The organism is Salinibacterium sp. NYA9b (genome assembly GCF_976973725.1).
In genome coordinates this window covers 1,482,002-1,538,218 of sequence record NZ_OZ333476.1, presented here as the reverse complement: position 1 = coordinate 1,538,218, position 56,217 = coordinate 1,482,002, and the positions used below count along the sequence as shown (strand labels likewise).

The 56,217-nt window shown below is 60.3% G+C and carries 55 protein-coding genes and 1 tRNA gene (1 of these 56 running past the window's edge); 35 read left to right on the top strand and 21 right to left on the bottom strand.

The window, feature by feature from the left end:
- Positions 1-320, top strand: partial view of a Fe-S cluster assembly ATPase SufC gene (gene sufC, locus ACWFSR_RS07375; RefSeq protein WP_447522104.1) — the 3' end only. The gene continues 445 nt to the left of window position 1, outside the view; the window shows 320 of its 765 coding nt (coding positions 446-765); its start codon lies off the left edge, out of view; its stop codon occupies positions 318-320.
- A gap of 4 nt (positions 321-324) precedes the next feature.
- Positions 325-654 carry a metal-sulfur cluster assembly factor gene (locus ACWFSR_RS07370; RefSeq protein WP_100388990.1) on the top strand — a complete coding sequence of 110 codons (330 nt, stop codon included), beginning with the start codon at positions 325-327 and terminating at the stop codon, positions 652-654.
- Here the strand turns inward: ACWFSR_RS07370 and ACWFSR_RS07365 are convergent.
- A complete protein-coding gene (locus ACWFSR_RS07365; RefSeq protein WP_447522103.1) occupies positions 651-1,310 on the bottom strand; it encodes a biotin transporter BioY in 660 nt (219 codons plus the stop codon). The genes ACWFSR_RS07370 and ACWFSR_RS07365 overlap by 4 nt on opposite strands.
- A 121-nt stretch (positions 1,311-1,431) precedes the next feature.
- Here ACWFSR_RS07365 and ACWFSR_RS07360 point away from each other — a divergent pair, with 121 nt between their 5' ends.
- Entirely contained in the window at positions 1,432-3,030 is a 1,599-nt protein-coding gene (locus ACWFSR_RS07360; protein WP_197105633.1) for an ABC-F family ATP-binding cassette domain-containing protein, read from the top strand.
- A gap of 64 nt (positions 3,031-3,094) precedes the next feature.
- On the opposite strand, the gene ACWFSR_RS07355 is transcribed toward ACWFSR_RS07360, so the two are convergent.
- Both ACWFSR_RS07355 and ACWFSR_RS07350 read right to left on the bottom strand, forming a co-directional pair.
- Positions 3,095-3,931, bottom strand: coding sequence for an SURF1 family cytochrome oxidase biogenesis protein (locus ACWFSR_RS07355; protein ID WP_447522102.1), 837 nt, complete (start codon positions 3,929-3,931; stop codon positions 3,095-3,097).
- Positions 3,932-4,166: 235 nt separating this feature from the next.
- Positions 4,167-4,466 (bottom strand): DUF3099 domain-containing protein, encoded by a 300-nt coding sequence (locus ACWFSR_RS07350; protein WP_197105631.1) that lies wholly within the window; start codon positions 4,464-4,466, stop codon positions 4,167-4,169.
- 72 nt (positions 4,467-4,538) lie between these two features.
- Between ACWFSR_RS07350 and ACWFSR_RS07345 the strand changes: the two genes are divergently transcribed.
- Positions 4,539-5,261, top strand: a complete 723-nt coding sequence (locus tag ACWFSR_RS07345) for a beta-ketoacyl-ACP reductase (RefSeq protein ID WP_197105630.1) — start codon at positions 4,539-4,541, stop codon at positions 5,259-5,261.
- A 21-nt stretch (positions 5,262-5,282) separates the two neighbouring features.
- Here the strand turns inward: ACWFSR_RS07345 and serB are convergent, their stop codons facing one another.
- Complete coding sequence (gene serB, locus ACWFSR_RS07340; RefSeq protein WP_197124555.1) at positions 5,283-5,921, bottom strand: phosphoserine phosphatase SerB; 639 nt, start codon at positions 5,919-5,921, stop codon at positions 5,283-5,285.
- Between the two features lie 130 nt (positions 5,922-6,051).
- Here serB and ACWFSR_RS07335 point away from each other — a divergent pair, with 130 nt between their 5' ends.
- Both ACWFSR_RS07335 and ACWFSR_RS07330 read left to right on the top strand, forming a co-directional pair.
- Entirely contained in the window at positions 6,052-6,834 is a 783-nt protein-coding gene (locus tag ACWFSR_RS07335) for an ABC transporter ATP-binding protein (protein ID WP_197105628.1), read from the top strand.
- A gap of 75 nt (positions 6,835-6,909) precedes the next feature.
- Positions 6,910-7,161 (top strand): type B 50S ribosomal protein L31, encoded by a 252-nt coding sequence (locus tag ACWFSR_RS07330; RefSeq protein WP_197105627.1) that lies wholly within the window; start codon positions 6,910-6,912, stop codon positions 7,159-7,161.
- Between the two features lie 165 nt (positions 7,162-7,326).
- On the opposite strand, the gene ACWFSR_RS07325 is transcribed toward ACWFSR_RS07330, so the two are convergent.
- Positions 7,327-8,025: an exonuclease domain-containing protein gene (locus ACWFSR_RS07325; RefSeq protein ID WP_447522101.1), complete on the bottom strand. Its 699-nt coding sequence runs from the start codon at positions 8,023-8,025 to the stop codon at positions 7,327-7,329.
- A 129-nt stretch (positions 8,026-8,154) separates the two neighbouring features.
- Between ACWFSR_RS07325 and ACWFSR_RS07320 the strand changes: the two genes are divergently transcribed.
- Together ACWFSR_RS07320 and ACWFSR_RS07315 are read left to right on the top strand one after the other, a co-directional pair.
- Positions 8,155-9,066, top strand: a complete 912-nt coding sequence (locus tag ACWFSR_RS07320) for an alpha/beta fold hydrolase (RefSeq protein WP_447522100.1) — start codon at positions 8,155-8,157, stop codon at positions 9,064-9,066.
- Complete coding sequence (locus ACWFSR_RS07315) at positions 9,063-10,148, top strand: glycosyltransferase family 4 protein (RefSeq protein WP_447522099.1); 1,086 nt, start codon at positions 9,063-9,065, stop codon at positions 10,146-10,148. Before ACWFSR_RS07320 ends, ACWFSR_RS07315 begins: the two co-directional genes overlap by 4 nt.
- A 7-nt stretch (positions 10,149-10,155) precedes the next feature.
- Here ACWFSR_RS07315 and ACWFSR_RS07310 read toward each other — a convergent pair whose 3' ends face one another.
- Together ACWFSR_RS07310 and ACWFSR_RS07305 are read right to left on the bottom strand one after the other, a co-directional pair.
- The gene (locus tag ACWFSR_RS07310) at positions 10,156-10,785 is read right to left on the bottom strand and encodes a histidine phosphatase family protein (protein ID WP_197105623.1); all 630 of its coding nucleotides are present in this window, start codon (positions 10,783-10,785) and stop codon (positions 10,156-10,158) included.
- A gap of 55 nt (positions 10,786-10,840) precedes the next feature.
- On the bottom strand, positions 10,841-11,671 hold the full coding sequence (locus ACWFSR_RS07305) for a Sir2 family NAD-dependent protein deacetylase (RefSeq protein WP_197109947.1): 831 nt from the start codon (positions 11,669-11,671) through the stop codon (positions 10,841-10,843).
- A 52-nt stretch (positions 11,672-11,723) separates the two neighbouring features.
- On the opposite strand from ACWFSR_RS07305, the gene ACWFSR_RS07300 reads away from it, so the two are divergent.
- The 3 genes from ACWFSR_RS07300 (at position 11,724) to ACWFSR_RS07290 (ending at position 15,035) form a co-directional block, all read left to right on the top strand.
- Positions 11,724-12,557 (top strand): TrmH family RNA methyltransferase, encoded by an 834-nt coding sequence (locus ACWFSR_RS07300; protein ID WP_447522098.1) that lies wholly within the window; start codon positions 11,724-11,726, stop codon positions 12,555-12,557.
- A 34-nt stretch (positions 12,558-12,591) separates the two neighbouring features.
- Entirely contained in the window at positions 12,592-13,818 is a 1,227-nt protein-coding gene (locus ACWFSR_RS07295) for a D-alanyl-D-alanine carboxypeptidase family protein (RefSeq protein ID WP_447522097.1), read from the top strand.
- Positions 13,819-13,997: 179 nt separating this feature from the next.
- Positions 13,998-15,035: a fatty acid desaturase family protein gene (locus tag ACWFSR_RS07290; protein ID WP_231599696.1), complete on the top strand. Its 1,038-nt coding sequence runs from the start codon at positions 13,998-14,000 to the stop codon at positions 15,033-15,035.
- A 155-nt stretch (positions 15,036-15,190) separates the two neighbouring features.
- Here ACWFSR_RS07290 and ACWFSR_RS07285 read toward each other — a convergent pair whose 3' ends face one another.
- Positions 15,191-15,952 (bottom strand): SGNH/GDSL hydrolase family protein, encoded by a 762-nt coding sequence (locus ACWFSR_RS07285; protein WP_197105619.1) that lies wholly within the window; start codon positions 15,950-15,952, stop codon positions 15,191-15,193.
- A 154-nt stretch (positions 15,953-16,106) separates the two neighbouring features.
- On the opposite strand from ACWFSR_RS07285, the gene ACWFSR_RS07280 reads away from it, so the two are divergent.
- The 3 genes from ACWFSR_RS07280 (at position 16,107) to ACWFSR_RS07270 (ending at position 19,594) form a co-directional block, all read left to right on the top strand.
- Positions 16,107-16,370, top strand: a complete 264-nt coding sequence (locus ACWFSR_RS07280) for a GlsB/YeaQ/YmgE family stress response membrane protein (protein ID WP_197105618.1) — start codon at positions 16,107-16,109, stop codon at positions 16,368-16,370.
- Positions 16,371-16,495: 125 nt separating this feature from the next.
- Positions 16,496-17,743 carry a DNA polymerase IV gene (gene dinB, locus ACWFSR_RS07275; protein WP_197109948.1) on the top strand — a complete coding sequence of 416 codons (1,248 nt, stop codon included), beginning with the start codon at positions 16,496-16,498 and terminating at the stop codon, positions 17,741-17,743.
- An 84-nt stretch (positions 17,744-17,827) separates the two neighbouring features.
- Entirely contained in the window at positions 17,828-19,594 is a 1,767-nt protein-coding gene (locus ACWFSR_RS07270; protein ID WP_197124564.1) for a DEAD/DEAH box helicase, read from the top strand.
- 162 nt (positions 19,595-19,756) lie between these two features.
- Here the strand turns inward: ACWFSR_RS07270 and ACWFSR_RS07265 are convergent, their stop codons facing one another.
- The 4 genes from ACWFSR_RS07265 to ACWFSR_RS07250 form a co-directional block, all read right to left on the bottom strand.
- On the bottom strand, positions 19,757-19,960 hold the full coding sequence (locus ACWFSR_RS07265; protein WP_100389010.1) for a cold-shock protein: 204 nt from the start codon (positions 19,958-19,960) through the stop codon (positions 19,757-19,759).
- A gap of 155 nt (positions 19,961-20,115) precedes the next feature.
- Positions 20,116-23,559: an error-prone DNA polymerase gene (locus ACWFSR_RS07260; RefSeq protein ID WP_447522096.1), complete on the bottom strand. Its 3,444-nt coding sequence runs from the start codon at positions 23,557-23,559 to the stop codon at positions 20,116-20,118.
- Complete coding sequence (locus ACWFSR_RS07255) at positions 23,559-25,148, bottom strand: DNA polymerase Y family protein (RefSeq protein WP_197109950.1); 1,590 nt, start codon at positions 25,146-25,148, stop codon at positions 23,559-23,561. The genes ACWFSR_RS07260 and ACWFSR_RS07255 overlap by 1 nt, the downstream gene beginning before the upstream one ends.
- On the bottom strand, positions 25,145-25,930 hold the full coding sequence (locus ACWFSR_RS07250) for a hypothetical protein (protein WP_231603836.1): 786 nt from the start codon (positions 25,928-25,930) through the stop codon (positions 25,145-25,147). Before ACWFSR_RS07250 ends, ACWFSR_RS07255 begins: the two co-directional genes overlap by 4 nt.
- Before the next feature lie 78 nt (positions 25,931-26,008).
- On the opposite strand from ACWFSR_RS07250, the gene ACWFSR_RS07245 reads away from it, so the two are divergent.
- From ACWFSR_RS07245 to ACWFSR_RS07235, 3 genes are all read left to right on the top strand, one after another.
- Positions 26,009-27,019 (top strand): ATP-binding cassette domain-containing protein, encoded by a 1,011-nt coding sequence (locus tag ACWFSR_RS07245; RefSeq protein ID WP_197105612.1) that lies wholly within the window; start codon positions 26,009-26,011, stop codon positions 27,017-27,019.
- Positions 27,016-27,861, top strand: coding sequence for an ABC transporter permease (locus ACWFSR_RS07240; protein ID WP_197109952.1), 846 nt, complete (start codon positions 27,016-27,018; stop codon positions 27,859-27,861). The genes ACWFSR_RS07245 and ACWFSR_RS07240 overlap by 4 nt, the downstream gene beginning before the upstream one ends.
- A gap of 151 nt (positions 27,862-28,012) precedes the next feature.
- Positions 28,013-28,726 carry a GDSL-type esterase/lipase family protein gene (locus tag ACWFSR_RS07235; protein WP_447522095.1) on the top strand — a complete coding sequence of 238 codons (714 nt, stop codon included), beginning with the start codon at positions 28,013-28,015 and terminating at the stop codon, positions 28,724-28,726.
- An 18-nt stretch (positions 28,727-28,744) separates the two neighbouring features.
- Here the strand turns inward: ACWFSR_RS07235 and ACWFSR_RS07230 are convergent, their stop codons facing one another.
- Entirely contained in the window at positions 28,745-29,470 is a 726-nt protein-coding gene (locus tag ACWFSR_RS07230) for a LysR family substrate-binding domain-containing protein (protein ID WP_447522094.1), read from the bottom strand.
- 37 nt (positions 29,471-29,507) lie between these two features.
- Between ACWFSR_RS07230 and ACWFSR_RS07225 the strand changes: the two genes are divergently transcribed.
- The 5 genes from ACWFSR_RS07225 (at position 29,508) to ACWFSR_RS07205 (ending at position 34,653) form a co-directional block, all read left to right on the top strand.
- Positions 29,508-29,870 carry a DUF5997 family protein gene (locus tag ACWFSR_RS07225; RefSeq protein ID WP_197107118.1) on the top strand — a complete coding sequence of 121 codons (363 nt, stop codon included), beginning with the start codon at positions 29,508-29,510 and terminating at the stop codon, positions 29,868-29,870.
- A gap of 155 nt (positions 29,871-30,025) precedes the next feature.
- The gene (locus ACWFSR_RS07220) at positions 30,026-31,156 is read left to right on the top strand and encodes a GAF domain-containing protein (protein ID WP_307783875.1); all 1,131 of its coding nucleotides are present in this window, start codon (positions 30,026-30,028) and stop codon (positions 31,154-31,156) included.
- Between the two features lie 51 nt (positions 31,157-31,207).
- A complete protein-coding gene (locus tag ACWFSR_RS07215) occupies positions 31,208-31,957 on the top strand; it encodes a DarT ssDNA thymidine ADP-ribosyltransferase family protein (protein WP_447523430.1) in 750 nt (249 codons plus the stop codon).
- 21 nt (positions 31,958-31,978) lie between these two features.
- Positions 31,979-33,298 (top strand): GNAT family N-acetyltransferase, encoded by a 1,320-nt coding sequence (locus ACWFSR_RS07210; protein ID WP_447523429.1) that lies wholly within the window; start codon positions 31,979-31,981, stop codon positions 33,296-33,298.
- A gap of 56 nt (positions 33,299-33,354) precedes the next feature.
- Complete coding sequence (locus ACWFSR_RS07205) at positions 33,355-34,653, top strand: M18 family aminopeptidase (protein WP_447523428.1); 1,299 nt, start codon at positions 33,355-33,357, stop codon at positions 34,651-34,653.
- Positions 34,654-34,744: 91 nt separating this feature from the next.
- Here the strand turns inward: ACWFSR_RS07205 and ACWFSR_RS07200 are convergent, their stop codons facing one another.
- Positions 34,745-35,266: an RNase H family protein gene (locus ACWFSR_RS07200; protein ID WP_197124587.1), complete on the bottom strand. Its 522-nt coding sequence runs from the start codon at positions 35,264-35,266 to the stop codon at positions 34,745-34,747.
- A 126-nt stretch (positions 35,267-35,392) separates the two neighbouring features.
- On the opposite strand from ACWFSR_RS07200, the gene ACWFSR_RS07195 reads away from it, so the two are divergent.
- Positions 35,393-36,166 (top strand): ABC transporter ATP-binding protein, encoded by a 774-nt coding sequence (locus ACWFSR_RS07195; RefSeq protein WP_197109956.1) that lies wholly within the window; start codon positions 35,393-35,395, stop codon positions 36,164-36,166.
- Positions 36,167-36,225: 59 nt separating this feature from the next.
- A complete protein-coding gene (locus ACWFSR_RS07190; protein ID WP_447523427.1) occupies positions 36,226-37,719 on the top strand; it encodes a transporter in 1,494 nt (497 codons plus the stop codon).
- An 82-nt stretch (positions 37,720-37,801) separates the two neighbouring features.
- Here ACWFSR_RS07190 and ACWFSR_RS07185 read toward each other — a convergent pair whose 3' ends face one another.
- Together ACWFSR_RS07185 and ACWFSR_RS07180 are read right to left on the bottom strand one after the other, a co-directional pair.
- A complete protein-coding gene (locus ACWFSR_RS07185; protein ID WP_197105603.1) occupies positions 37,802-38,086 on the bottom strand; it encodes a GNAT family N-acetyltransferase in 285 nt (94 codons plus the stop codon).
- Between the two features lie 11 nt (positions 38,087-38,097).
- Positions 38,098-38,583: a glutathione peroxidase gene (locus tag ACWFSR_RS07180; protein ID WP_307783878.1), complete on the bottom strand. Its 486-nt coding sequence runs from the start codon at positions 38,581-38,583 to the stop codon at positions 38,098-38,100.
- A gap of 122 nt (positions 38,584-38,705) precedes the next feature.
- On the opposite strand from ACWFSR_RS07180, the gene ACWFSR_RS07175 reads away from it, so the two are divergent.
- The 3 genes from ACWFSR_RS07175 to ACWFSR_RS07165 all read left to right on the top strand — a co-directional run bounded on the left by ACWFSR_RS07175 (position 38,706) and on the right by ACWFSR_RS07165 (position 41,768).
- Positions 38,706-39,644, top strand: coding sequence for a DnaJ domain-containing protein (locus ACWFSR_RS07175; protein ID WP_447523426.1), 939 nt, complete (start codon positions 38,706-38,708; stop codon positions 39,642-39,644).
- Positions 39,645-39,744: 100 nt separating this feature from the next.
- Positions 39,745-41,013 carry an APC family permease gene (locus ACWFSR_RS07170; RefSeq protein WP_447523425.1) on the top strand — a complete coding sequence of 423 codons (1,269 nt, stop codon included), beginning with the start codon at positions 39,745-39,747 and terminating at the stop codon, positions 41,011-41,013.
- 38 nt (positions 41,014-41,051) lie between these two features.
- Positions 41,052-41,768 carry an endonuclease/exonuclease/phosphatase family protein gene (locus ACWFSR_RS07165; protein ID WP_197107114.1) on the top strand — a complete coding sequence of 239 codons (717 nt, stop codon included), beginning with the start codon at positions 41,052-41,054 and terminating at the stop codon, positions 41,766-41,768.
- A 128-nt stretch (positions 41,769-41,896) separates the two neighbouring features.
- On the opposite strand, the gene ACWFSR_RS07160 is transcribed toward ACWFSR_RS07165, so the two are convergent.
- The 3 genes from ACWFSR_RS07160 to ACWFSR_RS07150 form a co-directional block, all read right to left on the bottom strand.
- Positions 41,897-43,360: a SulP family inorganic anion transporter gene (locus ACWFSR_RS07160; protein ID WP_197105600.1), complete on the bottom strand. Its 1,464-nt coding sequence runs from the start codon at positions 43,358-43,360 to the stop codon at positions 41,897-41,899.
- A gap of 273 nt (positions 43,361-43,633) precedes the next feature.
- Complete coding sequence (locus tag ACWFSR_RS07155; protein WP_447523424.1) at positions 43,634-45,334, bottom strand: ABC1 kinase family protein; 1,701 nt, start codon at positions 45,332-45,334, stop codon at positions 43,634-43,636.
- A 37-nt stretch (positions 45,335-45,371) separates the two neighbouring features.
- On the bottom strand, positions 45,372-45,938 hold the full coding sequence (locus tag ACWFSR_RS07150; RefSeq protein WP_197105598.1) for a PadR family transcriptional regulator: 567 nt from the start codon (positions 45,936-45,938) through the stop codon (positions 45,372-45,374).
- A gap of 174 nt (positions 45,939-46,112) precedes the next feature.
- On the opposite strand from ACWFSR_RS07150, the gene ACWFSR_RS07145 reads away from it, so the two are divergent.
- Positions 46,113-47,873: a pyruvate dehydrogenase gene (locus ACWFSR_RS07145; protein WP_447523423.1), complete on the top strand. Its 1,761-nt coding sequence runs from the start codon at positions 46,113-46,115 to the stop codon at positions 47,871-47,873.
- A 144-nt stretch (positions 47,874-48,017) separates the two neighbouring features.
- Here the strand turns inward: ACWFSR_RS07145 and ACWFSR_RS07140 are convergent.
- A tRNA-Leu gene (locus ACWFSR_RS07140) sits at positions 48,018-48,101 on the bottom strand.
- Positions 48,102-48,253: 152 nt separating this feature from the next.
- Here ACWFSR_RS07140 and ACWFSR_RS07135 point away from each other — a divergent pair.
- Both ACWFSR_RS07135 and ACWFSR_RS07130 read left to right on the top strand, forming a co-directional pair.
- Positions 48,254-49,585 (top strand): M20/M25/M40 family metallo-hydrolase, encoded by a 1,332-nt coding sequence (locus ACWFSR_RS07135; RefSeq protein WP_197105596.1) that lies wholly within the window; start codon positions 48,254-48,256, stop codon positions 49,583-49,585.
- 24 nt (positions 49,586-49,609) lie between these two features.
- Positions 49,610-50,461, top strand: coding sequence for an undecaprenyl-diphosphate phosphatase (locus ACWFSR_RS07130; RefSeq protein WP_197105595.1), 852 nt, complete (start codon positions 49,610-49,612; stop codon positions 50,459-50,461).
- A gap of 76 nt (positions 50,462-50,537) precedes the next feature.
- On the opposite strand, the gene ACWFSR_RS07125 is transcribed toward ACWFSR_RS07130, so the two are convergent.
- Positions 50,538-51,473: a proteasome assembly chaperone family protein gene (locus ACWFSR_RS07125; RefSeq protein ID WP_447523422.1), complete on the bottom strand. Its 936-nt coding sequence runs from the start codon at positions 51,471-51,473 to the stop codon at positions 50,538-50,540.
- A 64-nt stretch (positions 51,474-51,537) separates the two neighbouring features.
- Here ACWFSR_RS07125 and ACWFSR_RS07120 point away from each other — a divergent pair, with 64 nt between their 5' ends.
- From ACWFSR_RS07120 to ACWFSR_RS07100, 5 genes are read left to right on the top strand one after another with little or no spacing between them, the layout of a single operon-like run.
- Positions 51,538-52,209, top strand: coding sequence for an HAD family hydrolase (locus ACWFSR_RS07120; RefSeq protein ID WP_447523421.1), 672 nt, complete (start codon positions 51,538-51,540; stop codon positions 52,207-52,209).
- Positions 52,206-53,192 carry a tRNA (adenine-N1)-methyltransferase gene (locus tag ACWFSR_RS07115; protein WP_197105593.1) on the top strand — a complete coding sequence of 329 codons (987 nt, stop codon included), beginning with the start codon at positions 52,206-52,208 and terminating at the stop codon, positions 53,190-53,192. The genes ACWFSR_RS07120 and ACWFSR_RS07115 overlap by 4 nt, the downstream gene beginning before the upstream one ends.
- A 10-nt stretch (positions 53,193-53,202) precedes the next feature.
- Positions 53,203-54,204 (top strand): FKBP-type peptidyl-prolyl cis-trans isomerase, encoded by a 1,002-nt coding sequence (locus ACWFSR_RS07110; protein WP_447523420.1) that lies wholly within the window; start codon positions 53,203-53,205, stop codon positions 54,202-54,204.
- 47 nt (positions 54,205-54,251) lie between these two features.
- A complete protein-coding gene (locus ACWFSR_RS07105; RefSeq protein WP_197105592.1) occupies positions 54,252-55,235 on the top strand; it encodes a helix-turn-helix transcriptional regulator in 984 nt (327 codons plus the stop codon).
- A complete protein-coding gene (locus ACWFSR_RS07100; protein ID WP_447523419.1) occupies positions 55,228-56,211 on the top strand; it encodes a helix-turn-helix transcriptional regulator in 984 nt (327 codons plus the stop codon). Before ACWFSR_RS07105 ends, ACWFSR_RS07100 begins: the two co-directional genes overlap by 8 nt.
- The last annotated feature ends 6 nt before the right edge of the window (positions 56,212-56,217 follow it).

The window sequence follows — 56,217 nt, the reverse complement described above, 5'->3', positions numbered from 1 at the left end:
CCGGTGGCGAGAAGAAGCGCAACGAGATCCTCCAGCTTGAACTGCTCAAGCCAGGCTTCGCAGTTCTCGACGAGACAGACTCCGGCCTTGACGTCGACGCCCTGAAGATTGTGTCCGAGGGTGTTAATCGTGCGCAAGAAGCAACGGGTCTCGGGCTGCTGCTGATCACTCACTACACGCGTATCCTTCGTTACATCAAGCCCGACTTCGTTCACGTCTTTGTTGATGGTCGCGTTGCTGAACAGGGCGGACCCGAGCTTGCAGATCGCCTTGAAAACGAAGGTTATGATCGATTTTTGACCGACACGAGCGTAGCGTAGGCGTATGTCTACTGTTTTGGCGCCCGCCCTTTTCGACGAGGTCGAAGAGGCTCTCAAAGATGTTGTAGACCCTGAGCTTGGGGTCAACATTGTCGACCTCGGACTCATCTACGACCTCAGCTGGGATCCCGAGAACAACGCACTGATCATCAGCATGACGCTCACGTCCGCGGGTTGCCCGTTGACCGACGTTATCGAAGAGCAGATTGCACAGTCGCTCGACAATGTCGTAGAGGCATTTCGCATCAACTGGGTCTGGATGCCCCCGTGGGGTCCAGAGAAGATTACTGACGATGGTCGCGACATGATGCGGGCTCTCGGCTTCTCGATCTAACGTAGGTTTCTGCGCCTCGCAGATTCCGGAACTTGTTGGTTCGGCTCTGCAGCACGGGAATCGTGTTGCAGAGCTTTTCTCCATGCGTAGGAGAGCAAGGTTGCAGCGAGGACCACTTTGATTGCTGCGCCGACTAGAAACGGTGTGACCCCGATATCGACGAGGTCCGGCACGGTGTACTCGCGGCCCAGACGAGACAGCGCGCGCGCCAACCCCAGCAGTCCCATTGCGTAAATGGCCGCCGCTCCCAGAGCTGCAGCTGCTGTTGTCTTCCAGAATGTTCGATCCCAGCGCCGCTCGGCAAGCGCACCCATCAGCCAGGCGCCAACGATGTATCCGATGATGTAGCCGCCTCCGGTGCCCGTCAGTACGTCAAGCCCTCCGCCAGCGTCACTAAAAACCGGGAGCCCCAGCGCGCCAAGCACGGCGTAGAGCACCATCGCCAGGGCTGCCCGAGTTGCCCCCAATGAGAGTCCTACGATCATGACGGCGAGTGTCTGACCGGTAATCGGAACTGGGTAAAGAGGAATCACGAACTGCGCAGCCAGCGCAGTGAGCCCCGCTCCAGCCACAACGTAGATGACGCTCGCAGCCCAATTCGGCCCGAAGATGAGATCAACAATAGTTGGCTTGAACAATCGAGTAGCGATGCTCACGATGGCAGCCTCTTGCCTCTCTAATCTCCGAACTGCACTGCGCAGTGGATGGTAGGAAGTAGACTAGTTGGTTGGTGCTGTCGCCCACTAACCCCAACCCCCAAGATTTGGACGTTTTGCCGTGCTTGCTGTGCATGATCTCGAGTTGCGCGTTGGCGCACGCATGCTGATGCAGGGCGTCAACTTCCGTGTCGATCGCGGAGACAAAATTGGGCTGGTTGGCCGCAACGGCGCTGGCAAGACCACGCTCACTAAGACGCTCGCCGGGGAACTCGAATCCACAGGCGGCAAGATTGAGCGCACCGGCGAGATCGGGTATCTCCCGCAAGACCCCCGTTCCGGAAATCCGGAAGACCTCGCCCGCACCCGCATTCTTGATGCTCGCGGCCTCGGCAGCATCGTATTGAAGATGCGTCAGGCGCAGGACGAGATGGGCAGCAGCGATGCCGCGGTGAGCACCGCTGCGATGGATCGTTACGGCAAGCTCGACGATCAGTTCATGGCCTTGGGCGGATACGCCGCCGAGGCTGAGGCAGCTTCCATCGCCAGCAATCTGAGCCTTCCCGATCGCATCCTTGACCAGCAACTCTCCACGCTCTCGGGTGGTCAACGCCGCCGCATCGAACTTGCGCGAATCCTGTTCTCTGGCGCAGACACCATGCTCCTCGATGAGCCCACAAACCACCTCGACGCCGACTCTGTTGTGTGGCTGCGAGAATTTCTGAAGAACTTCAGTGGCGGTCTGATCGTGATTAGCCACGATGTTGAGCTAGTCGAAGACACTGTTAACAAGGTCTTTTACCTCGACGCGAACCGTCAGCTTATCGATCAGTACAACATGGGTTGGAAGCACTACTTGCGCCAGCGCCAGTCGGATGAGGAACGCCGCAAGAAGGAACGTGCCAACGCCGAGAAGAAGGCATCGACCCTTCAGGCTCAAGCTGCTCGCTTCGGGGCCAAGGCCTCCAAGGCGGCGTCTGCTCACCAGATGGTTGCTCGAGCCGAGAAACTGCTTGCCGGTCTTGACGACGTTCGGACCGCTGATCGCGTTGCCGCTCTGCGCTTCCCCGATCCTGCTCCCTGTGGTCGTACGCCGCTCATGGGCCACAACCTCAGCAAGAGCTATGGCTCGCTCGAGATCTTTGCGTCCGTCGACCTCGCAATCGATCGCGGTTCGAAGGTAGTCATCCTCGGCTTCAACGGTGCGGGAAAGACGACCCTGCTCCGGATGCTGGCCGGCGTCGATGAGCCAGACACCGGTGAAGTCGAAGCTGGTCATGGCCTGCGCATTGGTTACTACGCTCAAGAGCACGAAACCATTGACGTCAAGCGCTCTGTTCTCGAAAACATGGTGTCGTCGTCGCCGAACATCACTGAGATGGAAGCACGTCGAGTTCTCGGCTCCTTCCTGTTCAGTGGGGATGACGCCACGAAGCAAGCCGGCGTGCTGTCGGGTGGAGAGAAGACTCGTCTCGCTCTCGCAATGATCGTCGTGAGTGGTGCCAACGTGCTCCTCCTCGATGAGCCCACTAACAACCTTGACCCGGCCAGCCGTGAAGAGATTCTCGGGGCTCTCGCGAGCTACACGGGCGCTGTTGTACTTGTAAGCCACGATGAGGGCGCTGTCGAAGCCTTGAACCCTGAACGAGTTCTGATCTTGCCTGACGGCATCGAGGACCACTGGAACAAGGACTACGCCGACCTCATCAGCCTCGCCTAGCTAGGGGAGCGCGGCGACGACGACGCATCCGGCTTATTCCGCGAGCGGAAGCGTCGGGTGCTATTTAGGCGTCGAGGATCGCGTCTTCGATTTCCGCATCAGTAGGACCGCGTTTCACTGCCTTGTCGCGACGTTTCTTAGCGCGCTCCCGTTCAGCGGGATCCTCTTCGTTGACGAGACGATACTCCTGACGCACAGCCCAGGCGAGCCCAATGAAAGCAAGCACGCCAAAAGCGACCCACTGGAAGGCGTAGGAGAGATGCGCGCCTTCATCGAGGAGAGGTTTCGGGTAGGCCAGTGGCATATCGGCCACCGCGGGGGACTCAGACGCCAACAGGCCGTACCCGCCGACATAGGTTGGTTCGCCCACTAGTTCCGCAACGGTCGGCAAATGAATGGTCGCGATCTGTCCCTCGGGCGCTGAGCGGTTGTAGACCGTTGGTTCGCTCGGCTTGAGTCGGAGGACAAGGTCAACCTGTCCCGTGGGGGCAGCGGGCACAAAATCGGGTTCGTCTTGGCTGTTTCCCGACGGAACCCATCCGCGGTCGACAGCAATAATTTCGCCGCTGACGAGCTTGAAAGGCACGAGCACTTCGAATCCCGGCTGGCCACCATACGGTCGCCCGCGCACAAGAAGTTGTTCAGAAGTCAGGTATTCCCCAGTGACGGCCACCGACATCCACTTGTTGTCGACATCGAACTCATCGAGCTCGGGCATCACGCTCGCGAGATCCTGAGGCGTTGCGTCCCAGTTGTCACTGACGCGCGCAACTTCAGCGGCCGCTTCCTCCCGCCGGTCAAACTGCCAGTGTGAGAGAAAAACGCAGCCGATAGCGAAGGCGATGACCAGGGCTAGGTACCCAAACCACCGGCGAGAAAAAGCGAAGCGCCACCGATTCATGCGCCGCTCCCATCCGGAACCACAGAAACGGCCTCAGTGAGATCGCTCACTACGACAGGAAAATTGCGGGTTGTTAGATACTCACTGAGGTAATCGACGTGGTCATTGCACGCCAGCCACACCTTCACCCGATCCAAGCCGTGGATGCGCGGATTTCGCCAGTTAACATTCCACTGCGCGGGCGCTGTGCACCCTGCGCGCGAACACTGTTGTGTGCTCGGGCCGCTCTCACCGATCACCGAGCGGCCTCATCCGTTCCTTGTGCGCCGAAGGAGTCACCTGAGGTCAACGCGAATTGGCCTGGCGTAGTGACCGTGTCTCCACGCCGGGAACCGACGTTGGCCATCACGACGGCAACGTACGGGAGAACGACAGCACCAAGCACGGGCAGCACAAGCCACCACCCCCGCACAAAGACGCACAGCAGGACGCACACGATGCGGATCCCCATAGCTATGGAGTAGTTAATGACACGGCGACGCCGTTCATCATCGGGCCGCTCAGGGAGCGACGTAATCGACTCAGGAGTGTTCATGGGCTTTCTTAGGTTGCCGAGGTGACTGCACCCTAAGCCTACGCCGCTGCTGGCGACTATATGCTGGGAACCATGAGCACCACAGCAACTGAATCACGAATCGTTCTCGTCACCGGCGGTAACCGCGGTATTGGCCGAGCAATTGCCGAAGAGTTTGTGGCTCAGGGCTACCGCGTGGCCGTCACCGCCCGCTCGGGCACGGGCCCAGAGGGCACTCTCACGGTGACCGCAGACGTCACGGATGCCGCAAGCATCGATGCTGCCTTCAGCGAGGTTGAGTCCAAGCTCGGCCCCGTCGAGATCGTTGTAGCGAATGCCGGAATCACCCGCGACATGCTGCTGATGCGCATGAGCGATGACGACTTCACCGATGTCATCGACACCAACCTCTCCGGAGCCTTCCGCGTCGTGAAGCGTGCGTCCAAAGGCATGATGAAGGCCCGCTTTGGCCGCGTCATCCTCGTCTCGAGTGTTGTCGGCCTGCTCGGCTCTGCCGGCCAGGTCAACTATTCCGCCTCCAAGAGCGGACTAATTGGACTCGCTCGGTCTCTCACCCGTGAGCTCGGCAGCCGGGGGATCACCGCCAACGTTGTTGCTCCCGGCTTTATCGAGACCGACATGACTGCGGCGTTGCCTGCCGAACAACAGGATGCCTACCTCAAGCAGATTCCCGCGAACCGTTTTGCACAGGCCGCTGAAGTCGCAAAGGCGATCACGTGGCTTGCCAGCGACGATGCCGGCTACATCTCAGGCGCGGTCATCCCCGTCGATGGCGGACTAGGAATGGGTCACTAGCGAGATTTCGTTCTCGAGTCTCTAGCCGCGGAGGCCCAATAGCGGTAGCACCGCGCTGAGGTCACGCGTGTCAATGTGCACGTCAGCATTCGCTCGCACAATCGGCTTAGCCGTGATGCCGATGGAAAGAGCGGCAGCAGCCATCATCAATAGGTCGTTGGCGCCGTCACCGACCGCAATGGTGCGAGACAGGGGAGTGTCGGAGTCGGCCGCCCACTCTCGCAGTGAGTCTGCTTTGGCCTGAGCGTCGATTACGGGACCGAGCACAGCGCCCGTGACCAGACCGTTCTTCACTTCGAGGCGGTTAGCACGGGCATAGTCCAGACCGAGGCGCGCGGCAAGAGGATCAAGAAGCTCATGGAAACCGCCAGAAACTGCCGCAACACGGCCGCCGGCCGCTTTGACGCCAGCTATGAGCTCCTCAGCGCCATTCGTGACGCGGATGTCGCGAGCACACTCGGCAATCACTGACTCGGGCAGTCCGGCCAGGGTCGCTACTCGCGCTCGAAGGCTCTCTTCGAAGTCAAGTTCCCCGTTCATCGCGCGCGTAGTGATCTCCGTCACCTCCGGCTCGGACCCTGCCCGCGCAGCGAGTAACTCGATTACCTCGTTCTCGATCAACGTGGAGTCGACGTCAAAAACTACGAGAAATTGTGCCAAGGCGAGGACCCTTCAATCGACGGTTCATGTCGTGGGTTTCGAGAACCGCACGACTTCACTCGTCAGACTATCGGGATCGCCCTCGTTGCCTCGCCCATGGGAGCCAGCAAAGCAATAGGATGAACACATCATGGCTAGCGTTCTCACCTTCTCCGACGTCACCGTCACTCGTAGTGGCAATACGATCCTCGACTCTGTTTCTTGGAGTGTAGAAGCTTCCGATCGGTGGGTGATTCTCGGTCCCAATGGGGCAGGCAAGACCACGCTGTTGCAGCTGGCCGCCGCTCAGATTCATCCAAGTTCGGGAGAGGTCACGGTGCTCGACAGCACTCTTGGCGCCTCCGACGTATTTGATGTGCGTCCGCGCATTGGTTTCGCCTCGACCGCTCTTGCCCGCCGCGTTCCCGGCAACGAGAGTGTTCTCGATGTTGTCTTGACCGCTGCATACTCGGTGACGGGTCGCTGGAACGAGCAGTACGAGAATGTCGACGTGCGTCGTGCACGTCGCGTGCTCGCCGAGTGGAGTCTCTCGCACTTGGAAGAACGTCGCTTCGGCGATCTGAGCGATGGCGAGCAAAAGCGGGTGCAGATTGCACGCTCCGTGATGACCGACCCAGAACTACTCTTGCTCGATGAGCCGGCAGCAAGCCTCGACCTCGGCTCGCGTGAAGAACTAGTTCAACTCCTGAGCGGTTACGCTCAGGCAGATACCGCGCCAGCAATCGTGATGGTGACGCACCACGTGGAAGAGATTCCGCGAGGATTTACCCACGCGCTGGTTTTGTCCAAGGGTTCCGTGCACAGCGCGGGTAAGATCGATGACGTTGTTACGTCAGAGAACTTGAGTGCCGCTTTCGGTCTCGAACTCATCATCACAAAAGACTCCGGCCGCTACACCGCGCGTGCTGCCTAATCCTCTGATAGGCTTGTGTGTCGGTCCGCGTGACCGCCTACGTCTTTTATTTATTCAAGAACCCAGGGAAATCCAATGAAGTCCGAGACCCACCCCACATACATGCCCATCGTCTTTCGCGACCTCGCGTCTGGCTCCACGTTCCTCACTCGTTCAACTGTGACGAGCGAGAAGACGATCGAGTGGGAAGACGGAAACACCTACCCGGTCATCGACGTCGAAATCTCCTCCGAGTCGCACCCGTTCTACACGGGTAAGCAGCGCATCATGGACTCCGCAGGACGCGTTGAGAAGTTCAAGAACCGTTACAAGGGCTTCGGCAACTAGTAACACCCAGTTTTTTCCTGAAGGCGATCGGTTATCCGGTCGCCTTCAGTCGTTAACGGCACGACCTCATTCGTGCACCGTCACCGTGCGGCAGCAACAGCAACCACAGAAAATGCGCAACGTTCCACAGAACGTTGCGCATTGCGGATTAAGGCTGGGGGAGCGCTACTGCGGGAACGAGCGTACTGGCCACTCCAGGTTCGCCACGAAGCTCTCGTCGCCCTTGGACCTGCGGATGAACTCCTGAAAGCTTGCCGACTGCTCGGCGTACCAGCGCTGTTGCAGCGCGTGCAGTTCGCCAAATGGAATGCTGAGCTGCTCCGTGTACTTCAGGAGCAAGGCCTGAGCAACGCGGGCGGCAGCGATCGCATCGGCGCCGGCGTCGTGCGCATCGTCCAAAGTGACACCGTACAGCGCCGAGGTCGCTTCGAGAGTGCGCTTGCCCCGGCGGTAACGATCAACGCCTTTGTCGATAACCAGGGGATCGATGACGATATACGGCTCCGCAAGGCCCTCGATTGAATGCCGGCGACATTCGCGGTCGAGCAGCGAAAGATCGTATGGCGCGTTGTAGACGACCAGGGGAATGCCTTGTGCGCACGTGTCTTTCAACGTGTTCACAATCTCAGCGACGACAGTGGCCGCGTCTCGACCCTCAGCTCGTGCTCGTTCAGTTGTAATTCCGTGAATCGCGGCAGCGCCATCCGGAATCTCAATGCCCGGGTCGGCGAGCCAATCCCACCGAGACGTCACCACTCCCACCTCATCGACGAGGGCAATACAGGCGGAGACGATGCGACTGGTCTCCACATCGACGCCAGTGGTTTCAAGATCGAAGGTGGCTAGGGTGCCGGAGTTGCTCATGAACTCAGCGTAGGGCGAGACACTGACACCGGGAACTCGGCTCGCGGAGTTAGGGCGTCGAACTCGCCGGGCAACGCATTCGAAGCCAGGATGTCAGCAACCACCGGCACACTGCATAAGATTGTTCGAATGAGACCAGCATCGCCGTACGGAGCACTGCTCGACGCCACCCCGGCGAGGCACTCCGTTGTTGAAGTGCTCGGCTCATCGACGCACTACTGGGAGTACGGCCCGAAAGATGCGGACACCGTTCTGGTTCTGGTGCATGGTTTTCGGGGCGACCACCACGGCCTCGAGGCAGTCTGTGCTCACATTCGCGGCATCCGCATCATCAGTCCCGACATTCCGGGTTTCGGTGCGTCCGAGCCGCTCAGGGGTCGGGCACACGACATCGAGGGGTATGCGCTCTGGCTTCAGAGCTTCGTCGAACGACTCGACCTCAACGGGAGCGCCATTATTCTCGGGCATTCCTTCGGATCGATTGTGGTCTCTGCCGCACTTGCCCGTGGCCTTGTTACGCCACGGCTCATTCTCGTCAATCCCATCGCAGCGCCGGCACTCTCGGGGCCCAACGGCGTGCTCAGCAAGATAACGCTCTGGTTTTATCAACTTGCGCGTGCTCTGCCGCACGCGATCGGCGCGCCGATGCTCAGCAACTGGATCGTCGTGCGCGTGATGAGTCTTGCCATGGTGAAGACTCACGACCCAGAACTTCGACGCTGGGTCCATCACCAGCACCACGCGCACTTCAGCAGTTATGCCAATCGCGACAGCCTGCTTGAAGCCTTCGAGGCATCCATCGGATCGGACGTCAGCATGTTTGCCTCGGAGATCACCGTTCCCACGCTCTTGATCGGGGCTCGCAATGACCCCATCAGTCCCGTTCCTGCTCAGGAGCGACTGCACACGCTCTTCGCTGACTCACAGCTCGAAATTTTCGACAACGTTGGCCACCTCATCCACTACGAACGGCCGCGCGAAGCCGCCGAACTGATCGTTAGGTTCCTGAATGCGGGAACAGTTGCGGAGCCAACCTCATGAAAATCATTTTTGATTGCCGCTACACGCGCATCGGCCGCCACGACGGCATCAGCCGCTATGGGGCGCGCCTCGTCGAGGAATTGAGCAAGCTGCACCCCGTGACGATGTTGGTTTCCGACAAGCGCCAACTTGAGCTGCTGCCTGACCTGCCCTGGGAACTGGTGTCATCACCCACGGGCATCCTAGAACCGCTCGTTGCTCTGCAGGTCAATAAGCTGAAGCCGGATGTCGTGTTCACCCCCATGCAGACGATGGGCCCGTTCGGTCGCAAGTACACTCTCGTCACGACAGTGCACGACCTCATCTACTACAAGCACCCCACTCCGCCTCACAACCTGCCATGGGCAGTGCGTGTCATGTGGCGTGCGTATCATCTGACCTGGGCTTTCCAACGGGCACTGTTGAACAGAGCAGATGCCCATGTCTCCGATTCCCAGACGACACGTGACCAGATGCTGGAGCATAACCTCACGCGCAACCCCATTGCCGTCGTGACTCTTGGCACCGATAGTCCAGCCGAATACGTTCCCCGGGTGGCACCGACGACTCGCGAACTCGTCTACATGGGCTCGTATATGCCGTACAAGAACGTGGGGCTGATTGCTCGTGCACTCCACGATCTGCCCGGCTACACCCTGCACCTGATGAGCCGCGTAGACGAGACGACGAAGGCAGAGTTGACGGCACTCGCGCCGGAGTCGAGCCTCATCTTCCACAACGGAGCAAGCGACGAGGTCTACTCGGAGACACTCTCGCGGGCGACCGCTCTTGTGACAGCATCACGCGATGAAGGCTTTGGCCTCCCACAGGTTGAGGCGATGGTTCTTGGTACGCCGGTGGTCGTCAGCGATACGGCGATCTTCCGCGAAGTTTCAGGCCCCGCCGGCGGATTCTTCAACCCAGACAAACCTTCAGAACTAGCACGGGAAGTCAAAGCCCTCGAGGATCCCGCTACCTGGCAAGCGCGCTCAACCGCCGCTCGGCAACGGTCTGCAGAGTTCACTTGGCAAAAGGGTGCCGCAACGCTTTACCAAGTCCTTCAGGATGCCGTAGCTGCCCGCGAGGCGAAAAAGAACGGTTAGAGAGAAGCTACCCGTCACCCTCGCGTCGAGCTAGGGCGTTCTGTGCTGCGAAGTCGTCGCCGCCCTGGCGTTCTGATTCCTCTTCGATGGGGTCATCGAAATCGATGAGCGTCAGTGTGCCTTCGTCGTGGCGGAAGCTATGCACTGAGCCGTTGGCGATTCGTCCGTGGGGGTGCCCCGGAGCGACCGTGGCGAGCACCGTCGCGATGACTCCGCCGTGAGCCACCACGATGATTGACTCGCCGTGATGGTGCTCGGCCAAACGAACGAGAGCGGGAACCACACGCTTCGCTACATCCTCGCGTGGCTCTCGGCCAGGAACCTCAACGTCGGTCGGATAACGGGCATCGATTTCACTATCGGTGCAGCCTTCGGCAACACCATAGTTGCGTTCGACAATCGCGGCTACGGGTTGGGGAGCAGGAAGCCCGACGATGCCCGCAATAATCTCTGCGGTTTCCATCGCCCGTGAGAGCGGACTCGCAAAGATACCGTCCCACTGACGGCGAGCAAGAAGTTGCCCAGTTGTGCGTGCCTGCTCGCGACCCGTGTCGTTGAGAGGAATGTCGGTACTGCCCTGAATGCGACGCTCGAGATTCCAGTCAGTCTCTCCATGGCGCACGAGATAAATGAACACAACGCTCCGCTCACGACACAATGATCAGCACAGAACACTCGGGCGATCTGCGCTGCTAGGCAGCTAAGCGCTCCACAAGTTCGCCAAGAACTGCGGAAGCGCCACCATCGATCTTAACGTCGGCGCGCTTATCGGCTTTGGTCACTCCACGATTGATGATGACAAGGGGGATCTTCTTGCGCATCGCTCGCTCAACAAGGCGGATGCCGGAATTGACGACGAGAGATGACCCCGCGACGATCATGGCATCCGACTGGTCCACGAGCGAGGCACCCAGCTGGAATTTTCTCGTGGGAACGAACTCGCCAAAGAACACGACATCCGGCTTCAGAATGCCGCCGCAGACGGTGCACTCGGGGATCACGAAGTCATCGACATTGTGCACGTCAGCATCGCCGTCTGGATTAAGCGTGTGAGAGTCATCTTGTTCGAGCCACGGGTTCAGTTCAGAGATGCGGGCAGCTAGGGGAGTGCGGGCAAAATACTGTCCGCATCGCAAGCACCGAGCACGATCGATGCTGCCATGCACATCAACAACACGGGTGGAGCCAGCGCGTAAGTGCAAACCATCGACGTTCTGAGTCACGATGCCGTTACTGATCCCTCGGCGTTCAAACTCGGCAAGGGCGTCGTGGCCCTCATTCGGCGTCGAAGAAGCGAAGCGTTTCCAGCCAAGGTGGCTACCCGCCCAATAGCGTTTGCGAAAATCGGGCGAACTCTGGAACTGTTGAAAAGTCATCGGATTGCGCACCGCGGCGCCTTCACCGCGATAATCGGGTATGCCCGAATCGGTGCTAATCCCAGCGCCGGTGAGTACGCTAATGACCTTGCCCTGAAGCAGTTCTGCAGCACGATCGATTTCGTTGCTGATCGGGAGTGTGTTCACTCTCCAAGCGTAAGCACTTCAGGCTCGTCCTCTGCCATTTCAGATTCACCTGATGGCGAAACCGCACAGTAGGGAACACACCGTGAACGTCATCCGGGTAACCGATCTCTCCGATCCTCGCCTTAGCGACTTCGCCAACCTCACGGATGTTGCTCTGCGCCGCCGCACAGAACCGGCTGGCGGTCTCTACATTGCCGAGTCGTCCAAAGTGATTGCGCGTGCACTTCGGGCCGGTCATGTGCCACGCGCGGTACTCGTTCTCGAACAGTGGCTCGACGACGTGGACGAGTTGCTCGGAGATTCTCCGGTTCCGGTATACGTGGGGGAGTCGCAGCTGCTTGAACAGCTCACGGGCTTCAATCTGCACCGCGGCGCCCTGGCATCCATTCACCGTCCTGCCCTTCCCAGCGTTGCCGATCTGGTGGCGGATGCGCGCCGCATCGTCATCCTGGAAGACATCGTCGATCACACCAACGTCGGCGCAATTTTCCGCTCTGCCGCTGCGCTTGGAGCGGACGCCGTGCTCATTACGCCGCGGTGCGCCGATCCGCTTTACCGGCGGAGTGTGCGGGTCAGCATGGGAACGGTTCTTCAAGTGCCGTGGACTCGCCTCCAGAACTGGCCTGCCGACGCGGCCGATCTCAAGGCCGCTGGCTTCCATCTCGCAGCGCTCGCCCTCAACGATGACTCCGTCGACCTCGATACCTTCGCCGCTGACGCCCCTGAGAAGGTTGCGCTGATCTTGGGGACAGAGGGCGATGGTCTTTCTCTGAGCACGATCGAAGCGGCCGATACCGTCGTCAAGATTCCGATGATGCACGGCGTCGATTCGCTCAATGTCGCCGCCGCCAGCGCAGTGGGTATGTACATGCTTCGAGCACGCTAGCCACCGCCATAGCTTCACCTGTTAGCGTTATCCGGTGCCGCTGACTCAACGCCAAATCTTCCGTCGCCGTCGTATTGTCGTATTTGCTGTTGTTGGTGCCGTTCTGGCGACAGCGTTCTATCTGCCGCTGACGCTACTCGCGCCGCTCGACGAGGTTTCGGCCCACGTTCTCCCCCTTGATGCACCGGTGCCAACGGAGCCCGAACTCACTCTTCCCAGCTATGGCGCCTCGGCGATCGGCGCCCTCGACCGCCCCGGCGTGCTTGCGCAAGCGGGCAGCACTGATGCGGTTCCCATCGCATCGATTACGAAAATTATTACCTCTCTTGTAGTGCTCGACGCTAAACCGCTTGAGGTGGATGAAGCGGGCCCGACCATTACGTTCGGACCGACCGACCTCGACTACTACTACGAACAGCTCGCGCAATACGGGTCGGTTTCACCGGTCTATGACGGCCAGCAGCTGTCTCAACGCGACGTCATGACTGTTGTTTTACTCCCCTCAGCCAATAACTATGCTCAATCACTCGCGCACTGGGCATTCGGCTCTGAGGAAGCGTTCGTCGCCGCGGCGGCAACGTGGCTGGCTGACAACGGCCTCGAAAATACGACCCTCACAGAAGCATCCGGAATTCAGGAAACGAATCGAAGCACGGCGGGCGACCTCACTGAAATCGCGCGCTTGGCGATCGAGAATCCGGTCATCGCGCAAATCGTATCGACCTCATCCGCAGACATTCCGGGTATCGGTGCAGTTCACAACAGCAACCAACTTCTCGGCATCGACGGCGTCGACGGGATCAAGACGGGAACTCTCGACGTGGGGTGGTCCTGCCTTCTGTTCTCCGCCGATGTGACCGTTGGTGATGAAGTCATCACCCTGGTTGGCGCGGTCGTCGGCGGGCCAGACCACCCCACGATCAATGCGGCGATTCGCGAGCTCATTACGGATGCCACTGCCGGGTTCTCCGAAGTTGAAGTGGCGACAGATGGGGAAGAGTTCGCGGACTATGACACGCCGTGGGGCGATGAGTCTGCTGCGATCGCTGCGTCGACCGTTACGGCTGTGGTGTGGGGCGAGGATGAGATCTCCGTAACAGTGGAAGCTGCCCCTGTTCGCCTTGCTGCGGCCGGGGAAAACGCGGGCACGCTTCACGTGCAGGTCGGCACGGAAACCTTCGAGATCCCACTGGTGTTTAGCAACGAAATCGATGATCCAGGCGCCTGGTGGAGGCTCACAAACCCACAAAGTTTGTTTTAGTTATGGAATAAACACGGCACTCACAGGAGGTCGCGATAAGGTGGAGTGCATCTGGAGCACCTGCTCGATTGACAAATGGCTGGGAAGTCATTCAAAACATCTGAGGTCACGTGAGTAGTTCTCTCTCAGCCGATCCCACACGAATCATCAAGACTGGGCCCCGCGGAGTCGGTAGCCCGATGAGCGAATTCGCATCATTGTTGCGCACCGTTCGCGAAGCAGGTCTGTTGCGTCGCAACAGACGCTTCTACATCATCACTTTTGCCGTGATTACCGTCGCTATGGCCGCCGCTTGGGTTGGTTTCGCGATGCTTGCCGGCACGTGGTACATCTTGTTGATCGCCGCGGCGATGGGCATCATTTTTACGCAATACGCATTTTTGACACACGAACTGGCGCATCGCCAAGTTTTTCAGTCCAGCAAGCTCAATGACACTCTGGGGCGGCTTATGTCCGACCTCGTCGTGGGTATTAGCTACGCCTGGTGGATGAACAAGCACTCGCGTCACCACGCGAACCCCAACACGGTCGATAAAGACCCTGATATTGAGACTGACTTCATTATTTTCCAGAAGGAAAAGACTGTCGGCCTCAAGGGTATGACTAAGTTCATGGCGAAGCGCCAGGGCTACCTGTTCTTCCCAGCGCTTTTGCTTGAGGGCTTCAACCTTCATTCACACGCTTTCCAAGAGGTCTTCAACTTCAAGAAGAAGGTCGACAAGCGCTGGCTCGAGATCAGCCTCTTGCTCGTGCGCAACATCGGCTACCTTGCCGTCGTGTTCAGCTTCCTCCCGCTCGGCATGGCATTTGCCTTCTTGGGCGTTCAAATGGGAATCTTCGGGCTTTACATGGGCGCATCGTTCGCTCCCAACCACAAGGGAATGCCGATCTTGCCCAAGGGGTCGAAGGTTGACTTCCTGCGTCGTCAAGTTCTGACGAGCCGCAACATCCGTAGTGGTGTGTTCATGAACCACTTCATGGGTGGACTCAACTTCCAGATCGAGCACCACCTTTTCCCCACGATGCCGCGTCCGCATTTGCCTCTCGCCGCTGAAATGGTGAAGGAGTACTGCAAGACCAAGGACATCAAGTACACCGAGGTCGGACTCGTCACGTCGTACGGCATAGTGATTCGCCACCTCAACGAAGTCGGCCTGAGCGCTGACGGCGATCCCTTCGACTGCCCCGCAGCCGGTCGCACCGGTTACACCGGGTAGCGAGCTAAGAAACATAAGAAAAGAGGGCCCCTGCCAATGGCAGGGGCCCTCTTTTCGTCTCCAGCCGCTCACTAGCGGTGCGCTGACCACGCGGGTGCTGTGGCGCGCGTTGATGCCCTCACGGGCCTCCTAGAGTCCGTGAGGGGCGCTTACGTTTAGAAGCCCGGTCGTTTTGCTGTGACGTTGTCGCCCGACGACTGGTGACGGATTCGACGCAACACCCACGGCACAAGGTGTTCACGCGCCCAGCCAATGTCTTCGACGCGCGCTTCGCGCCAGAGACGCGGAGGAAGCGGCTCTGGCCGGAAAGGTTCAAGTTCGTTGGCAACATTGAGCGAGTCGAGCACCATGCGAGCCACCGTGTGATGACCAACGGGGGAGAAATGGAGGCGGTCGGGTGACCACATGCGTGGGTCGCCGAGTTCGCGCAGGGCCCACATGTCGGCGACAACGGCATCGTGGCGTTGGGCTACAGCGCGAATGTTTTCGTTGTAGATGGCAACCTTGCCGCGCATGCGATTGAGGACGGGAGTCATCCCGATATCAGGGCCGGTAAAAAGCACGACGGTCGCGCCGTCCCGGCGAAGCTGCTCGACGAGAGTATCTACGCGCTGAGCGACCTCATCGGCATCCGAGCCTGGGCGGATGATGTCATTACCGCCAGCGGAGACGGTGATGAGATCAGGCTTGAGCTCCATTGCCGGCTTGAGCTGTTCAGCGGCAACCTGGTTGAGCAGCCGACCGCGAATTGCCAAGTTGGCATACGCAAAGTCTGGTTTGTGGGCGCCGAGCACTTCCGCAACGCGGTCAGCCCACCCGCGGTTACCGCCGGGGGAGTTGGGTTCGGGGTCGCCGATGCCCTCTGTAAAGGAATCTCCGATGGCAACATATCTGCTCCACGGGTGTTGTTCTTGCATACGTCTAGCCTGTCTCAAAATCTGCCTGTGCGCTACCCGGGTGGTTCCTGTGAACAGCCTGTATTGCTTTGACCCCCGGATAGGGCACGTGGTTATCTCTTCTCTGTTGGTTTTCATACCGAAGACCACTTAACAACCGTTTGGAGAACACACAATGGGAATCATCGGCTGGATCGTACTGGGACTCATCGCCGGAGCTATCGCTAAGGCAATCTTGCCCGGACGCCAGGGCGGCGGTTGGCTCGCAACACTCCTTCTGGGTGTCGTTGGAGCACTCGTCGGAGGATTCGTGGGAGGCGCCATCTTTGGCATTGGCCTCGAAGAGTTCTTCTCCATCGAAACGTGGCTCGTAGCCATCGGCGGCTCAGTGCTCGTGCTCTTTCTCTATGGACTGATCACGCGCGGCTCACGTCGCTAAACACTCTTGGGTAAAAGGGGCGGTGCACTTCGGTGCACCGCCCCTCTTCTGTCGTTGCCGCGGTTCTCCGGCGACGGTGTCCGAGTCTTGTCCTCACCGTCAGAGGCACCTGCGACAATGGCGCTATGGGTAAGCAAGACGGTCGCACGCGGCATGTAACCGCGCCGGGCGTTGACGACAGCACTGCCACCATCCTGCACGTCGACATGGACGCGTTTTTCGCCTCCGTCGAGCTGCTCGATCACCCCGAGCTCATCGGCAAGCCCGTCATAGTGGGACACAACTCCGTTCGCTCAGTGGTCACAGCTGCGACCTACGAAGCTCGCAAGTACGGCGTCAATTCTGCGATGCCCATGGCCCTTGCTCTGCGCCGGTGCCCGAATGCAATCGTCCTAGAGCCACACTTTGAGCGCTATCAACATTTCTCTTCCGTCGTCTTCGATATCTGCGACCAGCTCACACCCAAGGTGGAACGGCTGGGCATCGACGAAGCATTTCTGGATGTCGCGGGCGCACGTGCCATCTACGGCTCACCCATCGAGGTAGCCACACTGCTGCGCCGGCGGGTATTTGCAGAGACCGGCCTCGTCTGTTCGGTAGGGGCCGCCGCATCCAAGTACGTGGCGAAGGTCGCGTCGGGGTTGTCTAAGCCCGATGGACTGCTGGTTATTCCTGCCGACCAGACGATCGAATTCTTGCATCCGCTGCCCATCACCGCCCTGTGGGGCGTCGGCGGCAAGACTGCCGAGTCGCTGCAGCAGCGTGGTTTCAGCACAATCGCAGACATCGCCCATGCAGACCGAGAAACTCTGACGCGCGCGGTCGGTGAAGCTGGCGCAGTGAAGCTCCACAACCTCGCCTGGGGCAACGATCCCCGCAGCGTCGTTGAGCGTGCCGCAGAGAAGAGCATCGGGCACGAGACGACCTTTGAGTACAACGTGTTAGATGCCGATGAGATCCGCCGCGAATTGCTCCGGCTCTCCGGGAAGGTTGCCGCACGGTTGCGAGGCGCTGGAATGGAGGCGAGCACCGTGGTGTTGAAGCTTCGGTTCGAGGATTTCAGCACAATCACCCGGTCGAAGAAATTGCCCGACCCCACCGATCTCGGCCGCACCATTTACGAGACCGTGAGAGACGTGTATGCCGACTTCGCTCGCGAAGGTCGCCCCGTACGCCTTGTCGGCGTGCGCGGTGAGCAACTCGTCGAACCGGGCGGCGGACAGCTGAGTTTGTGGGACACCACCGACGGATGGCGAGACGCCGAAGAGGCCATGGAAGCGGCATCCGCTCGCTTCGGAACCGGTGCCATTGGACCAGCGCGTCTCCTGGGCTCGCAACGTTCAGAACGGCCGCGCCTAGGTCAACGCGACTAATCGCTCGCGCTTTTCACGCCCCCAGGCCCGAAACGCTCCGAACACGAACTCAGTTGTCAGTAGAGAACGGTAAAGTCTTATCAAGTGAGCACTCCATTGCCTGGCCCCACCGTGGGCACCTTCGCGGCGGAACACCTCTCACCGTCGTACCCTGAACGAGCCGCCCGAGGCACCGCATCCAAATTGCGAGCGTGGCAGGCAGAAGCCCTCGATCTCTATTTTGAGAAAGAGCCCCGCGACTTTCTTGCCGCCGCAACTCCGGGTGCAGGAAAGACCACATTCGCACTCCGCCTGGCCGTTGAACTCTTCGCCAGACGGGAAATCGATCGTGTGACCGTCGTGGCGCCGACCGATCACCTCAAACGCCAATGGGCCGACGCCGCCAACCGCGTCGGAATCCGCCTCAATCCCTCGTTCTCCAATGGAGACGCGTGGGGTGGTCGCCGTTTCCACGGTGTCGCCGTCACCTATGCCCAAGTCGCCATGAAGGCGTCGCTGCATCAGGAAATCACAGATTCGGCCCGCACCCTCGTGATTCTCGATGAAGTGCATCACGGCGGAGACGCCCTCAGCTGGGGCGATGCCATCCGCGAATCGTTTGGCCGTGCCACCCGGCGGCTCTCGCTCACCGGCACCCCGTTCCGCAGCGACACCGCCCCGATTCCCTTCGTGACCTATGCGCCCAATCATGAGGGCATTCGCACTTCGGTCACTGATTACAACTACGGTTACGGTCGCGCGCTCGAAGACGGTGTTGTTCGTCCGGTCATCTTCATGGCCTACGCCGGCAAAATGCGCTGGCGCACCCGCATGGGCGACGAGATGGAAGCCCGCCTCGGCGAAGGCGACACTAAAGACGTCACCGCGCAGGCGTGGCGCACAGCTCTTGACCCCAAGGGCGAGTGGATGCCGGCGGTGTTGCGGGCGGCGGATCGTCGCCTCAGCGAAGTGCGGCATTCGGTCCCTGATGCCGGAGGGCTCGTCATTGCGACCGACCAGCTCACGGCTCGCGCCTACGCCACACTCATCAAGGACATCACGGGGGAGTCCGCCACGATCGTGCTCTCCGACGAGAAAGAGTCATCGTCGCGCATCGAGAAGTTTGCCGAAAGCGATAGTCGCTGGATGGTGGCCGTGCGCATGGTGTCTGAAGGTGTCGACGTTCCGCGACTTGCCGTCGGCGTATATGCGACCTCGGCATCTACCCCGTTGTATTTCGCTCAAGCTGTTGGTCGTTTTGTGCGCACCCGTCGCCGCGGTGAGACAGCATCAATCTTTTTGCCGAGCGTTCCGAACCTGATGAATCTCGCCGGCAAGCTCGAGAAAGAGCGCGACCACGCTCTCGATCGCAAAGAGTCGCCCGATGACCTGCTCGATGACAGCCTTCTCGATGCAGAGAACCGTGAAGAGAAGACCAGCGATGAACTCGCCGACGAGTTCACCTGGGAAGCCATTGAGTCCGAAGCAAACTTTGACCGGGTGCTCTTCGACGGTGCCGAGTTTGGTTTTGCCGCCGAACCGGGCAGCGACGAAGAGCTCGACTTCATTGGGCTTCCCGGCATTTTGGAGCCAGAGCAAGTGCGCGAACTTTTGCTGCAGCGCCAAAAGCGCCAGTCGAAACGCGCCGAGAGTCGCCCCAAGGAAGAACAGCCGCCGCCCCTGTACCGCACGCTCAAAGAGCAGCGAACCCTATTGAACAACCTCGTGGGCCGCAGAGCGAAGCTTTCTAACGAACCGCACGGATTGATCCACGCGGAACTCCGTCGCGTCTGTGGCGGTCCTGCGGTTGCTCAGGCTACGGTGACGCAATTGCAGACCCGCATTGATTACCTGCGTAAGGGCATGCACTAGTCGCTAGCAGCGAGGCCTCACAGGTGTCGCGTTGTGCGTTTCGCCGGGCGAGACGCGAAGACCGCCGGGTGCTGCGCGTGTGGTTAGTCGTGCATCCGTCTGTTAACAAGAAAACGCCCCCGGTATAGGACCGGGGGCGTTCTCATTACTGAACTATCAAGATCAGAGGGGGCGGATGTTCTCCGCCTGGGGACCCTTGGGTCCCTGTGTGATGTCAAACTCAACCTTTTGGTTCTCGTCGAGCGACTTGTAGCCATTTGTTGCGATGGCCGAGTAGTGGGCGAACACATCAGGACTTCCGTCCTCGGGGGCGATGAATCCAAAGCCCTTTTCTGCGTTGAACCACTTGACGGTACCTAGTGCCATTTAAAACTCCTCCAGGAGCGTTCCTCAGGCCCCGACAGTCGAGGCCTCATTCATGCCTTTGTCTAGAACATGAACGATGGCCTAAGGCTATATCAGGAAAGCCCTGCATGTGTCATCTATTTCGAAAAAGTCACATAACGGTAATGAAGTCGTCATCAGTGGAAATCTCGTGATCGGGTGTGGGGGAGCCCCGAAAGCGGTTCAAAACGGTCTGCGACAACATTAATCACACCGTCAACGGAGCGTTCAAGAACGCCACGAACGATGAGCGCTGCGCTGTCACGAGCCACTCGACGGTAGCGCCCCCAGACTCCAACACTGCAAATAACATTGATAAGGCCGGTCTCATCTTCGATGTTCATGAACGTGATTCCGCTGGCCGTTGCGGGACGTTGGCGATGAGTGACAACACCGCCAATTTCGATACGACGCCCGGATTCAGCGGTCATCAGGTCGGTTGCGCTCAGGATTCCTCGCGCGCTCAGGGCCGCCCTCAGATGGGCAACCGGATGGCTTGCCGGCGAAATCCCCGTAGACCAGAGGTCGGCCATCAGATCATCCACCGGGCTCGACATCGAAAAAAGTGGCGGCTGAACGGTGACCATGCTGTGGGGAAGATACTCCTCGCGATCCTGTGCCGCGCTACCCGCATTCCACATTGCTTCACGACGAGTGAGCTCGAGAGAGTCGAAAGCTCCCGCCGCTGCCAAGGCCTCCAATTGTTTCGTCGTGAGACCAACCCGCCGCACCAGATCATTCATCGACACGAACTCGCCGGACTCCCGTGCGGCCACAATTTTCTCCGCAATCGCCGTTCCGACACCCTTTACTTCGTCAAATCCCAGACGGACCGCAAATGCTCCGTCACGGCGGTGGTCGTCGGTATCGAAGGGCGCTGAACGGTCGAATGGTCCAACGGGAGGTTGTTCTGCATCGAGGCAGCGGTCGCTTCCTGTCGCCTCGACCCCGTCTCCCAACACTTCCAATCCGGCAAAGACACCCGAGCGCTGGAGGTCAGGGCCCAGCACGACCACACCGTGACGGCGAGCATCCGCCACCAAAGATTGCGGCGAATAGAAACCCATTGGTTGCGCCCGCAGTAGAGCAGCCAAGAACGCAGCGGGGTAGTGGAGCCGCACCCAGGCACTCGCGTACACGAGAAGCCCAAAGCTCAAAGCGTGGCTCTCGGCAAAGCCAAACCCGGCAAAGGCCTGGATGCTTTCGTAGATACGGTCGGCATCCGCGTCGATGATGCCGTTGCTTGCCATTCCCGCATAGAGCTTGGTGCGCAGCTTGTCGATGCGTTCAATCCCACGTTTCGACCCCATTGCCCGCCGGAGCAGATCGGCATCGTCAGCCGAGCATCCGCCAACTGCGACCGCAATTTGCATCAGCTGCTCTTGAAAAATCGGAACGCCAAGAGTGCGTTCGAGCGGCTCTTTCAAGTTGGGGTGCAGGTAGGTGATCGGTTCGGCGCCCATCTTGCGACGGACATAGGGATGCACAGCACCACCCTGAATCGGGCCGGGGCGCACGAGCGCAATCTCGACAACAAGATGGTAAAACTCGCGCGGTTGAAGACGCGGCAGCAGCCCCATCTGAGCACGGCTCTCGACCTGGAAGACGCCAATGGCATCTGCTCGACACAGTTGGTCGTAGACGCCCTGCTCTTCAGCGGGGATAGTCGCAAGATCCCATCGTTCGCCCAGCGCCTCGTCAACGAGATCGAAACTGTATTGCATCGCCGACAGGATGCCGAGACCCAGCAGGTCGAACTTGACCAGCCCCATCCACGCACAGTCGTCTTTGTCCCACTGCACCACGGTGCGTTTGTCTTTGCGCGCGTGCTCAATCGGCACGACCTCACCGACCGGTCGCTGCGTGAGCACCATGCCACCAGAGTGGATGCCGAGGTGCCGCGGAAACTTCATCACCTGCTGGGCAAGCTCCAAGACCGAATCGGGGATGTCATGGTCAACTCCCGAAACGTCGGAGCCCCAGCGCTCCATCTGTTTCGACCACGCATCTTGCTGCCCTGGGCTGTGCCCGAGGGCTTTCGCCATATCGCGCACCGCAAACCGGGGACGGTACTGAATCACGTTCGCGACCTGCGCCGCGTTCTCGCGCCCATACCGTTCGAACACGTACTGGATCACTTCTTCACGACGCTCGGAGTCGAAGTCGACATCGATGTCTGGTTCCTCTTCTCGCATCGCTGAAATGAAGCGCTCGAACGGGAGCTTGTACCGCAAAGGGTCAACCGCCGTGATCTTGAGCAGGTAACAGACCACAGAACTGGCGGCCGAACCGCGCCCCTGGCACAGGATGCCGCGCCCGCGCGCAAAGGCGACAATGTCGTGCACGATCAGAAAATAGCCGGCGAAGTTTTTCTCTTCGATGACATCAAGTTCCCGCTGAATGCGTGCCCGGTTAGCTTCCGACAATTCAATAGAGCGGTCTTTTACTCCGGCCCACGTCAACTCGCGCAACCAACTCGCGGGCGTGTGCCCTTCGGGAACGTCCTGATCAGGAAGTGCCGGCTTCGCCTGCCGAAGTTCGAATGCTGCCTCGTCTGCGATCTCCACTGTCGTCGCTACTGCTCCGGGATAACGTGCAAAAAGAGCAGCCATCTCAGCTCCCGACCTCAGATGGGCTGTGCCTGCAGCCGGAAGCCAGCCATCCATTTCGTCGAGACTGCGACGAGCCCGCACTGCCGAGATTGCCGAGTGCAAGTGATGCTGGCGAGGAGTCGCGTAGTGAGCGTTTGACGTTGCAACGACCCTCAAGCCGCGTTCGGCCGCGAGCACGACAAGAGCATCGTTGAGAGCGGAGTCGAGCGGGTAACCGTGGTCGAAGAGTTCAACGATCACCGCCTTTGGCCCGAATAGCTCACTGAGCCGATCAAGCTCCGCTCCTGCCGCGAGCATGGATGCCGTGGTAGGAGCGCCATTACCCTCGGGGCCGCTGAGCGCACGACGAACCGCCCCCTTGCGACATCCCGTGAGCACAAACCAATGCCCGGATGCCAGCTCGGCGAGTTCGTCGAGATCATAACGAGGTCGCCCCTTTTCGCCGCCAGCCAATTGAGCTCGCGTAATGGCCAAGGCAAGACGGTGGTAGCCCTCCTCTTTTCGAGCAAGCACGAGTAGATGATCGCCTTCGGGGTCGGCTATACCGTTTTGGGGCCCGCTGAGCCCGAGCGAGAGCTCGGCGCCAAACAGAGTGCGCAACCCCAATTCAGCGGCAGCCTCGGCCATGCGCACGATTCCATAGAGCCCATCGTGGTCGGTGAGAGCCAGAGCACTCAGCCCAAGCCGCGCTGCTTCTTCTGCGAGCTTCTCGGGCATACTCGCGCCATCGAGAAAGCTGAAACTTGAGTGGGCATGCAACTCTGCATACGGCACGGCGGTGGCGTCCGGGCTCGCCGCGGCTGCCTCGTCGGTCGGCGGCGCGCTGGGAGCGATGTAGGGAGCGCGTTTGCTGGAGACCAGCGACATAGCTCGACCATCACCGGCTTCACCAATCGGCGTGACGGTGCCAAAACCCGACAGCGTGCGTTCAAGCTGCCGCCACGGTATGGGTGGATTAGACCATGCCATCAGTCATACCTCGCTTCAGCCCACCAACCGCCGTCATCGAGCACAAGCAGCCACGCACAGCCGGTGTCGTCAACAGCTTGAAAACGCCACGAACGACCAGGAGAATCAGCCTCCCACCAGCGCTCAGCGAGCGGCCACGGCCCCGCCCACGCCGTGAGGGTGCGGGAACGCGAATCGCTGGTGGAAAATTGGGCGGGCGGTGCAGCAACGTGGCCACGCTCATCCACCGACACCGTGGTGCCATCTTCGGCAAACACGTGCACGGCATGACGGGTGGAGAAGACTGTTCCCGGCAGTGGAGCAGGTAAGACGCCGGGCCACGGTCGTTGTGGTGATCGTTCGGTGACGCTGCGGTCGCCCCACGCGGTGAGCCGTTGACGCGATTGCAGAGTGCGCCCACCCTCAATCGTGGGCACAAGAACACCACCGTGACCGAGCATGCTCTGCACTCGAGAAAGTCCGTGATGGATGCGCGGCTCTAGCCCCGACCCCCACAGCCCCGTCTCATGATTGCCGATCTCATCCACTGTTTCGGGCACGATGCGCACCCGGCTAATGCCCGAGCTGAGCCCGGCTTCGATGAGATTGGACCCTTGCACTTGCCAGCGCACGCGGTCAACAACATCGCTGGCGCTGAACGACCGCGGATGCAACCACACCCGTTCGGCGACCTCACCCGATTCTGAATCAAGTTCGATTCGAATCGCGGTCGCCACCAGTCGAGCCCGGACAAGGCCCGCTACAAAATCGTCGGCGCGACTGCGAATACCGAAGGCGACCTGATCTACGCGATCAAGGGCAGGTTCAAAGTCGATCACGACGTCAAGGTCGAGTGGGGGAGTACGTGCGATAAAAGCCTGCGGATCCCGGCCGCTGGCAAGAGCGTGCAGTCGACCGCCGAGTTCCCCAAAACGAGAGCGAACGTCGAAGCGATCGAGGTTCGCAAACTCACCCAGTGTTGAGATGCCGAGTTTCATCAACAGCGTCACGATGGGTGGCTCTTCTAATACCGCAATCGGAAGTGGCGCCAAAAATTCGGCAGAGCCGCCAGCGGGCACCAACCGCACTCGCCCTCCTCGCGAACGCGGGTCTGCGGCAATGGTGCTGCGCGCAGCGTGAACCGCAGTAAAAAGGGCGTCAGCGATGCCTACCCGTGCATCGGATACCGCAATCTCATTTACCCGATCGACAACAGTCAACGCCGCGGCTTTCTCTCCGCCGTAATACTGGGCAGCACCCCGCACGCGAACGGCACACATGCCTGGTCGCAACACCTGCACTCCCGGAATCAGCTCTTCGACCCCGGCAAGCACTGGTTCGAACGCTCGACTGTCGAGAGCCGGATCGTAGGGTCGGTCGATAATTCCCGGAAACCGCGACTGGGCTTCTCTCAGCCGCAACCCGCGAGTGATGCCCTCGGCGCGAGCAGATGCTGCCGCCGCAAAGACAAGCCCATTCTCGATGAGGACGAGCGGGGCATCCGCTGGCAACTTCTCCTGTTGTCGCGCAGCAACCACGGGCCAATCCGGAGCCCAGAGGACCAGAACTCGGGGGAGTGGCTCAGGCAACGCCCCCGACCTGCCATTCATGCCGAGACCTGCTGCGGCAAAAGCGTCAGCGGCGCAGGAGCCATCTCCGGCGCGCCATAAGCACGAATTTGTTCCGAAGCATCAGGTAGCCAGATGCGTGCGCTGCGTGGTCGCCCCGCATTCTTGCTCGTCACCGTGACCGTCACTTCACGCGCAGCCAAATGCCCATGACCGTTGCCAATACCGTGCCACTGGCTCTCGCCCAATGACACCATCGCCTCACTCTGCGGCCACGACCCCACCATGAGCAGCGTTGATTTGCGTTGCCTGAGCCGCGAAGCCAACCTGGCCACCGCAGAATCGGATGCCCGTGCCGGTGGGCGCGCGACGACGACCTCCACAACGTCAGCAATCGCTGCTGTCACCGCTAACCACTGGTCACCCGGATGCGGCACCAGTACGAGTCGTTCAAGATCGACCCCGAATCGTTGAGCAGCTTCGATCCCAAACTCGGGAATCCCCACGACAGCACACCACGACCCTGCTGCGGAGGGAGCGGCTAAGAGTGTCATGATGAGCATCGCCGAACTATCGACCGAGTAGACGCTGCCCTGTTGCAAACCGCCGCCAGGTAGTAACGACGCAATAGCGGGATGCGTGGGAATGAGCGTTGAGCTCAGCGTGCGGGACTGCATCTGGCTGATGCGGGACTGCAATTCAGCGACGCGTTCTGCCGCCGTGAGTGTGCTCCCGACACGGGCTTCTCGCCCAGCCGAAAACTCTTCAGCGGTCGCTGAAGTGGCGGAGGCGGATACAGGGGACACCTGTTCATATTCGAACATATGTTCGAGTGTGTCAATTGCGTACGACATCCATCGGCGTGTCTTTGCGATGTCGCCGGCATGTTCTAGCGTTACCCCGTGAGTTATATCGAAGCAGTAGATCTCAAGAAGACGTATACGCCTAAGGGCGCAGCCCCGGTGCATGCCCTCGACGGCCTCAACTTGGAGGTTCCTCAGGGCACAGTAACGGCTCTGCTTGGTCCGAATGGTGCGGGCAAGACGACCACCGTGAAAGTCCTGACGACACTCATCCGCCCCGATTCAGGTTCAGCGACCATCGACGGTGTCGATGTCATCGCTTCCCCCGAGCGCATCCGCCCCATGATTGGCGTCTCCGGCCAATATGCCGCCGTCGATGAGAACCTCACTGGCTTCGAGAATCTCGATATGGTCGGCCGGCTTTACCACCTCGGCGCTAAGCAATCTCGCGAGCGAGCACGCGAACTTATCAACCTCTTCGACCTCACCGAAGCCCAAAACCGTCCCGTCAAAGGATTCTCCGGCGGCATGCGTCGCCGCATTGACCTCGCCGGTGCCCTTGTTATGCGCCCACCGGTGCTCTTTCTCGACGAGCCAACCACCGGTCTCGACCCGCGCAGCCGCATTGGCATGTGGGACGTCATTACAACGCTCGTGGGGGAGGGCACCACTGTGCTCCTCACCACCCAATACCTTGAAGAAGCAGACCAACTCGCCGACAGCATTTCTGTCATCGACGACGGCAAGGTCATTGCCCAGGGCACCTCAGATGAGCTCAAAGCATCCATCGGCGGTCAGCGAGTTGAAGTGAGCCTCGTGTCGCGGGATGACGCGACCGCCGCCCACGAGATCCTCACTCGTTTCGGCAGCACCGAACCTGCCGTGAGTCTCGACGGCCGCGGCCTGACCGTCAACGCGGAAGATGCTCCCGCCGCGCTGCAGTTGATTCTCACGGAGTTCGCGAGCCGCGGCATCCAGCTCTACGACGCAGGAATGCGTCGCCCCACTCTCGACGATGTGTTCCTCAAGCTCACCGGCCATACGGCAAGCGCCGACGAAACCGACACTGATACGACGGATGCAGCACCAGCACAGAAGGCACAGAAATGACCGCCACAGCACCCACGACAGCACCGAGCCCGACCGCCACGTCATCGGTCATGAACTGGCTGAATGACGGGTGGATCACCACCCGTCGCAACCTCATCAAGATCAAGCGTGTGCCCGACATCCTGGTCTTCACCACGTTGCAGCCCATTATGTTCGTGCTGCTCTTCACCTACGTCTACGCCGGCGTGATCGATATTCCCGGCAGCACGTACACCGAGTTCATCATGGCCGGCATCTTTGCTCAGACCGTGGTGTTCGGGTCAACCTATTCGGGCTCGGCGATGGCCCAGGACCTCAAAGACGGCATCATCGATCGCTTCCGCACTTTGCCTATGAGTCCCTCCGCGGTATTGGTCGGTCGAACCAACGGTGACCTTCTCATCAACTCGATATCGATGATCGTCATGATGGCCACGGGTTTGATTGTCGGATGGCGCATCAACTCGAGCCCGTTCGAAGCGATCGCTGCGATCGCTCTGCTCTTGCTCTTTGCTTACGCGCTGTCGTGGGTGATGGCATTTATTGGAATGAGCGTGCGCAGTCCAGAGGTCATCAACAACGTCTCGTTCTTGGTGCTCTTTCCGCTGACCTTCATCTCCAACGCCTTTGTTCCCGCCGAGACCCTCCCGGGACCGCTACGCACGTTCGCTGAGTTAAACCCTGTCTCAGCTCTCGTTCAGGCAGCCCGCGAGTTGTTCGGAAACACCCCGGCCGGGGCGGTGCAGTCCGATGTGTGGTCACAACAGCACCCCGTCCTTACGGTGCTGATTGGCATCGTCGTGATGCTCGCAATTTTCGTTCCGCTCGCGATCCGCAAGTTCGCGAGCATCAGCACGCGCTAAGCGTGAGAGCGCGACCACTCCTTGAAAAATCTAGGCAGTGGACCCCAACGGTGCTAAAGTGCGGATACTTAGAGACGCCCCACCCACCGGGGTAATTGCGCCACGATAAACCTCCGGGCGCACTCCGACACCGCCCGAAACGGAGTTCGAGATGTTCGCCACCCTTGGACACGTCGTCATGAAACTCTTCATGCTCGCCTGGGTCCACACATCTCCTCATTCGTGGCGCGGCCTCCCCAAACCGGAGGCTGGCCCACCCGTCCTCGTCGACGGACCCCACGTCCAGAAGGTTCTGCTGTGCGGCTCCGGAATCGTCGTGGGATACGGGGTTGCGTCTCACGAACTTGCCCTCGGGGGATCGCTCGCTCGCTCGCTCGCCGCTCTGACGGGTCAGGGCATCGAGGTTGCGACCGTCACGAGTGCTCGGCTGACAACACGCGAGGCGCAAGCAAAGGTCGCAGTAAGCGACCTCACCGACGTGAAAGCGGTCGTCTTGTCCTTCGGCGTCTTCGAGTCACTCACCTTCACCCCGGCCCGCACATGGGGACGCGACATGGCACGGCTCGTCGATTTTCTACTAGAGAACTCCACACCCGATGTCGGAGTCTTCATTTTGGGATGCGTGCCGCCCAAGATGTCACGCTTTCCCGATAGCTATCAACGCCGCATCCACCTGATGACCGAGCGCTACAACACAGAAATTGAGCGGTTGGTGGCACACCGCGAGCATGCCCACTATGTGCACTTCTCGCCACCCATCGAAGACCCTGAGGCAATCGACGGCCGTCAAAGTTATCGGGCGTGGGCCGACGCCATGGCCCCCGATGTCGCAGAATTCATTCTGAGCGGCTCGGTCAGCGAATAGTCGTTGGACCTTGTGCGGTTAGCCCTTGCGCGGTTGGGGGCGGAAGCTCTTTGCGCGCGCGGGGCGCTTCGACGCACCCTTACCGTTGTGGGTGCGTCCCGATGACCGAGCTCCGGTGCCCTTTTTGTTTCCGCTTCCCGACTTCTGGGCTGCTCGGCTCGGGGGAGTGTCCTCGCCAGCATCGTTGGCATTTCCGGTGCCGCGCGAACTGCGCGCCGTGCGACCACGCACGATGCCGATGAACTCTTCCACGAGCGGGTCGACTGAGCCATCGCGCCAGACCACAGCAACCTGCCACTCGGGGCCGTCGTCGAGCATCCGGGCAACAACGTCTTTTCGTGTCAACGCTCGAGCAACAGCTTGGGGCAGAACAGCAACCCCCACGTTGGCGGCGACGAGCTCGACCGCATCGCGCCAGTCGCCACGAATAACGTTCTCGGCCTCTAGGTCAGCGACAGCAAGCGAATCAAGCGCTTCGATGGCATGCCCTTTGGGAACAACAACGACGGCGCGCTCCGTATAGAGCGGAATAGCGGCGAGTGGCCGATCACTGTTCTCAGCACGGTCGACCGGAAGGCGCAGCAATGCGACATCAGCTGTTCCCGCCCGCAGCATGTCGAGCGCAGGCTCTTGTTCTGCTGCGACAAGATCGAGAGTCGTCTCGGGCAGGCGTTCATTCCAGACGCGAGCCCACTTACCGGGAGTCGCTCCGAGCACAAATGCGACCGTGAATGGTGAAGACATGTCTTCAGGTTAGTCTTGGGGGGTGCCAGTCCAGACCATGAAGCCCGCAACCGTCGCCAAAAAGCTGGGGATTTACCTCCCCGCCGCTCCGGAAGAGTTCCGCGATTCCGAGATCAGTCGCGAACAGTTCGCAGAATTGCTCGCCACTCCGCCCGAGTGGCTCACGCAGTTGCGTGCAGAAGGACCGCACCCACGGCAGGTTGTCGCCCAAAAGCTCGGCGTTTCCACGTCGGGGCTCGCCCGCGCCGGAGCACCCGACGTCATGACTTCGGATGAAATCAAGGCACTTCTCGTCGAAATGCCTGCGTGGCTCGTCGAGGAGCGCGCAGTTCACGCCGCCGTCAACAATGAGAACGCGCGAATCAAGACAGAGCGCGCCGCCAAAGCAGAACGCAAATAATTTCAGTTTTCCTCATTCTCGCTGGTTCTGAATAGTTTTCAGCTCTATACTCGTTACCTTGAGGGTGCCCGTGTCTGGGCGTTCGGGTGGGGAATTGATTGCTACGTAGCTATGCTGCGCTATTGGCGTGGCCAATAGTCAAACTGTGGCTTGCCGTGAAGCCACAACGGTGGCGCGCGCTCACTCTTCCCGCTGATGACCCCCGCGTCGAAGCGATTGGCCCCGATCCCGACCGCGTACTCCTTCTCGGTCCAGGAAAATCATCGGGCTATGGCGTGCACACGCATCAACTCGGACTCGGCGGTCATCTCGCTCGAGAACTGTCATCCCTGACCCAGCGCGGTTGCAGCGTCGACATTGTCTCCGACCCCTCGATGTCTGCCGCTGATACCGGTGTCGTCATCCGATGGGCAAACCTTGAACGATTTGACGCCCTTGTGCTCACGCTCGGCGGGGGAGATGCCCTGCGTTTCCGATCCCTTTTCGCTTGGCGAAGGGATGTCACTGACCTGTTGAACACGATCGAAGAGTGCGGCGGCGGCGCAATGCACACGTTCATCGTTGGCGTAGCTCCGCTCGATGACTTCGTGTCGCTTCCCGCACCGTTGCTGCGCATCGTCAACCACAACGTCGCCAATCTCAACGCGATTAGTCAGCAGTTGTGCTCTACTCGCCCGAGCGCGACCTTCGTTCCCGCCACGGCATCTGCGGGAAACACTCGGGTGTCGCTCGATAGCCCCACCTACGAGCACTGGGCCCGCGCACTTGCGCCCGCCGTTGCGCGTTCTCTCACTGCCGTGGCTGTGCCTCCCACTGAACGCCCCGGTTCGATCGTCACTCCGCCACCATTCGAGAGTTCAGTACTCACCCGCAAGACGGTGTCGACATCGTTGGCAACAATCATGAATTCGGCGCGCGAGCTTTTCGGCACAGCAGGCGCCGCTATTACCTTCCATGATCAAGACGCCCACTGGTTCACGTCGATATCGGGCGTTGGCTCGATGCATCGTGATGAAGCTGGCGCGTTCTGCAGCGCAGCGTTCACGGATCGTGGTCTTGTCGTTTTGGAAGACACCCTGAACGATGAACGGTTTGCCGATCATCCGTGGGTCATCGAAGGCCCGCGCATCAGGTTTTATGCTGGCTACCCGGTAGCAGCCCCCAACGGCGACATCGTGGGGGCCGTGTGTATCTTCGATACGGGGCCGCGCCGCTTCGATCCCAGCCACGAAACATTGCTGCGCGAGCTCGCTCATCGTGCAGAGACGGCGATACGCAGTCGATAATTGCCGTACCTTGGATACGGAGGTCATTTCTGAACTCCGAGAAAGGCTCCAATGTCTGGCACTGAGTGCATCCACGGCTTCGAAAACGGTCTCTGCGATTCCTGCTTTCCGAAGGCTGTCCCTGTCAAGCCGGTAACGCGTGCCACGACCTCTTCTCGCACCAAGCGAGTTCCCGGAACTCCTCGCGCGTCGAGCGCGAAGGTCCCGTCGCTGTCGGACCAGCGTGTGTATCACGTCACGCACATCAGCAACTTGGAGAGCATCCTTCGGGAGGGTCAGCTCGTCGCGGCCGCCTCAATTGAGGATGCAATCCTCGACATCAGTTCGCCCCTCACTCGCGAGCTCCGCAGCGCAGCGTCGCTCAGCACCGGCGAGCCTGTTGACCGTTACGTTCCGTTCAGCTTGGTCCCGGAATCCGCCGCGTGGCGCGAGCTCCGTGCCGGCGCCTCAGAACCGCGCTGGTCAGATGCCGCTCGCACTGCAACTCCCACAGATTTCGTGTTCTTGGTCAGCACTGTTCGCGCTCTCGGCGAGGATGCCGTTCTGGCAGATGGCGACGCCGCAGCAAGCTTGACGCGCTTCGCCACTGATGAAAAGGCCATCACCCGGATGCTCGGCAACCTGCGTGCCGATGAGCTCACCGACGACGCTGAAGTTCTCATTCATGGCTCCTTCGCTTTCGACGATGTGCAACTCGTCGGAGTTGCCAGTGACAAGGCTCGCGAGCGTGTGAAGTCGCTTCTTGATGGCGCCTCGTTTAAGACGAAGGTGGCGGTTTATCCGCCATGGTTCATTCTGTAAAGTTCGCGGTACCGTTGGTACATGGCCAACGACTTTTCGCACCACCCTGTTGATCCCACGTCGGCTGCTGCCCTCGCTGCAAGCGGATTGCGTTACGACCTAGTCGATACGTCTAATCGGGCTGCGTTCGAGGCGTGGTTTCAAGCTGATTCCCGTGGATTTCACGGCCCGGCGATGTCGAAAGAACAGGTCGATTCAAGTTTTGCCGGCGTAACGTATCGCCGCACGATCGGTGTTTGGGATGACCGCTTGGTCGCCCCGGAGGTTCCGGTCGCAACCACCAGTTCGTGGACCGAGCAGTTGACGGTTCCTGGCGGCACGAGCATTGCTGCGTGGGCTATCAGCTCGGTCACGGTGTCGCCGACGCATCGTCGTCGCGGAATCGCTCGTTCGCTTCTCGAAGGCGAACTGCGCTCGGCCGCTGCGATGGGTCTGCCGATGGCGATGCTCACCGTGTCGGAGTCGACGATCTATGGCCGCTTCGGATTCGGTCAAGCCGTCTTCGCTGCTGATCTCACGATCGATACGACTCGGGCTTCGCTCGTGGCTCATGAGCGCCGTGGCACGCTGCAGCACGTGGCACCCTCCGTCTTCGTCAGCGAAGCGCCTGCGGTGTTTGAACGTGTCCGTCTGGCCACTCCGGGACAAATCGCCGTGTGGCCGCTGCGCTGGGAGCAGATCGCCGGCACTTCGCCCGGCGATGAGGAATACACGAAGAACACCCGTGTGGTGCGATTCGACGACGAGAGCGGAACGCCCCGAGGCTTCGTGGTGTACCGGGTGGCGGGCGGCGGAGCCGACTTCACCCACCACAAGCTCACGGTCGATTATCTGCTGGCTGAGACTCCGGAGGCCTATGAGGCGCTGTGGCGCTTTGTGTTGGAGGTCGACCTGGTGCGTGAGGTGAAAGCAGAACTTCGCTCTATCGATGAACCGTTGCTGTGGCTGCTGTCCGACATGCGTGCCGCCAGAGTGTCCCCGATTGACCACTTGTGGTTGCGCATCCTCGATGTGCCCGCCTCGCTCACCGCTCGCACGTACTCGACGTCCGCCCAGCTCGGATTCGACGTCAGCGATGACCTCGGCTTCGCGCACGGCCGCTTTGTGCTCTCGACAGATGACGCCGGGATGCCGCAGGTGCGTCAGGTAGACGATCTTCCCTCCGATATTGCCTCGGTCTCACTCTCGGTCAATGAACTCAGCTCGCTGTATCTCGGCGGAGTCACGGCATCAGCGCTGGTTGCTGCCGGCCGCGTTCATGAGCTGACTGAGGGTGCTGCGGCGGTGGTGGAGCGTGTGTTCCACGCACCGACGACGCCGTGGTTGAGCATCTGGTTCTAGCCGTCACTCGTGCGCTGCTGGGCGTTGCTCACGGCGAACAGTGCGAGAATGAGTCCATGACTGCTGCCCTGAATCATGTCCACGATCTTGCCTCTTTTGTCTCCGCATCACCGTCGTCTTTTCACGCCGTAGCGGAGGCTGCGCGCCGTCTGCGTGACGCCGGTTTCAGCGAATTGCACGAGGCTGATGACTGGAATGGCGCGCGCACTCGCAAGGCAGCGAAGTACTTCGTGATCCGCGACGGTGCGATTGCGGCATGGATTCAGCCGACGAAGGCTACCGGCACGACGCCGTTCCGCATCCTCGGCGCCCACACTGATTCACCAAGCTTCAAGCTCAAGCCAAAGCCCACCACAGGCTCGGAGGGGATTCTTCAGGCCGGAGTTGAGATCTATGGTGGCCCGCTACTTAACTCGTGGCTTGACCGCGAGCTTGAGTTTGCTGGCCGGGTTACGTTCCGCGATGGCAGCACTGAGCTTGTACGCACCGGTCCGTTGCTGCGTTTTCCGCAGCTCGCCATTCACCTCGATCGTGGCGTCAATGACAAGCTCACGCTCAAGCGCCAAGCTCACATGAACCCCATGTTCGGTTTGGGCGAGCGCGACGACGCCGACGTGCTCGGTCATCTCGCCTCAATCCTGTCGTCGAAGGCAAAGAATCGTTCTGCTGAGGACATCGACGGGTACGACATTGTGGTTGCGGACACCGCGGCTCCCGCCGTCTTTGGTCTCGATGATGCGCTCTTCGCCTCCGGTCGTCTCGACAACCTGTCGTCAGTGCACGCCGGTCTCGTCGCTCTGCTCGGTCTCGACACCAAACTCGATCACATTCCGCTGTTCGTCGCGTTTGACCATGAAGAAATTGGTTCGGCATCACGCTCAGGTGCTGGCGGGCCGTTCCTCGCCGACCTCATTGCCCGCATCAGTGCTGGTTTGGGCGGTTCCGAAACGGATCGGATGCGTGCCGTCGCTGGCTCCTGGTGCCTGTCGTCGGATGCCGGCCACGCCGCGCACCCGAACTACCCCGAGCGTCACGATCCCGCCAACCGTCCGCGTCTTGGTGGGGGACCGCTGCTCAAGATCAACGCGAACCAGCGCTACGCCACCGATGCGCTTGGCGCTGCGGAGTGGGCTCGCGCGTGCCGTCAGGCTGGCGTTGAGTACCAAGAGTTCGTGTCGAACAACGACATGCCCTGTGGCTCCACCATCGGGCCCATTACGGCAACCCGGTTGGGCATCCGAACGATTGATGTGGGGCTTCCGTTGCTCTCGATGCACTCCGCTCGCGAGTTGTGCGGCGTCGCTGACCCGCTGGCGCTCAGTTCAGCAATCGCCGCGTTCTTCTCGCCCGAGTAAGGCGAGCGCTCGGCGCCCCAAGCCCGGCTGTACCGACAGCGCGCTCATGCGGCATCGCCGCTGATCGCCACGCTGTCTAAGCCGCGACGAGTTAGAACAGGGGAGCGATCTCGTCGGTTGCGCCCGGCAAGCTAGCGTCACTCGCAGTGGCTCCGGGGTAACCGGGGCCTGCGGGGCAGACCGAGCGACGCTGGAATGCTTCGGCAGCACCGCGCGCTCTGACATCCGCAGCCTCGTTGAGCGGATGCCCTACGTGCCCTCGGACCCATTCGAAGCGGTAGCGGCGGCCGGTGATGGCGTCGTCAATCTGCTTGATGAGGTCGACGTTCATGACGGGCTTGCCATCACCTTTGCGCCAGCCCTTTTTCTTCCAGCCGGGCATCCATTTGGTGATCGAGTTGATGACGTACTGGCTGTCGCACAAGATCAGCAGATCATCGTCAACATGCGCCGTTGCCCGGAACAACTGCAGCACCGCCATGAGCTCACCTTGGTTGTTGGTGGCGTGATCCCAGCCGCCAGCTGCCCAGGTGTTGTCGTCGACGTACCACGCCCATCCGGCTGGCCCGGGGTTGCCGAGCGCCGATCCGTCAGCAGCAGCAGTAATCGTCATAACAACCTTTCGAAGAACTCGCGGAGTGAGAGAACTGCCGCGTCCTATCGACTCTAGTAGCTGGTTATCACCACAGATTGTGCGGCACACACCTCTCTGAGGACGAATCGGTTTTAGGGTAGTACCGTGCCCGAAAACCCCACTCTCGTTCCTGCGCTTGAAATCAGCGGACTTACCAAGCGTTTTGGTGAGAAACTCGCCGTCAACGCTGTCGACCTCACGGTTCCCCGTGGATCTTTTTTCGGCCTCGTTGGTCCCAACGGTGCTGGCAAGACCACGACGCTCTCGATGGCCACGGGCCTTCTCCGGCCCGACGCTGGCACCGTTTCCGTGCACGGTCTTGATGTGTGGAGCAATCTGGTCGAGGCAAAGAGGCGCATCGGAGTGTTGAGCGATGGTGTTCGGCTCTTTGACCGCTTGACAGGCCTTCAACTCGTAACCTACGCGGGCCTCTTGAGCGGGATGGACCGTGCCGTCGTCGCGGAACGCGCCGCTGATCTTCTCGAGTTGTTCGACCTCGATGCCGTGAGTGGCACTCTCGTCGTCGATTACTCCGCCGGCATGACGAAAAAGATAGCGCTCGCCTGTGCTCTGATTCACGCCCCGCAGTTGCTCGTGCTCGATGAGCCGTTTGAATCCGTTGATCCGGTGTCTGGCGCCAATATCCGTGACATTCTGCACGGGTTCGTTGAGTCCGGCGGCACCGTCATCGTGTCCAGCCACGCCATGGATCTCGTTCAGCGCATGTGCGACCATGTTGCCGTGATCGCCGATGGTCGAGTGCTGGCATCCGGAACCACGGATGAAGTACGCGGCTCATCCACCCTCGAGGACCGCTTTGTGGAACTCGTCGGCGGGCGCCGTCACGGAAAGGGCCCCGAGTGGTTGCGCATCTCGTAAGGCTGCGCTTCAGGCTCCTTGCCAATTCGCTCACTCGAAGTCCGTGGCAGGCGGTTGCCGTGGTGCTCGGCACTGTCTACGGCATGTTCATGCTGTTCCTCGTGGTCGTGGGCCTCCTCTTCCTCAGTACGGCCCCCGAAAGCCTCGGGCGCACCGTCAGCGTTGTTGGCGGCGCCATTCTGGTGCTGGGATGGACCTTCCTACCGCTGCTGAGTTCGGGCATCGACGAAACGGTAGACCCGGCACGGCTCGCAACCTTCCCCATCCCCATCAACACGTTGCTGCTGGCCCTCGCCGTGAGCGGAGTTCTTGGGGTCCCCGGAATCATCACCACTCTGGCCGCGCTTGCAACGAGTCTGGTGTGGTGGCAAACGCCACTCATCGCAATCGTCGCTCTGCTCTGTGCGGCAATCGGTGCCCTTACGAGCGTCGTAGGGTCACGGATGCTCGCTGCCCTCACGGTGCGCATCTCGTCGGGGCGTCGAGCTCGTGAAGCAAAGACAGTGCTCGTGTTGATTCCGCTCTTGCTGCTCGGGCCGGCGGTGCTCGCGCTGTCCACACTGTTTCGTGAGCTTCGAACCGTGCTTCCGATCATCGCCGACGTGGTGGCCTGGACGCCGTTCGGGGCTATTTGGGCTGTTCCTGGTGATCTGGCTCTCGGGCGGCCGGGCGCAGCAGCTCTGCACGCCCTCATCGGCATCGGCACGCTCATCGCAGCGACCGCGGTGTGGCGCTGGGCATTGGATCGCGCCCTCGAGCGCCCGGCGACCTCCACATCCCACAGCAGTGCTCAACGCGGACTCGGTTGGTTTGCTGTTTTCTCCGGCACTCCCACGGGCGCCGTGGCAGCTCGGGCACTCACCTATTGGGCGCGCGACCCGCGCTACGCACAGTCGCTCATCAGCGTGCCGCTCGTGCCCGCGATCGTATTCTTCTATAGCGGAGCAAGCGGCGATTTGAGCGGTCTGCTCTTCGTCGGCCCCATCGTCGCGGTGCTTCTGGGCATGTCGATCTACACGGATGTGTCGTACGACAACACCGCTTTCAGCCTCCACTTGCAGTCCGGGGTGAGCGGCCGCTCCGATCGATGGGGAAGGGTGATCGCCGTGAGCGTCTTTGCCGTCCCTACGACGATCATCCTCACGGTTGCGAGCGTCTGGGTCAGTGATAGCTGGGAGAGACTGGCCGGGATGCTCGGCATCTCCCTTGGCCTCTTCATCACCGGTCTGGCACTGTCGTCGCTTGTTTCCGGTCGATTCGCGTTCGCTGTGCCAGCTCCCGGAGACAATCCATTCAAGTCCCGCCCCGGCGGGGGATTCACCCTCATGCTCTCGATGTTTGCATCGTGGACCGCATTGGCGCTCTTGGCTCTTCCCGAAATGGTGCTCGCCATTATCGGCTTCGCAACGTTCAACCAGTCACTCGGCTGGGTCTCTCTTGCCGTCGCACTCGTGCTGGGAGGCACGCTGCTGATCATTGGGGTGCGCTGGGGCGGAAAGCTGCTCGATGACCACGGGCCAGAGATGCTGGTGCAACTTCAACGCCAGAAGTAGCAGACCGTCGCTCTGAGCGTCGGCACCTCACAACGGCCGGCACCTCACCCGCGCCGGCGCTTCACAAGAATTGCAGAGCAGGCTAACGCGTGAGCAGCTCGGCCCGCTGAGGGTTAGCTTCGAACCAATCGGAAACGTACCAGCACATGGGCAGCACGCGCAGCACCGAATTCACTTCGACATCATCGACCGCAAACTTCACAAGCTGGGCCGCGTAACCCTTGCCGCGGTGAGCGGGCTGGGTATACGTGTGGTTGAAAGAGATAGACGATCCGTTAGTACGATAGTCCGCAACGGCAACTAGCGCGCCATCAACTTTCATGATGTACCGCGCAGCATCTTCCTCATGCACAAACTCTGTAGCCATAACTCTCTACCCTAGGCCGGAAGTGCCGCTTCGATGGCACCAACGATGGCCGGGTCATCCGGAACCACCGTCGGGCGAAAACGAGTGACGTCATCACCTGGCGTCACGAGGAACTTTTCGAAGTTCCACGCGACTCGACCAGCTTTGCCTGAACCATCCGCCGTCTTCTTGAGCTCGGCGTACAACGGGTGGGCTGACTTGCCGTTGAGCTTGACCTTCTCAAACATGGGGAACGTGACGCCCCAGGTCGTGGAGCAGTATTCCGCAATCGCTTCTTCCGTGCTCAGTTCCTGCAAGAACTGATTACTGGGGAAGCCCAAGACAGTGAAACCGCGATCACCATACGTCTTCTGCAGTTGCTCCAACTGCTCGTACTGGGGCGAAAGGCCACACCGTGATGCCACATTGACGATGAGCACCACCTTGTCTTGATAATCCGCCAGCGTCGTCTGGTTGCCGTCAATAGTGGTGAGGGGAATGTTTCTCAGTTCGGTCACGTTTCAAAACTACGCCCGCAGTCTGTACGCGCGCCGACGACATTCCGAATGTTGCCAGCGAGGGTCGGTAGCATGGGAGTTTCCCCACTTCCGCATTCGTGCGGTTCACCGAAAGTGAGTTCATGCCCGATAGCCCCCTGTCAGCAAGCGCGTACGAGGTGCTTGGTGTTGAGGCGTCGGCATCGGAGTCTGAGCTGAAGAAGGCATTTCGGCGGGCGCTCCGGGAGACTCATCCCGATACTGGGGGAGACCCCACACGGTTCGCAGCCGTTCAGGATGCGTGGGAACGTGTCGGAACGCCCGAGAAGCGACGTCACTACGACGCCGGGGCAGGATCACACGCTCGCTCCGCCTCCGGCAGTTCTTCTTCATTCTCGTCACGCGGGTCAGCGCCACCGCGGGAGGATTCCCGACCCCGCGCTCGAACCCACGGTCACCCTGGAGGATGGCGCCGAGAACGATTCCTCGCCAGTATGCGGGAATGGGCGGGCCGCGGTGTCTCGCTCGACAACCCTTACGACCCAGCCCTAGTGCGGAGCGCTCCGCGCGAAATTCGCCGGACCCTCGCCGACGCCCTCGCCGAAGAAGCGACCGCCCGCACCGTGAGTGCTCTCGGCATTGGGTTCACCATTTGGCACGACGTCTCCACCGGCCCCCCTGAGCGCAAAATCGATCACGTGGTACTCGGCCCGACAGGCCTCTACGCGATGCTCTCAGAAGACTTTGGTGGGCCCGTAAAGGTGCGCCGCGGCGAACTCATTGGGCCTGACGTTCAGCCCGAGAAGCCCATGCACGAACTTGCCTCGCGCGCCAAAACTCTTAGTCGGCAGCTGAAAGTCAATTTCACCTGCTTCGTGATCGTCGTGCCAGACGATGCGCTCGCCCAGCCCCAAGAATCACTCGGCACCGTCAAAGCTCAACCTGCCGTTGCTGTGCGTCAGAGCGTTCTGGCGCATCTGCTTCGCACAGGCCCAGAGTCGAGCCACGGGCGCCAACTGGGCGGCAACGAACTCTTTGATGTTCGCACTCGACTCTCGAACGGCATCCGCTTCGTCGAATAGCGAGGTGCCGGTCGCTGTTTCACGCGGCGACACTGAGCGTTCATCTGCGAGAAGCGCTTGGTGCGGCTGACGGTGTTGATCGCGGGAGTAGGGTGAACCCGTGAACACCAACGCCACGCTTGCTCGGCGATTGACCACAACTGATGCGACGGTCATCGGTGTGGGATCAATGATCGGTGCCGGCGTCTTTGCGGCGTTTGTTCCCGCGGCTCAGGCAGCAGGCGCCGGACTTCTAATCGGCCTAGGCATCGCAGCGATAGTCGCGTGGTGCAACGCGGCAGCAAGCGCCCAGCTGGCTGCGGTGTATCCCGTCGCGGGTGGCACCTATGTCTACGGTCGAGAGCGTTTGGGCCCCTGGTGGGGCTATTTCGCGGGGTGGTCCTTTATCGTCGGCAAGACGGCCAGTTGTGCCGCCATGGCTCTCGTTTTCGCGGCGTACGTAGCGCCGGACGGATGGGAAAAGCCCGTCGCTGTGCTTGGCGTGGTGGCTCTCACGATCGTGAACCTTCTCGGGGTCACACGCACTGCAGCAGCCACAAAGGTGATCGTCGTCTTCGTACTCGTAGTGCTTGTCGGCGTGTTGATAACCGTTGCGGCGTCGCCCCTCGTGGAACCCGAACCGCTCTCTCTCTCGGGGCCGATCGATGCGTACGGCGTGCTTCAATCAGCCGGCATTCTCTTCTTTGCATTCGCTGGCTACGCTCGGATCGCGACACTCGGCGAAGAAGTGTCCAATCCACACCGCGCCATCCCTCAGGCGATCATGATGGCTTTGGCCATCACGGCCGGGCTCTATCTGGTGCTTGCAATCACGATGTTGTCTGTCCTCGGCTCTGAAACCCTCGCTGCCTCTCAAGCGCCGATTGCTGACCTACTTGTCGCCGCTGGCTGGGGCTGGGCCACGGGCCTGATCTCGCTTACCGCTGGCGTAGCTGCGTTGGGCGCACTGCTGGCATTGATGGCGGGGATTGGTCGCACCGCCCTCGCAATGGCTCGAAACTCTGACCTACCGCGCTGGCTAAATGCCGTGCATCCTCGTTTCAGGGTCCCTCACCGCGCAGAATTGGTGCTCTCCGGTGTTGTAATCGCCGTCGTGCTTGTGTCGGACCTTCGCGGCGCAATCGCGTTTTCGTCCTTCGGCGTTCTGCTGTATTACTTTGTTGCCAACATCGCAGCCTTTACTCAACCTGCGACGCAACGCCGCATTCCCCGAGTCATCAATGTCATTGGGGCACTCGCGTGCCTCGTTCTCGTCGTCACGGTTCCGGTAGTGGGACTCGCGGTTGGAGCAGTAGTCCTTATGATGGGGATTCCTGTACGTTTGCTCTCCAATCGCCAATCTCGCAAACTTTCTGACCATGACGCATAGGCTGGTTCTCTCTTAAGAAAGAGGTAAATAGGTTCGTGATTCGCGTAATTAGCTACAACCTTCGCAAGCACAAGGCCGCCATCGAACTTGATGCGCTCGCCCAGACTCCTGATCTCGATGTTCTCTGTCTTCAGGAAGTCATTTCGTCTCAATTGCCCGACGAAATTGGGGGATTGCACTTGGCAGATTCGACCAAGAACAATCGGCTTGGCCTTGCCGTCTATTACCGCCGTGACCGCTACGAGCATCGCGCTAGCCAGTCGTTCGAGCTCAAAAAGTCTCTGCATGACCGCATTTTCACCCCGACCACTGAGCGCCTGGTCGGCACCCATCTTGTCGATCGCGCCACTGATGAGGACATGATCGTCGCATCGTTCCACGCGGCACCGCTGACCGCGCTCAATTCGCTTCGCCGTAACCAAATCAAGGCCGCGCACGAGATGCTTCACACCCTCGGGTCAGGTTCGCCTATCTTGATGGTCGGGGATTACAACTACCCTCTCTTCAAAGATGGCCTGACGCAGCGCGTCAAGCAGACCGGGTATGACCTTTCGTTGAGCGATCGCACCACGTACACGAACTACAAGTTCTTCCGTGGGCACTTCGATTTCGTCACATCGCAGGGGTTCTCGATCGAGGGCGTCGAGACGCTTGCGCGAGGGGTATCCGACCACTTGCCCATCTTGGTGACGGCCTCGTACGGCACTGAAAGCACGCATAAGTCAACAATGTCGGCTGAGCCGCTCGCGAGCTAACTCTCCACTCTGTGAGTCACACAACGAGGGCCCACTACGCAATTGCGTAGTGGGCCCTCGTTGTGTGTCGCGAACGTTGTTTGTCACGAACGTTCTGTGCCGCGAACGGTGCCGTCAGCGGACTGTGACTAGCCTTCGCCGCCGAGATTTCCGGCAAGACGCTCGTGCATGTACTGGCTGGCTTCGTTCATGCCGACGAGAACGACGCGCTTTTCTAGACGCTCGTATTTCGTCGTGATCGCGTCTAGCGCCGCAACCGTCGATGCGTCCCAAATGTGGGAGTTCGACATGTCGATGATGATGCGGTCCGGGTCATCGGTGTATTCGAACTGTGTTGTGAGGTCATTGCTCGAAGCGAAGAACAGCTCTCCGTTGACACGGTAGTAGGCGGTCGGCACAGCCTCGTCATCGGGCAGCGTGCGCTCAACTGTCGCGAAGTGCGCAACGCGGCGTGCAAAGGCAACCATCGCGACGATCACTCCGACTAGCACGCCAATTGCAAGGTTTTCGGTTGCTACTACGACGGCAACGGTTGCGACCATCACGGTCGTTTCGCTCTTCGGCATGCGCTTGAGCGTCGACCAGCGGATGCTGTGCCAGTTGAACGTCGAGATTGAGACGATGATCATGACTGCCACCAGCGCGGCCATCGGGATGATCGCGACGACGTCGCCCAAAACCACCACCAGGATGAGCAAGAAGATGCCGGCGAGGAAGGTCGAGATGCGGGTGCGCGCTCCCGATGCCTTCACGTTGATCATGGTCTGGCCGATCATTGCGCAGCCGCCCATGCCACCGAAGAGACCGGAGAGCACGTTGGCAACGCCCTGGCCCCACGCCTCGCGAGTCTTACGCGAGTGGGTGTCGGTAATGTCGTCGACCAGCTTGGCGGTGAGGAGCGATTCGAGCAGTCCCACGAGAGCCATTGCGATCGCGAACGGTCCGATGATCTGGAGAGTCTCCAGGGTCAGCGGCACGTTGGGAATGAAGAGCTCCGGCAGGCTACGGGGAAGTTCACCCTGGTCGCCAACGGTGGGGACTGCAATGGCCATCGTGACTGTGATGACTGTCAGGAGCACGATAGCGACGAGGGGTGCGGGAATCACCTTTGTGAGTCGTGGCATCAGCACCATAATGAACAGCCCCGCTCCGACGAGGGGGTAGACCATCCACGGCACGTGAATGAGGTGTTCAAGCTGAGCCATGAAAATCAGGATCGCGAGCGAGTTCACGAAGCCAAGCATTACGCTGCGCGGGATGAAGCGCATGAGCTTGGCAACACCAATCACGCCAAGGAAAACTTGAAGCAGACCGCCGAGGATGACCGTCGCGATGAGGTAGTCCATGCCGTATTCACGCGCGACGGGCGCGATCACGAGAGCAATCGCTCCGGTTGCCGCAGTAATCATTGCGGGGCGGCCGCCAAGGAAGGCGATGGAGACAGCCATCACGAAGGAGGAAAAGAGCCCAACTCGTGGGTCGACTCCGGCGATGATCGAGAACGAGATTGCTTCAGGGATCAGGGCGAGAGCAACGACCAACCCGGCCAAAACCTCTCTAGTGAGGATGCGTGGCGTGCGCAGTGCCGTCATTACTGACGGATCTGCACGGTACCGGTTTGACTTGGGTGCTTGAGCAATGGCGATGAGATTCTCCTACGGACAGTGCTGCGCGGTCGCGCGGCGGGAAAAAGAGTGAGGAGCCTGAGTGCGTGATTCGCACGACTCATTGCCGGCGACAATGCTGACAAGAGACCAGAGATGATCCGATCAGACGAGAGCGGACGACAGTAGGTGTGTCTGAGTCCTCGTCCACGATAGCCGATCGCGCAGATTCATGGGTGACTCCCAGCCTGCGCGACGCCGTTAGAACAGTCGGGTGCGAGTAAAGACGCCAGCGAAGAGCGCATGGGTCAGAGGAAGCGCCGAGCTAATCATCAGCACCAGGCCGAGCGTCGGATCGGTGGAGCGCAGCAGAATGCCACCGATGAGAAGCGCCGTGAAAAGAACAGAAGAGAGCACACGACGAACTAGCTGTTCAATGGCGCGAAGGCGCTTATCGGCGCTTGGCGTCTCGACGGCGAGTTGGCCACGCTGCATGAGGGTCGCAACGCTCTCGAGTTGCTGCGGGAGGCGCAGAATGAGGCCAGCGGATGACAGAGCTTGTTTCGCGAGCTCCTTCACTGTTCCGCCGCCTTCGTTGCGGGCAAGACGTGCGGCGAACGGCTCAATCGCGGTCCACACGTTGTAGCCGGGGTTGAGGTCGCTGGCGACGCCAGACGTGACCGACACTGCACGGATGATGAGCAGAAAGTTTTCGGGTAATTGAAACGGCATGGTGCGTACGACTTCGCTGAATTCGTTGCCAAACGCACGAAACTCTTGGGGATCGACCTGTTGAAGTTCGCTAAAGCCCATTCCGCCGAAGCGGTCGAACAGTTCTCCCATGGCGCGTTCGAGAGGCGCGCTTTCAGCGGTGCGCAAGAGGATTCCCATGTCCCGCACGCTCGCGACCAGCCCGGGGGCATCTCTCGCGGCTGCGGCAATGATGAGGCGTTGAAGACCGCGACTGAGGTTCTCGGGGACTTCGCCCATCATCCCGAAGTCGATAAACGTCAGCGTCCATGCCGGGGTGGACACGTCGGCACGGGCAGGATCTGCCGGCGTCACGAAGATGTTTCCCGGATGCGGGTCGGCATGGAAGAAGCGATGAATGAAGAGTTGTTCAAACATTGCGCGCGACAACTCGTCGGCAACTTCGGCAGGATCAATTCCAGCCGCGATAAGCCGTGCATGATCGTTGATCTTGATGGCGGTCGCGTCGGCGAGGGTCAGAATCCGGCGAGTCGACCGCTCCCAGACCACATCAGGAGCGCCAATGCGGGGGTCGTCAGCGAAGTTCTCCGCGAAGCGTTCAGCGTTGCTGCCCTCATTGAGATAGTCAATCTCTCGCAAGCTAATAACGGCGAACTCTTCGAGCAGAGCGGGCAGATCGACGCGCCGAGATACAAAGCGAACGCGACTGAGCCATCGGGCAACCCGGCGAAGGGCTGCGAGGTCGACGGTGATGATGTCGGCGATACCTGGTCGCTGCACCTTCACTACGACACCGGAGAAACCGACATCCATCGCGTCGCTAGGAGTGAGGCGTGCTCGGTGCACTTGACCGAAGGATGCCGCGGCCACGGGCGTTGCATCGAAGTAGTCGTAGGCACGTTCGAGAGGAATGCCGAGTTCTCGTTCGACACTCTCGCGGATGAGTGTGAAATCGACCGCAGGAACTTCATCCTGCAGTCCCTCAAGTTCGCGCGTGATCTCGCCCGGAAGCACGTCGAGGCGCGACGACATGAATTGCCCGACTTTGATCATGAGCCCGCCGAGGTCGACCGCGAGGCTGTGAAAACTCCGAGCGATATGGGCTGCACGCGCAAGACGGCGTCGGGCAGCAATCCGTTCGAGCCCGAAGCGTGGCAGAACGAGTTCGAACCACCACTCGAGGACCATGTACCGGGCAGCAAAGCGCAGGATACGACGATAGCGAGCGCGCAGCTGTCGAGTGTCGGTCATCAATTCTCCCTAGTGCCGACGATGGCGGCTTGTCCGCTCAGTCTTGGGCGAGGATTGCGTAAAGCTTACGGCGCGCATCATCGATAACACTGATGGCTTCTTCCACCTGTTCGGGGTTTCCGGTGCGCATCAGCGGCACAACTGCCTCCGCCAGTTTCGCGGCGGCGTGGGGGAGTGCGGTGGGGCGCGAGGAGTCCTTCGCTTCAGAGTTCTCCCACGGAGCTGGGCGGCCAGCCTGAGCTTCGCCGTGGCCCTTCTCAGTGAGCGTGTAGGTCTTCTTGCCGTCGGCTTCGTGCGCTTCGATCAGCCCTTCGTCCGCGAGCAACTGAAGGGTGGGATACACGGAGCCGGGGCTCGGCTTCCACGCTCCATTACTGCGCTTGTCGATTTCTCGAATGATTTGGTAGCCGTGCATTGACTCCTCCGCCAGCAGGGAGAGGATGGCGACGCGAACGTCTCCGCGGCCCATGCGGGGGACTACCCGACGTTCGAACTCGGAGCGCACGTTGTCGAGCGCGTCCCAGAGTCCTTTGCCTGCGTGGTCGAATGCGTCTGCGAACGGACGGCGAGAATCCCGGCCGCCGGTTCCGAATGAGTTGTTCATGCTGATCCTCCAGTCGGTGGATGCGGGGCACGAGCGGCCTCGCCGATACTCAACGATACATCGTTACGATTCGCTCTCCACAAAGCTCAGCGAACCCGCAGCATTCTCGTCGATGGCAGCGGCGACCGAGTCAGTTCGCTGTGATCGTGCAGGTGGGAGGAGTTAACTGGGGGCATGGCAGCTACCGTCTCAGATCAGCTCATCGGCCAACTACAACACGCAGGGGTCACCCGCATCTACGGAATCGCGGGTGACAGCCTCAACCCCATCGTCGACGCGGTGAGGCGCACCGGCGGGTCCGCCAAAGGCGGCATCGATTGGATTCATGTCCGCAACGAAGAGGCCGCAGCATTCGCGGCCAGCGCCGATGCACAACTGACCGGACAGCTCGCGGTCTGCGCCGGCAGCTGCGGGCCTGGCAATCTGCACCTCATCAATGGCCTCTTCGATGCGCACCGCAGTGGTGCGCCGGTGCTGGCAATAGCCAGCCAGATTCCCTCGGCTGAAATCGGCAGCGAATACTTCCAAGAGACTCATCCTGACCGCCTCTTCGTCGAGTGCTCCAACTACCGCGAACTTATCTCAACGGCCGCACAAGCTCCCCGAGTTGTGAACTCCGCACTTCGCCATTCGATTAGTCTCGGCGGAGTCTCCGTCATCACGCTTCCCGGAGACATCGCCGGGCTCGACGCTGTCGGCAGCGCACCACAGCTGGCTCGCCCGGGTATTCCGGTCTTGGCCCCTGCGGCTACCGATGTGGCGTCTCTCGCTGAGGCCATCAATTCATCAGAACGGATCGCGATCTTCGCGGGAGCCGGAGTGGCGGGCGCGCACGATGAGGTCGTAGCGTTCGCAGATCTGCTTGCCGCCCCGGTCGGCCACACCCTCCGGGGCAAAGAATGGATCCAGTACGACAACCCGTTCGATGTCGGGATGACCGGAATGTTGGGTTACGGCGCAGCGCACGATGGCATCCACGATGCCGATCTCCTCATCCTGCTCGGCACCGACTTTCCCTACGAACAGTTCTTGCCAGATGGCTCACACGAACGAATCGCTCAAATCGACACGAAGGCAGAGCATTTAGGGCGACGCACCAACGTCGACATCCCTGTTCACGGCGACGTGGCAGCCACTATCTCCGCCGTGACACCGTTGATCACGAACCGCCCCAACCGGAGCTTTCTGGAGAAGACCCTCAAACGTCATCACCGTCTGTTGAATAGCGTGGTTGACGCCTATGCCAAGAATGTCGACAAGAAGATTCCGATTCATCCTGAGTTCGCCGCGTCGCTGCTCGACGATCTCGCCAGCGACGACGCGATCTTCACGGCCGACACGGGCATGTGCAATGTATGGCAGGCCCGCTACATCAACCCCAACGGCCAGCGCCGTCTCATCGGCTCATTCCTGCACGGCTCGATGGCGAACGCTCTACCTCAGGCCATTGGCGCTCAAATGAGCCACCCTGACCGGCAGGTGATCGCAATGTGCGGTGACGGGGGACTCTCAATGTTGATGGGCGAACTGATTACTGTCGCCGCGCACAAACTGCCGGTAAAGATCGTCGTCTTCAACAACTCGACCCTAGGCATGGTCAAGGTCGAGATGCTTGTTGACGGCTTTCCCGACTTTGGCGTGGATGTTCCGTCCGTTGACTTTGCGGCGGTAGCGAATGCTCTCGGAATCTTTAGCCAGCGAGTAGAAAAGCCCACCGACATCCACTCGGCACTTGAAGCGGCGCTCGCCCACGACGGGCCAGCGCTCGTCGATCTCGTTACCGATCCGCTTGCCCTGTCTCTTCCGCCCACCATCACCGGAGAAATGGCCCGTGGCTTCGCACTTGCGATGTCGAAAGTGGTCATGAATGGGGGAGCGGGCGAGGCTGTGAAGCTCGCGAAAAGCAACATTCGGTTGCTCCCGGGCGCCCTGTAACCCGGCCATATCAGGCGCCTGCGGAAGCTCCCACGAGTTTCTGCAGGCGCGCATTCTGGCCAGTGTGATCCGTCAGGGCAAAAAAATAGCTCGGACCCATAATCATGGATCCGAGCTATTTCGATGTCTTACGACACCTCGCTGTGCGCGAAGGGGGACTTGAACCCCCACGCCCTTTCGGGCACTAGCACCTCAAGCTAGCGCGTCTACCAATTCCGCCATCCGCGCGCATCTGCGGCGCTACAAGAGCACCGCCGAGATAAGAGAATAGCATCCTTTTTGAGCACCAGATGACGCCATGAATAACCACCAGCGAGAGTCCTGTTTCGGGTATGCCGTGGCGTGCAGATATTTACTGGCGAGACGGCTAGCGTGGGCATATGACTTCTGAGCCAGAACTCGAGCGCACAGCACGCATTGCGCAAGATCTCATCCGTTTTGATACTTCCAACTATGGGGAGGGTCGATCGAACGGCGAGACTGATGCAGCCGAATATTTGGGTGCGTTGCTCGAGGAGATGGGCCTCACCACTCAATACTTCGATGCTGCCACCGGCCGCACGACGGTCATTGCCAAGGTGGAAGGCAGCTACGACACCGAGTCTTCTGCGCCGCACGCGAAAGAGCGTCCGGCACTGATTCTGCACGGCCACACGGATGTCGTGCCGGCTGATCCCAAGAACTGGTCAGTAGATCCGTTCGGAGGAATCATCCGCGACGGCCTCCTGTGGGGCCGCGGCGCCGTGGACATGAAGAACATGGATGCCATGATCATCACGGCGCTCGGCGACATTCTGGGAGCCGGCAAGCGCCCCGCTCGCGACCTCACGATCGCCTTCTTCGCTGACGAAGAAAACGGCGGCGAATACGGTTCGCACTTCATGGTCAAGAAGCACCCCGAAATTTTTGCGGGAGCAACCGAAGCCATCAGTGAGGTGGGCGGCTACTCTGTCGATCTCCAGGGCCAACGCGCTTACCTTTTGCAGACGGGCGAAAAGGCTCTTATGTGGATCAAGCTCACCGCTCGGGGCATGGCCGCTCACGGCTCGCGCGTTATCAGCGACAACGCTGTCACGAAGCTCGCGGAAGCTATCGCGATCCTTGGCCGCCAAGAGTGGCCAGTGCATCTCACTGACACTACGAAGCTGCTCATCTCTGAGCTCTCGCGCATTCTCGACATTGATCCAGAAGAGGTCGGTCCCGATCAGTTGATTCTGGCTACCGGTACCGCTTCCGGGTTCCTGCAGGCGACGTTGCGCACCACAAGCAACCCGACGCTACTGAAGGCCGGCTACAAGCACAACGTTATTCCAGACGTCGCAGAAGCACTCGTCGACATCCGCACCCTTCCCGGCGAAGAGGATGCGGTGCTCGCGCAAGTGCGTGCGCTCTTGCCCGATGAGATCGAGATCGAGATGATGCACCGCGACATCGGCCTCGAAACAAGTTTCGATGGGCCCCTTGTCGATGCGATGGTCGCTAGCCTCGGAGTCTTCGATCCCGGTGCCCCTGTTTTGCCGTACCTCATGTCGGGTGGCACGGACAACAAAGCGCTCAAGCTTCTCGACATCACCGGCTATGGTTTTGCTCCGTTGCAGTTGCCGCCCGAGATCGACTTCCCGGGGATGTTCCACGGCGTTGACGAACGTGTGCCGTTGGACGCATTAGTCTTTGGCAGGCAGGTCTTGGGAGACCTGCTTCTCAAGTACTAGTTCTTACCTAAACGGGAGCGTTCCATGGGGTTCATTGAGGCCATAATTCTCGGGCTTGTTCAGGGCCTCACGGAGTTTCTTCCGATCTCTTCGAGCGCCCATTTGCGCATCATGGGCGAGTTTTTGCCCTCCGCGAGCGACCCGGGTGCCACATTCACGGCAATCACCCAGTTGGGCACTGAGCTCGCCGTCATCCTCTTTTTCCGCAAAGATATCGCTCGCATTCTGAGTCGCTGGTTTCAGCAATTCCGAAAGCCTCATGGTTCCCACGGCGAGAAGATCGATCGGAATCATCCGGATGTACGGCTCGGCTGGCTTGTCATCATCGGCACTATTCCCATTGTGCTCGTGGGCTATTTCGCTCAGGAGTACATCCGTTCGACGTTCCGTTCACTCTGGTTGGTTGCCACAGTCCTGATCGTGTTCGGCATCATCTTGGGAATCGCTGACTACCTCGGCAAGCGCACGCGCGCTCTGGAAGACATGAGCTACGGCCATGGCATCACGATTGGCCTTGCCCAGATGCTCGCCTTGGTACCGGGTGTCTCACGGTCAGGATCGACGATGACAGCGGGCCTCGCTCTCGGCTACACGCGCCCCGCTGCGGCACGCTTTGGCTTCTTACTGGCGATCCCTGCCGTCTTCGGCAGCGGACTCTATGAGCTCGTGCACAGCTTTGGCGAGCCCAACCAAGTATTTACCTATGCAGAAACGGCCGTCGCCACGGTGATTGCATTTTTCGTGGGCTACGTCGTGATCGCAGCGCTTATGCGCTACATCGAAAAGCGTTCGTTCCTGCCGTTTGTCATCTACCGCGTGGTCTTGGGCGTGACGCTGTACGTGCTGCTGTCGCTCAACGTGATTCAGCCGGTCTAGCCGCACTAGAGTTTCGGGCCGGGCTCGTCATGTTGCCCTGGCCCTTTCCACGGTCAGAACACCGAACAGAGCGCGATTAGTCCTTGCCGCGCCACGGCTCGTCGCCGGCGGCACCCGGATCGGGCTTGTCATCGCCGCTTCGCAAGTACTTCTCGAACTCTTGAGCAATTGCTTCACCGCTGGCCGAAGGAGAGTCGACCGTGTCGCGAGCACGTTCGAGTTGCTCGATGTACGACGACATGTCCTCGTCTTCGCCGGCGAGAGCGTCAATGCCCGTTTCCCAATCGGTCGCTTCAGTCACGAGATCGCCGCGGGGGATCACAACATCCACAATTTCTTCGAGCTTGTCGATGAGAGCGAGGGTCGCTTTCGGTGATGGGGCGTTGTGCACATAGTGCGGAACGGATGCCCAGATCGACATTGTCGTAATGCCGCTAGCTTCTGCGGCCTGGCCGAGTACCGACAGGATGCCGACCGGGCCTTCGTAGCTGCTGCGCTCGATATCCAATGCGGTGCGAACGGTGGAATTTTCGCTCGATGTGAAGACCGAAATGGGGCGAGTGTGGGGCACATCGGCCAACATCGCTCCGAGGAACACGATCGAGGAGATGCCGTTGTCGACCACGGTCTCGAGGATGTCGCGCGTGAATGCTTTCCAGGAGCGCGAGGGTTCTGTGCCGAGCAGGAGGTAGATGTTCGACTGGTTGTTGGCGCTCAACTGCAACTCGGCATCAGCGGCGATGCTTTCGGGGCGTTCGGCGTTGGGGCGAGACGGGCCGTACATTGTGACCGACGGCCACGTCATGACGCGGTTGCCGTCGTCGTCGTGGGAGAGCACTGGACGGTTGAACTGGTAGTCGAAGTATTCTTCGGGATCGACTTCTGAGATGGGATACACGTCGAGTTGCTCTTTGAGCGATCGCACTGCGCCGCTCGCTGCTTCACCGGCGTCGTTCCACCCCTCGAAGGCGACGACGAGGAGTCGTCCGTTCGCAAATGGGGTGTTAGTCACTGGTCTCCTTGTGGTGCGTGGCAGGAATGTTGTTCAGTCAAGGATAGAACTACGATGGTCCGTTGTGACTCACTCCACTCCGGCGGCCGTCTTGTGGGACATGGACGGCACCCTCATCAACTCCGAACCGTACTGGATTTCTGCGGAAACCACGCTTATCGAATCGTTTGGCGGCACTTGGACGCATGACGATGCCATGGCCTGTGTGGGCAAAGGACTTTTCGAGTCCGCTCGAGTCATGCAGACGAAGGGCGTCACTCTCGGCGCCGTCACGATCGTTGACCGTCTCACCGACAGCGTGATGGCGCAACTCAAGGAATCCGGCATCCCGTGGCGACCGGGAGCTCGCGAACTATTGCAAGAACTGCGCACTGCTGGTGTTCCCACCGCAGTCGTCACCATGTCAGTCGGCCGCATGGCTCATCACGTTGTCGAGAACCTGGGCTTCCACGGCTTTGACGCCGTCATCTCCGGGGACGACGTCGAAAACGCTAAACCCCATCCTGAGGCCTACCTCGCGGGCGCGGCGGCACTCGGTGTCGAAATCACCGACTGCGTTGCCATCGAAGATTCCCCTCCCGGTGCCACTTCGGCGTTCGCCTCGGGTGCCACTGTCATCGGTGTTCCCTTCATGGTGGACATCCCCGAAGACAAAACCCACGCACTCTGGCCAACTCTTGACGGCCGCACCCTGAACCATCTCTCCGAACTGCACACAAAGGTGACCACGCGATGAGCGACGTATTCCGACGACAGAGCGGCCCCTTCCGTGAAGGGGACCGCGTACAACTCACCGGGCCCAAAGGGCGCCTCAACACGGTGACTCTCGAAGCTGGGGGATCGTTCCACACTCATCGTGGCGTCCTCAGCCACGACGTCATCATCGGTCAGCCGGATGCCAGCGTTGTAACGAGCACCAATGACATCGAATACTTGGCGATGCGCCCACTGCTCACCGATTTCGTCATGTCGATGCCGCGCGGTGCCGCAATCATTTATCCGAAGGATGCCGCCCAGATCATCGGCCAAGCCGACATCTTCCCTGGCGCCCACGTTGTAGAAGCCGGTGTCGGTTCAGGTGCGCTCTCCCTATGGCTGCTGCGCGCCATCGGCGCGAGCGGACAGTTGAACTCCTTCGAGCGTCGTGAAGAGTTTTCTGAGATCGCTCAATCGAACGTCGAGACCTTCTTAGGCGCGAAACCCACGAACTGGACGGTCACGGTTGGCGACCTGCAGGAGCAGTTGCCGGCATCCGTTGAGCCAGGTTCTGTTGACCGCATCGTGCTGGACATGCTCGCGCCCTGGGAGTGCATCGAGGAGTGCGCCGATGCGCTCACTCCCGGCGGAGTGTTGCTCTGCTACATCGCCACGGTCACCCAGCTGTCTCGTGTTGCGGAGGCGATCCGCGCGACTGGCCTCTTTACGGAGCCCGATTCCAACGAAACGATGGTGCGCGGTTGGCACGTTGAAGGACTCGCCGTTCGCCCAGATCACCGCATGGTCGCCCACACTGGTTTTCTCATGACGGCCCGTCGTCTCGCGCCAGGATCAGTACTGCCCGAGCTCAAGCGTCGCGCCTCAAAGACTGACTTCAAGGACGAAGATGTCGAAGTCTGGACACCCGGAGCGCTCGGCGAACGAAACGCCAGCGCCAAACGTCTCCGCAAGACGGCGCGCGAAGCGAAGGCCGCGGCTGAGGCCGGGGCTTCTGACCGGTAGAGTGTTGGCGATGTCTGTGACGATGAAAAGAGTGTTTGTGCGCAAGCTTGCAGTGGTGGCCCTCAGTGCCGGAGTTGTTGTCTCGTTGGCGGGTTGTGCCAATGGTCCGTTGAGCTTCGCGGACTGCACCCCGGTTTATTCCTCTGGCTCCAATTCCGCGCTCGTGAGTGCTTCTGGCGCTCTCAGCACCGACCCCGAGGCCGAGTTCCCGACTCCGCTTATTTCAACGGATGTCGAGAGCGAGCTCGCTATTGAGGGCGACGGCGATAAGGTCGGCGCTGGTGACATCACGACCCTCCAAATCACGATTTACAGCGGCGAGACCGGCGAACAGCTCATCTCGACCGGACACGACACCGCGGGATTGCGTGTGGCTGTCACCGAGGGTGCACCGCACTTTGGTGACATTGCTCAGTGTGCGACTGTCGGTTCGCGCATTGTGACCACGGGCACAGCAGGCGACATTCTCGGCACAGAGAACATCGCTCAGAACCAGCTTCCGCTCGCCGACGACGACACCATCGTGATGGTGAGCGACGTCGAAAATCGTTATCCCGGCAAGGCAGATGGAGCCAACAAGCTCGCTCCTGCAGGATTCCCCTCCGTTGTGCTGGCTCCGAATGGTCAGCCCGGGTTCACGTTCCCGTCCGGCGATGTGCCGAGTGACCTCATGTTCACGGCGCTGAAGGTAGGCTCTGGCGCGCCTCTCGAAGAGGGCGACGCAGCAGTAATGCACGTGAGCGGAATCGAGTGGGGTGCTGAAAGTACATTCACCAATAGCTGGGCAGAATCTGGCGTTCCCGGAACCTTCCTCCTAGCGGGCACAGAGACCGCCGATTCGAGCCTCCCTCCCGGACTCACCGAAGCCCTCATCGGCCAGACTGTTGGCTCGCAGGTGCTCATCGTGTTGCCCGCGGATGTCGGCTTCGCCGCTGATGCCTTGCCGACTGGCGTCACGAGCGGCGCCACCCTCGTCTTCGTATTCGACATCCTCGGAATTCAAGAGCAGTAACCGCAACCCACGACACGGCCGGGTGTCAGAGACATAGGATTTGACTCGTGCCAACACCGAAAGTTCCCAACGAAGAACGGCTCTTTAGCCTCGTTTTGGCGTTGCTTTCCACCGAAAATGGGCTCACAAAGAGTGAGATCCTGTCGACGGTGCAGGGCTATCGCCAACGCTTCGTACACTCGGGGGATAACGCGAACCTTGAGCGCCAGTTTGAGCGCGATAAGGACGACATTCGCGAGCTTGGGGTTCCGCTCGAAACGATCGAGCCTCCCGAGCAGGCTGGTAATAATCAGAATCTTCGCTACCGCATCCCTCGCGTCGACTACGAGCTTCCCGAGGACATCAAGTTTTCGGCGGAGGAATCCACGCTTCTCGGTCTCGCCGCGATGGTGTGGCGTGAGGGTTCTCTCTCTGAGGGTTCACGCCGCGCCATGGTAAAACTCCGATCGCTCGGCATCGAGACGGCGGAGCCGGTCCTCAGCTATGCGCCACAGTTGCGGGTGCGCGATGCATCCTTCGAACCGCTCCGCGAAGCGATGGATCGGCGCGTGCTTGTCAGCTTCGAGTATTTGAAGCCGGGGGAGCAGTCATCGACTACTCGGCTCGTAGCGCCACTCGCGCTCGTGCAACATCAGGGCCGCTGGCACCTGTATGCCAAAGACCCGAAAACGGAACAGTTCAAGACGTTCCTCTTGCGACGCATCGTCAGCGACATCCAGCGCAGTAAAAAGACATTCGACTACGTAACGGATGACGCCGCTGCTCAGGCCTTGTCTGGGCTTGAGCAGGTCTGGCAGTCCAACGTCGCTGTGCTGCGGGTGGAACCCGGCACCGACGCCGCTACTCGTCTGGGCAAACGTCGTGGAGCGGTGTTGCATCCGGATTGCATGCTTGAGGTCAACTTCACTGACGTCAACATCATGGCCGACGAGCTCGCCAGCTTTGGGCCCGAGGTTGTTGCAGTGTCTCCGCCCCATTTGCGGTCCGCCGTTATTGAACGACTCACGAGAACGGTGGCAGACCATGGCTAAAAAACTTCCGCCGCTGCGCGCTCAAGACAAGCTGGTCTTTTTGCTCGCGCTCGTGCCTTATCTCATGGACCGTGACCGCGTCAGTGTCGCAGAAACAGCTCTTCACTTTGGCGTGCCCGAGCAGAACATTCGCGACGCAGTACGACTCATCGCGGTTTCAGGAATCCCTGGCGATACCGCTACCTATCAGGCAGGCGATCTCTTCGATATTGCCTGGGACGACTTCGAAGATAACGACCAGATCGTGTTGACGCACCTGGTCGCTATCGATGACACGCCACGTTTCTCCGCCCGTGAAGCGTCTGCGCTCATCGCGGGCTTGCAGTACCTCTCGAGCCTGCCCGAGCATGCTGATCGCGAAGCTATCGCAACCCTCACCTCGAAGCTGTCACGGGGAGCATCCGCGCAACCAACGGCCGTCGCGGTGGAGTCGAGCGCGCTCGACGAGACGCTTGCCCTCATCCGTGAGTCCGTAGCAGCGGGTACCCAAATTGAGTTTGACTATCGCAACTCGCGCGGCGAGTCCGAGCGGCGCCGGATTGACCCGCTCCGGGTTGAATCAGTGGACGCGGACTGGTACGTGCGTGGCTGGTGCCATTCACGGGAGGATGTGCGCACCTTCCGTCTCGACCGCATCTCCAAACCGGCGATGACAACCGAGGCGATCACGCACACTGCTGGCGATGTGAACTTGCCGGAAACGCTCTTCGATACTTCTGCCGAAGACATTGAGGTCACCGTCGAGGTGGCCCGGAGCGCCATCGGCCTGCTGGGGGACTACGTGCCAGAAGATGCTGTTCTGGTACCCGCGGGGGATCGCGTGCGCACGGTGGTTCGTGTTCCCCACTTTCACGGTCTCAAGCGACTCATCGCTGGCCTCCCCGGCGTCGTAACCGTCGTGGCGCCCGACGAGGCCCGACGTGCGGTAGCGGGCTGGGCCCAGGCTGGGTCCGACCTCTACGCGGAACAGCGATAGGTGCCG

What these genes read in the sequence shown, in the direction of transcription:
- ACWFSR_RS07345 (WP_197105630.1), top strand. Translation starts at nt 4,539, where the DNA reads ATGAGCACCACAGCAACTGAATCACGAATCGTTCTCGTCACCGGCGGT.
- ACWFSR_RS07135 (WP_197105596.1), top strand. Translation starts at nt 48,254, where the DNA reads ATGACTTCTGAGCCAGAACTCGAGCGCACAGCACGCATTGCGCAAGAT.
- ACWFSR_RS07215 (WP_447523430.1), top strand. Translation starts at nt 31,208, where the DNA reads ATGTCTGGCACTGAGTGCATCCACGGCTTCGAAAACGGTCTCTGCGAT.
- ACWFSR_RS07335 (WP_197105628.1), top strand. Translation starts at nt 6,052, where the DNA reads ATGGCTAGCGTTCTCACCTTCTCCGACGTCACCGTCACTCGTAGTGGC.
- ACWFSR_RS07315 (WP_447522099.1), top strand. Translation starts at nt 9,063, where the DNA reads ATGAAAATCATTTTTGATTGCCGCTACACGCGCATCGGCCGCCACGAC.
- ACWFSR_RS07260 (WP_447522096.1), bottom strand. Translation starts at nt 23,559, where the DNA reads ATGGCATGGTCTAATCCACCCATACCGTGGCGGCAGCTTGAACGCACG.
- ACWFSR_RS07370 (WP_100388990.1), top strand. Translation starts at nt 325, where the DNA reads ATGTCTACTGTTTTGGCGCCCGCCCTTTTCGACGAGGTCGAAGAGGCT.
- ACWFSR_RS07155 (WP_447523424.1), bottom strand. Translation starts at nt 45,334, where the DNA reads ATGACCGACACTCGACAGCTGCGCGCTCGCTATCGTCGTATCCTGCGC.
- ACWFSR_RS07115 (WP_197105593.1), top strand. Translation starts at nt 52,206, where the DNA reads ATGAGCGACGTATTCCGACGACAGAGCGGCCCCTTCCGTGAAGGGGAC.
- ACWFSR_RS07300 (WP_447522098.1), top strand. Translation starts at nt 11,724, where the DNA reads ATGGCGAAACCGCACAGTAGGGAACACACCGTGAACGTCATCCGGGTA.
- ACWFSR_RS07200 (WP_197124587.1), bottom strand. Translation starts at nt 35,266, where the DNA reads ATGACGATTACTGCTGCTGCTGACGGATCGGCGCTCGGCAACCCCGGG.
- ACWFSR_RS07265 (WP_100389010.1), bottom strand. Translation starts at nt 19,960, where the DNA reads ATGGCACTAGGTACCGTCAAGTGGTTCAACGCAGAAAAGGGCTTTGGA.
- ACWFSR_RS07110 (WP_447523420.1), top strand. Translation starts at nt 53,203, where the DNA reads ATGTCTGTGACGATGAAAAGAGTGTTTGTGCGCAAGCTTGCAGTGGTG.
- ACWFSR_RS07145 (WP_447523423.1), top strand. Translation starts at nt 46,113, where the DNA reads ATGGCAGCTACCGTCTCAGATCAGCTCATCGGCCAACTACAACACGCA.
- ACWFSR_RS07290 (WP_231599696.1), top strand. Translation starts at nt 13,998, where the DNA reads ATGAGCGAATTCGCATCATTGTTGCGCACCGTTCGCGAAGCAGGTCTG.
- ACWFSR_RS07330 (WP_197105627.1), top strand. Translation starts at nt 6,910, where the DNA reads ATGAAGTCCGAGACCCACCCCACATACATGCCCATCGTCTTTCGCGAC.
- ACWFSR_RS07320 (WP_447522100.1), top strand. Translation starts at nt 8,155, where the DNA reads ATGAGACCAGCATCGCCGTACGGAGCACTGCTCGACGCCACCCCGGCG.
- ACWFSR_RS07255 (WP_197109950.1), bottom strand. Translation starts at nt 25,148, where the DNA reads ATGAATGGCAGGTCGGGGGCGTTGCCTGAGCCACTCCCCCGAGTTCTG.
- ACWFSR_RS07130 (WP_197105595.1), top strand. Translation starts at nt 49,610, where the DNA reads ATGGGGTTCATTGAGGCCATAATTCTCGGGCTTGTTCAGGGCCTCACG.
- ACWFSR_RS07150 (WP_197105598.1), bottom strand. Translation starts at nt 45,938, where the DNA reads ATGAACAACTCATTCGGAACCGGCGGCCGGGATTCTCGCCGTCCGTTC.
- ACWFSR_RS07280 (WP_197105618.1), top strand. Translation starts at nt 16,107, where the DNA reads ATGGGAATCATCGGCTGGATCGTACTGGGACTCATCGCCGGAGCTATC.
- ACWFSR_RS07250 (WP_231603836.1), bottom strand. Translation starts at nt 25,930, where the DNA reads ATGTTCGAATATGAACAGGTGTCCCCTGTATCCGCCTCCGCCACTTCA.
- ACWFSR_RS07325 (WP_447522101.1), bottom strand. Translation starts at nt 8,025, where the DNA reads ATGAGCAACTCCGGCACCCTAGCCACCTTCGATCTTGAAACCACTGGC.
- ACWFSR_RS07230 (WP_447522094.1), bottom strand. Translation starts at nt 29,470, where the DNA reads ATGTCTTCACCATTCACGGTCGCATTTGTGCTCGGAGCGACTCCCGGT.
- ACWFSR_RS07350 (WP_197105631.1), bottom strand. Translation starts at nt 4,466, where the DNA reads ATGAACACTCCTGAGTCGATTACGTCGCTCCCTGAGCGGCCCGATGAT.
- ACWFSR_RS07235 (WP_447522095.1), top strand. Translation starts at nt 28,013, where the DNA reads ATGTTCGCCACCCTTGGACACGTCGTCATGAAACTCTTCATGCTCGCC.
- ACWFSR_RS07210 (WP_447523429.1), top strand. Translation starts at nt 31,979, where the DNA reads ATGGCCAACGACTTTTCGCACCACCCTGTTGATCCCACGTCGGCTGCT.
- ACWFSR_RS07100 (WP_447523419.1), top strand. Translation starts at nt 55,228, where the DNA reads ATGGCTAAAAAACTTCCGCCGCTGCGCGCTCAAGACAAGCTGGTCTTT.
- ACWFSR_RS07185 (WP_197105603.1), bottom strand. Translation starts at nt 38,086, where the DNA reads ATGGCTACAGAGTTTGTGCATGAGGAAGATGCTGCGCGGTACATCATG.
- ACWFSR_RS07285 (WP_197105619.1), bottom strand. Translation starts at nt 15,952, where the DNA reads ATGCAAGAACAACACCCGTGGAGCAGATATGTTGCCATCGGAGATTCC.
- ACWFSR_RS07205 (WP_447523428.1), top strand. Translation starts at nt 33,355, where the DNA reads ATGACTGCTGCCCTGAATCATGTCCACGATCTTGCCTCTTTTGTCTCC.
- ACWFSR_RS07240 (WP_197109952.1), top strand. Translation starts at nt 27,016, where the DNA reads ATGACCGCCACAGCACCCACGACAGCACCGAGCCCGACCGCCACGTCA.
- ACWFSR_RS07225 (WP_197107118.1), top strand. Translation starts at nt 29,508, where the DNA reads ATGAAGCCCGCAACCGTCGCCAAAAAGCTGGGGATTTACCTCCCCGCC.
- ACWFSR_RS07160 (WP_197105600.1), bottom strand. Translation starts at nt 43,360, where the DNA reads ATGACGGCACTGCGCACGCCACGCATCCTCACTAGAGAGGTTTTGGCC.
- dinB (WP_197109948.1), top strand. Translation starts at nt 16,496, where the DNA reads ATGGGTAAGCAAGACGGTCGCACGCGGCATGTAACCGCGCCGGGCGTT.
- ACWFSR_RS07355 (WP_447522102.1), bottom strand. Translation starts at nt 3,931, where the DNA reads ATGAATCGGTGGCGCTTCGCTTTTTCTCGCCGGTGGTTTGGGTACCTA.
- ACWFSR_RS07175 (WP_447523426.1), top strand. Translation starts at nt 38,706, where the DNA reads ATGCCCGATAGCCCCCTGTCAGCAAGCGCGTACGAGGTGCTTGGTGTT.